40 protein-coding genes, 2 tRNA genes and 1 pseudogene are annotated in these 51,655 nt (G+C 41.7%); 14 read left to right on the top strand and 29 right to left on the bottom strand.

Annotated features, from left to right (window positions below; genetic code table 11):
• Positions 1-102 precede the first annotated feature (102 nt).
• From ACESMA_RS13255 to ACESMA_RS13235, 5 genes and pseudogenes are all read right to left on the bottom strand, one after another.
• Positions 103-1,923, bottom strand: coding sequence for a family 20 glycosylhydrolase (locus tag ACESMA_RS13255; protein WP_372949315.1), 1,821 nt, complete (start codon positions 1,921-1,923; stop codon positions 103-105).
• Positions 1,924-2,073: 150 nt separating this feature from the next.
• A complete protein-coding gene (locus ACESMA_RS13250; RefSeq protein WP_372949314.1) occupies positions 2,074-3,705 on the bottom strand; it encodes a sialidase family protein in 1,632 nt (543 codons plus the stop codon).
• Between the two features lie 119 nt (positions 3,706-3,824).
• Positions 3,825-5,309, bottom strand: coding sequence for a RagB/SusD family nutrient uptake outer membrane protein (locus ACESMA_RS13245; RefSeq protein WP_372949313.1), 1,485 nt, complete (start codon positions 5,307-5,309; stop codon positions 3,825-3,827).
• 12 nt (positions 5,310-5,321) lie between these two features.
• A pseudogene (locus ACESMA_RS13240) lies at positions 5,322-7,901 on the bottom strand (SusC/RagA family TonB-linked outer membrane protein); the annotation flags it as partial.
• Positions 7,902-7,913: 12 nt separating this feature from the next.
• Positions 7,914-8,564: a carboxypeptidase-like regulatory domain-containing protein gene (locus ACESMA_RS13235; RefSeq protein ID WP_372949312.1), complete on the bottom strand. Its 651-nt coding sequence runs from the start codon at positions 8,562-8,564 to the stop codon at positions 7,914-7,916.
• 150 nt (positions 8,565-8,714) lie between these two features.
• Between ACESMA_RS13235 and ACESMA_RS13230 the strand changes: the two genes are divergently transcribed.
• Entirely contained in the window at positions 8,715-9,422 is a 708-nt protein-coding gene (locus ACESMA_RS13230; RefSeq protein WP_372949311.1) for a FadR/GntR family transcriptional regulator, read from the top strand.
• An 11-nt stretch (positions 9,423-9,433) separates the two neighbouring features.
• Here ACESMA_RS13230 and ACESMA_RS13225 read toward each other — a convergent pair whose 3' ends face one another.
• From ACESMA_RS13225 to ACESMA_RS13200, 6 genes are all read right to left on the bottom strand, one after another.
• On the bottom strand, positions 9,434-9,598 hold the full coding sequence (locus ACESMA_RS13225; protein ID WP_372949310.1) for a hypothetical protein: 165 nt from the start codon (positions 9,596-9,598) through the stop codon (positions 9,434-9,436).
• A gap of 6 nt (positions 9,599-9,604) precedes the next feature.
• The gene (gene polA, locus ACESMA_RS13220) at positions 9,605-12,382 is read right to left on the bottom strand and encodes a DNA polymerase I (protein WP_372949309.1); all 2,778 of its coding nucleotides are present in this window, start codon (positions 12,380-12,382) and stop codon (positions 9,605-9,607) included.
• Positions 12,383-12,491: 109 nt separating this feature from the next.
• A complete protein-coding gene (locus ACESMA_RS13215) occupies positions 12,492-13,601 on the bottom strand; it encodes an acyltransferase family protein (protein ID WP_372949308.1) in 1,110 nt (369 codons plus the stop codon).
• A gap of 60 nt (positions 13,602-13,661) precedes the next feature.
• The gene (locus ACESMA_RS13210; RefSeq protein WP_372949307.1) at positions 13,662-14,969 is read right to left on the bottom strand and encodes a Gfo/Idh/MocA family oxidoreductase; all 1,308 of its coding nucleotides are present in this window, start codon (positions 14,967-14,969) and stop codon (positions 13,662-13,664) included.
• Positions 14,970-15,133: 164 nt separating this feature from the next.
• Entirely contained in the window at positions 15,134-16,132 is a 999-nt protein-coding gene (locus ACESMA_RS13205; RefSeq protein ID WP_372949306.1) for a sugar phosphate isomerase/epimerase family protein, read from the bottom strand.
• Positions 16,133-16,285: 153 nt separating this feature from the next.
• Positions 16,286-17,446: a Gfo/Idh/MocA family protein gene (locus ACESMA_RS13200; RefSeq protein WP_372949305.1), complete on the bottom strand. Its 1,161-nt coding sequence runs from the start codon at positions 17,444-17,446 to the stop codon at positions 16,286-16,288.
• Positions 17,447-17,613: 167 nt separating this feature from the next.
• On the opposite strand from ACESMA_RS13200, the gene ACESMA_RS13195 reads away from it, so the two are divergent.
• A complete protein-coding gene (locus ACESMA_RS13195) occupies positions 17,614-18,537 on the top strand; it encodes a hydroxypyruvate isomerase family protein (protein WP_372949304.1) in 924 nt (307 codons plus the stop codon).
• A gap of 7 nt (positions 18,538-18,544) precedes the next feature.
• Entirely contained in the window at positions 18,545-18,958 is a 414-nt protein-coding gene (locus ACESMA_RS13190; RefSeq protein WP_372949303.1) for a hypothetical protein, read from the top strand.
• Between the two features lie 5 nt (positions 18,959-18,963).
• On the opposite strand, the gene ACESMA_RS13185 is transcribed toward ACESMA_RS13190, so the two are convergent.
• The 7 genes from ACESMA_RS13185 to ACESMA_RS13155 are packed head-to-tail and all read right to left on the bottom strand — an operon-like array spanning position 18,964 to position 25,560.
• Positions 18,964-19,701 carry a hypothetical protein gene (locus tag ACESMA_RS13185; RefSeq protein WP_372949302.1) on the bottom strand — a complete coding sequence of 246 codons (738 nt, stop codon included), beginning with the start codon at positions 19,699-19,701 and terminating at the stop codon, positions 18,964-18,966.
• A gap of 19 nt (positions 19,702-19,720) precedes the next feature.
• Positions 19,721-20,281, bottom strand: coding sequence for a hypothetical protein (locus ACESMA_RS13180; RefSeq protein WP_372949301.1), 561 nt, complete (start codon positions 20,279-20,281; stop codon positions 19,721-19,723).
• A gap of 4 nt (positions 20,282-20,285) precedes the next feature.
• On the bottom strand, positions 20,286-21,347 hold the full coding sequence (locus ACESMA_RS13175; protein WP_372949300.1) for a hypothetical protein: 1,062 nt from the start codon (positions 21,345-21,347) through the stop codon (positions 20,286-20,288).
• Complete coding sequence (locus ACESMA_RS13170) at positions 21,344-22,135, bottom strand: AIM24 family protein (protein ID WP_372949299.1); 792 nt, start codon at positions 22,133-22,135, stop codon at positions 21,344-21,346. Before ACESMA_RS13170 ends, ACESMA_RS13175 begins: the two co-directional genes overlap by 4 nt.
• A 2-nt stretch (positions 22,136-22,137) precedes the next feature.
• Entirely contained in the window at positions 22,138-24,186 is a 2,049-nt protein-coding gene (locus ACESMA_RS13165; RefSeq protein WP_372949298.1) for a hypothetical protein, read from the bottom strand.
• 10 nt (positions 24,187-24,196) lie between these two features.
• Complete coding sequence (locus tag ACESMA_RS13160) at positions 24,197-25,060, bottom strand: zinc ribbon domain-containing protein (protein ID WP_372949297.1); 864 nt, start codon at positions 25,058-25,060, stop codon at positions 24,197-24,199.
• A 26-nt stretch (positions 25,061-25,086) separates the two neighbouring features.
• Positions 25,087-25,560, bottom strand: a complete 474-nt coding sequence (locus ACESMA_RS13155) for a zinc ribbon domain-containing protein (protein ID WP_372949296.1) — start codon at positions 25,558-25,560, stop codon at positions 25,087-25,089.
• Positions 25,561-25,974: 414 nt separating this feature from the next.
• Between ACESMA_RS13155 and ACESMA_RS13150 the strand changes: the two genes are divergently transcribed.
• On the top strand, positions 25,975-27,120 hold the full coding sequence (locus ACESMA_RS13150; protein WP_372949295.1) for a helix-turn-helix transcriptional regulator: 1,146 nt from the start codon (positions 25,975-25,977) through the stop codon (positions 27,118-27,120).
• Between the two features lie 25 nt (positions 27,121-27,145).
• Here the strand turns inward: ACESMA_RS13150 and ACESMA_RS13145 are convergent, their stop codons facing one another.
• The 10 genes from ACESMA_RS13145 to tatC form a co-directional block, all read right to left on the bottom strand.
• Positions 27,146-29,911 (bottom strand): phosphoenolpyruvate carboxylase, encoded by a 2,766-nt coding sequence (locus ACESMA_RS13145; protein ID WP_372949294.1) that lies wholly within the window; start codon positions 29,909-29,911, stop codon positions 27,146-27,148.
• A gap of 153 nt (positions 29,912-30,064) precedes the next feature.
• Positions 30,065-31,180 carry a GNAT family N-acetyltransferase gene (locus tag ACESMA_RS13140; RefSeq protein ID WP_372949293.1) on the bottom strand — a complete coding sequence of 372 codons (1,116 nt, stop codon included), beginning with the start codon at positions 31,178-31,180 and terminating at the stop codon, positions 30,065-30,067.
• Positions 31,150-32,124 (bottom strand): polysaccharide deacetylase family protein, encoded by a 975-nt coding sequence (locus tag ACESMA_RS13135; RefSeq protein WP_372949292.1) that lies wholly within the window; start codon positions 32,122-32,124, stop codon positions 31,150-31,152. Before ACESMA_RS13135 ends, ACESMA_RS13140 begins: the two co-directional genes overlap by 31 nt.
• On the bottom strand, positions 32,124-33,050 hold the full coding sequence (locus ACESMA_RS13130) for a hypothetical protein (protein ID WP_372949291.1): 927 nt from the start codon (positions 33,048-33,050) through the stop codon (positions 32,124-32,126). The genes ACESMA_RS13135 and ACESMA_RS13130 overlap by 1 nt, the downstream gene beginning before the upstream one ends.
• Positions 33,043-34,365, bottom strand: a complete 1,323-nt coding sequence (locus ACESMA_RS13125) for a polysaccharide deacetylase family protein (RefSeq protein ID WP_372949290.1) — start codon at positions 34,363-34,365, stop codon at positions 33,043-33,045. The genes ACESMA_RS13130 and ACESMA_RS13125 overlap by 8 nt, the downstream gene beginning before the upstream one ends.
• Positions 34,366-34,380: 15 nt before the next feature.
• Entirely contained in the window at positions 34,381-35,079 is a 699-nt protein-coding gene (radC, locus tag ACESMA_RS13120) for a RadC family protein (RefSeq protein ID WP_372949289.1), read from the bottom strand.
• 123 nt (positions 35,080-35,202) lie between these two features.
• Positions 35,203-35,454, bottom strand: coding sequence for a 30S ribosomal protein S20 (gene rpsT / locus ACESMA_RS13115; protein ID WP_372949288.1), 252 nt, complete (start codon positions 35,452-35,454; stop codon positions 35,203-35,205).
• A 32-nt stretch (positions 35,455-35,486) separates the two neighbouring features.
• A tRNA-Glu gene (locus ACESMA_RS13110) sits at positions 35,487-35,558 on the bottom strand.
• A gap of 164 nt (positions 35,559-35,722) precedes the next feature.
• Complete coding sequence (gene lptB / locus ACESMA_RS13105) at positions 35,723-36,445, bottom strand: LPS export ABC transporter ATP-binding protein (protein WP_372949287.1); 723 nt, start codon at positions 36,443-36,445, stop codon at positions 35,723-35,725.
• A 30-nt stretch (positions 36,446-36,475) separates the two neighbouring features.
• Complete coding sequence (tatC, locus tag ACESMA_RS13100) at positions 36,476-37,357, bottom strand: twin-arginine translocase subunit TatC (protein WP_372949286.1); 882 nt, start codon at positions 37,355-37,357, stop codon at positions 36,476-36,478.
• A 185-nt stretch (positions 37,358-37,542) separates the two neighbouring features.
• On the opposite strand from tatC, the gene recQ reads away from it, so the two are divergent.
• Both recQ and ahcY read left to right on the top strand, forming a co-directional pair.
• On the top strand, positions 37,543-39,726 hold the full coding sequence (gene recQ / locus ACESMA_RS13095) for a DNA helicase RecQ (RefSeq protein ID WP_372949285.1): 2,184 nt from the start codon (positions 37,543-37,545) through the stop codon (positions 39,724-39,726).
• 259 nt (positions 39,727-39,985) lie between these two features.
• The gene (ahcY, locus tag ACESMA_RS13090) at positions 39,986-41,404 is read left to right on the top strand and encodes an adenosylhomocysteinase (RefSeq protein ID WP_372949284.1); all 1,419 of its coding nucleotides are present in this window, start codon (positions 39,986-39,988) and stop codon (positions 41,402-41,404) included.
• Between the two features lie 50 nt (positions 41,405-41,454).
• Here the strand turns inward: ahcY and ACESMA_RS13085 are convergent, their stop codons facing one another.
• Positions 41,455-41,919 carry a hypothetical protein gene (locus tag ACESMA_RS13085; RefSeq protein ID WP_372949283.1) on the bottom strand — a complete coding sequence of 155 codons (465 nt, stop codon included), beginning with the start codon at positions 41,917-41,919 and terminating at the stop codon, positions 41,455-41,457.
• 62 nt (positions 41,920-41,981) lie between these two features.
• Between ACESMA_RS13085 and ACESMA_RS13080 the strand changes: the two genes are divergently transcribed.
• From ACESMA_RS13080 to ACESMA_RS13045, 8 genes are all read left to right on the top strand, one after another.
• Positions 41,982-42,374 carry a hypothetical protein gene (locus tag ACESMA_RS13080; RefSeq protein ID WP_372949282.1) on the top strand — a complete coding sequence of 131 codons (393 nt, stop codon included), beginning with the start codon at positions 41,982-41,984 and terminating at the stop codon, positions 42,372-42,374.
• A 149-nt stretch (positions 42,375-42,523) separates the two neighbouring features.
• The gene (gene greA, locus ACESMA_RS13075) at positions 42,524-42,997 is read left to right on the top strand and encodes a transcription elongation factor GreA (RefSeq protein ID WP_372949281.1); all 474 of its coding nucleotides are present in this window, start codon (positions 42,524-42,526) and stop codon (positions 42,995-42,997) included.
• A gap of 5 nt (positions 42,998-43,002) precedes the next feature.
• A complete protein-coding gene (locus ACESMA_RS13070) occupies positions 43,003-43,395 on the top strand; it encodes an HIT family protein (protein ID WP_372949280.1) in 393 nt (130 codons plus the stop codon).
• A 152-nt stretch (positions 43,396-43,547) separates the two neighbouring features.
• Complete coding sequence (gene dnaE / locus ACESMA_RS13065) at positions 43,548-47,198, top strand: DNA polymerase III subunit alpha (RefSeq protein WP_372949279.1); 3,651 nt, start codon at positions 43,548-43,550, stop codon at positions 47,196-47,198.
• A 44-nt stretch (positions 47,199-47,242) separates the two neighbouring features.
• Positions 47,243-47,560 (top strand): thioredoxin, encoded by a 318-nt coding sequence (gene trxA, locus ACESMA_RS13060; RefSeq protein WP_372949278.1) that lies wholly within the window; start codon positions 47,243-47,245, stop codon positions 47,558-47,560.
• 80 nt (positions 47,561-47,640) lie between these two features.
• Positions 47,641-48,570, top strand: coding sequence for a DUF58 domain-containing protein (locus ACESMA_RS13055; protein WP_372949277.1), 930 nt, complete (start codon positions 47,641-47,643; stop codon positions 48,568-48,570).
• Between the two features lie 110 nt (positions 48,571-48,680).
• Positions 48,681-48,757 (top strand) — tRNA-Asn (locus tag ACESMA_RS13050).
• A 402-nt stretch (positions 48,758-49,159) separates the two neighbouring features.
• On the top strand, positions 49,160-51,337 hold the full coding sequence (locus tag ACESMA_RS13045) for a DUF5916 domain-containing protein (protein WP_372949276.1): 2,178 nt from the start codon (positions 49,160-49,162) through the stop codon (positions 51,335-51,337).
• Positions 51,338-51,655: the final 318 nt, after the last annotated feature.

The raw sequence follows: 51,655 nt of genomic DNA, 5'->3' as shown, positions 1-51,655 counted from the left end.
TAAGTTACGAATACTCAATAAAAATGGTGTCGCCCGCAGCGCACCCAATTTTCATTCTCGTGGGTGTCAAAAATTTGTCATGTGGGTTTCATATTATTTAATTTAAAAAATCTCTGGTGAAAACTTTAATTCTTCCACTTCCTTCGCATTACCATTTTGAGCTTCAACCGGTACAAAGGTGAACATTCTTTTCCACGAGTTTTCTTTCACCGGTATTTTTAACAACACTTCGTTCCATCCTTTTTTCAGTTGAATTTGGGCAGGCTCGCGGAAAAAATAGTTTTCGTCGGAAAACGGAATTTCTTCGGTGCTGGCCTCCAATCCGGGGTTTTCCCAAACCGGCGGCGAAATAACTTTGCTGTTTACCCGAACCTGCGGGTTGGTGTTGTGCCATTGTCCCTGATTTGGGAATGGCCCGCCACGTCGTCCGCCCGAGCGCGACCAGTCATGAAAACCAATCCAGACACCCACGGTTTGATTCGCCGGTGACCAAATGCGGGTAAAAGCGTAATACGTTCCCGTTTCTTTTGGGAAAAACGAAGGATACCCAAAAAAATGGGTAAGATGAACTGTTCCGCCGGTTACTGGCTCAGACCAGCTATATTTTTCTGAATCCACCACATATTCCGAAGCTATGGAATCTTCGGGCGGAAATTTTCTATTTACATCTCCTTCGTGGTTGAACGGGCCGGCAATGCGCCACTGAATATGAGTTTGTTTCACATACGGAAACGGTTTATCCTGAAAATACAAATCGCGGTGTTTTATCAATCGCTCTTCAAAGTCAACGTATTTTTGAAAGGCTGATTCATTTTGAGACGGAAATTTCGCCAGGTATTTTTCGCCAAAATCTTCGGACTGGCCAGTCCATGAAGTTTCGCTGTAGGTTACGATTCCCGGATAAACCGGATTGTTACGGATGGCATCGTATTCATTGGCAACGAGGTTATCATTCCAGTTACAAAGTATGCCGCCCATGCGTAGCGAATCGCCATGGGCTGCGCCGTTGATGCGTTCGAAATACAACTGCGGAATACCGGCCAGCGGGTCGAGGTGGTTGAGGTAATTGAGCCGTGAATCGAGGTAACAGTGGCCCGGTTTGGGATAACCGTTTGACGACCAAAGTTGTGTGATGGAAACCGAATCGCCTTCGATGTGATAGCCCGGACGCCAAACAATGAGTTCGCGGCCGTGATATTGCGTTACCCGTTCCATCAGCGCCGGCAAAAGCGTAGGCGACGGTTCTTCATAACTGTGCCAAACCTCGTCGGTGCCAAGGTGAATGTAAGGCATTTTTTCAGACGATACCAAACTCACCAGTTCATCAATCAAATCGATTAAAACCGGCTGCACACGCGGGTCGCTCATGGTTTCAAACCCGAAAACCTTTCGGAAAGCCGCACTGTGGCCGGGTAAATCGAACTCCGGGATGAGGGTAATTTTTCGTTCGTAACAATAATCCACCAGTTCTTTAAAATCTTCCTGTGTATAATATTTTCCCGGCCAACGGCTCATGGATTCCGGGGAATTCAACTGCGGGTATTTTTTGCTTTCGAGGCGCCAGCCCGGGTTGTCAGTAACATGAAAATGAAACGTGTTGAATTTGTAGGCTGCCAGCACATCGATTTGCTCTTTCAACATTTCCACAGGCTGAAAATTCCTTCCCACATCCTGCATAAAACCGCGGATGTGGAATGCCGGCCAGTCGCGGATGCTGCATCCGGCAACATTGCGCCTGCCATTTTGAGAATACGCCAGTTGTTTTACGGTTTGTAACCCGCGGAACAGTCCTTCTTCGGTTAAAGCGGAAAGAATCAGCGAATCGGATGTTACATCCAATGTGTAGGCTTCGTTTTCATTCAGCGGAATCTCATCGAGTTGCGGAACAATCCGCTGCACAAACCGGCTGCTGCTGTCGGCCATATTAAATGTCTGATCATTCCACTCAATGCTCTGTGGCTTCGGAATTAATGGAGGCTGAACGGATTTTTCAGAATTGCACCTACCAAATAAAAAGGCAGTAATAACAATCAGAAAAATTGCAATATGTTTTGAGTGAATATTCACAATGATTTACTTTAGCGCACCTTTCAGCAACTCTTCAACGGGAACCTTTTGAAAATAAAGCTCTTTGGCTCCTTCGTATAAAATGCCCACGGTATTTTCATCCACCATGGTCATGCAGGAATAACCAAAACCCTGCTTTTCATTCAGCAAAACCTGGTATTCTTCGGGCCAGGTATGTCCCTGGTCAAGACTGGCTTTGATGGTCATGTTTATACGGGCCTCTTTATCGTTGGGGTTGGAGAAGAACAGCACTTGTTGTTTTTGGCCTTCCGCTTCCACATACGTATCAATTATGCTGGCCATGCAGTTGGGCTCTTGCAATGCTGAATTGGAGGACGGATGGATTGTCCAGGTTTCGCCCAAATCGCTGGTAACGGCTACTGCCCGTCCGTTGGTTTCATCTTTCACGCGGCGGTTGAGGTCGTCGCGCATGTTGAGCATCAGGCTGCCGTCAGCCAGTTGCACTACCTGTGCCTCGGTGGTATTGGGCTTGGCGCCGGTGCCAACGTGCCAGGTTTCGCCGCCGTCTTTGTTGTAAACGATGGTGGAATGAGCGGTATACTGTCCTCCGTCAAGCGCTTTTTCGCCAATGTCGGCTTTAAACTGCGCCGGAAAAACCAGTGTACCGTCGTCTAATGTGATTCCTGCACCCGGACCCTGAAAAAACAATTGCCAGGCAGGGTCTTTAATCTGTTCGGTAATGTTTATGGGCTCCGACCAGGTGAGGCCGTCGTCGGTACTTTTTACCAGCACAAATTGCCCGGTTTCGGTGGGTTTCATCCCCGGTTTCGACGCCCACCAAAGCATGTCGGTTTCGGAAAAGCCGCTAATCCAAAGTGCAGCCACCCAAATGGTTCCGGTGGTGTGGTCGTACAAAACTGCCGGGTCGCCAATGCCGTTCAGGCGTTCAGGATTTCCGCCCCATTCGCCCATGTCCATAATCACGCGCATGGGTTCCCAGTTTTGTCCGCCGTCGGTGCTGCGGCTCATGCCCACGTCAATATCTTCCTGCAAATCTTTGCTGTTGTTGTACCGGTTATCATAAACGGCAATGAGCGTTCCTTCGTTGGTGGTTACCATTCCAGGAATGCGGTAGGTGTCGCAGTTGTCCTGTCCGGCAGCACGAACCACCTTGGCCGGGCGGAAAGTAAATTCAGAACCGGTTTCGAGGTTCAACACAGAGCCATCATCAAACCGAAGTTCGACATTTTGAATGGAAAAACTTTCGGTAAGAACTGCGTCATCTTTCACCTGAAAACCGAAAGAAAGGGTATGGTTGCCGGGGCCGATTTCGGCTGTTGCATCCACTTCTGCACTATTGTCCTGCAGTTGCAAACCGTTACCTGCAATGGGTTCGAATTGTTCTTCGCCATCTTTTAAGTGATTAATGTTAACTGTTTCCAGCATACCGGAACTACTTCTTTCGCCAAAATAAAATGTTGTAGTGGCTAATTGGTAGGTTTTCCCGCTATCGGGTACGGAGATTTTAACATGCAGTACATCCGGATTTTCGCGGCTAACAAACAACGGAACGCGATTGAGATGGATTGAACTGGTGCTGAATTCAGGCACTTTCTCTTCTTTTCCGCAAGAAAATAAAACGGTTGTCAAAAAAAATAAAACGAATAATTTGTTCATTTCGATTTGCTTTACTGAGCTTTGAAAATAGTGAAAAATAAGAGAATTGAAGGCCCGTTTGAGCCTTCAATTCATAAAAAAACCAACCTATGAAAAAAATTGTTTTTCTGCGGTATAAACTAATATCCTTCGGTTTGTGTGAGTTCTGAATCGTTGGCCAGCATCGACTGTGAAATCGAGTAGTAAATTTTATAGGCCTCTGAAGCGTCGAGTGTGGCCACTTCGTTGAAAACGATTCCATCGCCTGCGCGAACCAAATCCCACCACCTTTTGCCTTCGCCAATAAATTCTTTGTAGCGCTCGTCGAGAATGGCTTTTTTGTTTTGTTCATACGAACCGTTTGTAAACTCGTGTCCGTCAAAATTATCGCCGTAAGCCCGTTCACGAACCCTATTAATTTCTGCAGAGGGATCCTGTCCGAGATTATTTTTCGCTTCAGCCAGCATCAACAATACATCGGCGTAACGGTACACCGGAACATTATTGAAGCTCCAGCGCGAACCATCGTCACCAATAATGCCAAGAAATTTATTCAGAACTGAGCCTTGATAGCTGGGGTTTCCGGCCTGATAAGGAATATGAACATTTCCATCTTCGTACACGCGAAGAAACGTGTTCCGGCGTTGGTCCAGGGTATCATCCAGCAACAAAAGCGATTTGTCTGATGCGCCGTAACGGCTTAATCCGTTTACAACAAAACCACTCAGCGAATTGCCGTTTTCGTCATACAAAACATCAATATCCACAGCCCTGGTGGTAAAATAGGTTCCGTAAAAATTGCTTGCCTGATCCTGCTGGTAATCCAGTGTGAAAATAAATTCGTTATTGTTCTCATTTTGCTGTCCCCAGAGGTTGCTGTAATCAACAAGGTCGAAGCCGGTTATCTGTTCCAGTGCAGTTTTTGCCTCATTGAAATCGGAATTACCTCCACCGAGCACTTTTCCCGACCACAAATAGGCATCGCCTTTAAGTGCGAGTGTTGCCGCCTTCGACCAGTAAATTCTTTTACCTTGCCATAAACTGTTGTCGTTTCCAAAATAGTTCAGCGAAGTTTCAATATCGTCTTTTACCAATTGCATAACTTCACTTTTTGGCGCACGTGGTTTTTTCAGTTTTTCCAAATCCACTTCCAAAAGTGGTTCGGTGCTAATGGGTACATCGCCCCAGGCCTTAAGCATGGTGTAATAAATTTGCGCCCTCAAACCGTAAACCTGGCCAAGCATGTGATTTTTTTCGGCTTCGCTTTTAAACGGCACGTCGGGTGCACTTTTTATAAAATCGTTTATGTAATGAAGCAATCCGTAGAAATTTGCCCAATTGCCAAAATGCACGATGGAAGTGCTGATATTATTGGCAACTAATTCGATGTCGTTGGGCGAATTGGCAAAAGTGTTTCCACCCCAAACATCAGAGCGAACTTCGCCCATACGCCAAAGGGTGAAATCGTAGTTGCGGTAGCTGGCATAAATACCGGTGTGGGCTGCTTTGGCAGCTTCTTCGGTGTCCCAGAATCCATTGTAAGTCAACTGACTTTCAGGTTGCATATCGAGTTCGCATGAACCCAGAAAAGCAACGGCTATTAATAATATGATGTATTTCTTCATAATTCCCAATTTTTAAAAGTTTACGTTTACGCCTAAAGTGATTGTGCGCGGCAGCGGGAACCTTCCCATGTCGATTCCATCACCTGATTCTTCGGGTGAACTTCCGGAGAAACCGTTAAAATAGGCCAGATTGGAACCTGAAAGGTAAAGCCTCATGTTTTTAACAAGATTATTTACGATTTCTCCATCGAGGTTGTAACTGAGCGTAACTTCGCGCAAGGCCAGATAGTCGCCTTTTTCCCACATCCTTGAACTGCTTTGGTCCATGGAACCCTGGTCGAAACCGGCAGCCAGGTGGTTACGCTGGCGGTCAACCAGTGTAAATATCGGAATATCAGCATCCGGATTATCTGGTGTCCAGGTATCTCTGATTTCCAGCGGTCCGTTCTGGTTTCCCTGAGTTTGTGAAATTCCCTTAACCCGGCGACCATTGATAATGTAATGACCAAGAGTGAAATCGGTTTTCACATACAGATTAAAGTTTTTATAGCTGAAATCAGATGTTAAACCTCCGGTAAAATCAGGAGTTCTTCTTCCAATAACTTCACGGTCGAGGTAATTGATTACGTTATCGCCATTCAAATCTTTCCAGCGGGTATCGCCTAAAAAGCGGGTATCTTTATCCTGTGCAAACTCCACAATTCTGCCAGCGTGTTCATCAATATCGGCCTGTGTTTTATACACACCTTCAAACACATAGGCGGTAACCACATCGTAACCCACACGTTCGCCTTCCTGTAAACCACCAACGTATATTGTTCCGCCGGTTGCCGGGTCGTAAATTTCAGTTCCTCCCTGCCTGTTTTTCTCCACTCCGTTGTCGGGAAGCTGTTTGGCAAAGTTACGTACCCGGTAATAAGTAAGTCCAAGATTCCAGTTTATATCTGCTGTTTTTACTACGTTGGCATCCAGCTCCAGTTCAATACCGCGGTTTTGCAACGTACCGTTATTGGTTTGAATGGATGAAAATCCTGTCCACAGCGGAAGGGTTAATCCGGCCAGTTTATCCTGAACGTCGCGGATAAAGAAGTCGGAAATCAGACTCACACGGTTATCGAACAAACCAACATCCAGCCCCATGTTCAGGGTTGTTGAGCGTTCCCACCTCAAATCGAGCAGAGGAAGTCCGTTGTTGGCATAACCGGTTTGCGTATCGTAAACAGCGGTTTGACCGTAGCTTCCGAACACGCCGAAGTTGCTCAAAATGTCGATGTTTCCGTTTACACCGTAACTCACCCTCGGTTTTAATTTGCTCACGATATCGTTCACCTTCGACCGTTGGAAAAAATCTTCGTTGTGCACATTCCACCCGGCAGAAACCCCGGGGAAAAAGCCGTATTTATTGTTCCCAAGTCGTGAAGTTCCGTCGTAACGGAAGGTTAGGCCAAACAAATATTTATAGTCAAAATCGTAATTGGCCTGGCCAAACAACGATGCAATTTCGTATCCTGTTCTCGAAGAACTTGGAATACCGGCAGCTTCAGAACCCACATTCATGGTATAAATCAGGTCGGTAGGCGACAAACGGGTAGCAGCACTAAAAGCGAAATATTTTTCCACAAAATATTCAGTTCCCACCAGTGCAGTTACGTTGTGTACCCCGGCAAACGAATTGCGATAATTTAACATGGCAGTTACCTGATTGCGAAGTGTGCGTGCGTGCGATGCTGCGGCACGTCTTTCAGTATTCAAACTTCCGGAATTAAGGTAAGCTTTATTAAACGATTCGTTGGAATTGTTAATGGTGAAATGGCTTCCACGAGCGGTCAGTGTAAAGTTTTTCAGGAAAGTATAATCAAACTGAACGGAACCCGTTAGTCGTTGTTCCAAATTCGAACGAACAAATTTATCCTGGTAATAAAGCGGGTTACCAAAGCCCAGGTACGTTCCGGGATGATAATCATCTGAAAGACTTCCATCGGGATTATTGTAGTAAATGCGCGAAGTAGGCGACAAACCGGCTGTCCGCTGAAACAGGTTATATTCAGAATCAAACGGTAACGCCTGGCTCGAATGCGCATAAATAATGTTGGATGACACTTTTAAAGCTTCCGACAATTTATATGAAGCATTAAAGGTTCCTGAATAACGGTCAAAGTCAGAACCAAAAACCAGCCCTTTGTCATCCAGAAAACCCAGCCCCAGATAGTAAGTTCCTTTGTCGTTTCCGCCATCGAAGGACAATGTATAATCCTGTGCGTAGCTGTCCTGATAGAACAATTCATTCATTTTATTTTCCTGGAAAATAAGCATGGTTCCCGGATTTACAGGATCTTCCATGGTTTGCCACCCTTCGTAATCGAGTAAATAGCGATTGTCATCCGATAAAACCATAGTGGTGTAAAGCGAATTGGTGGTATTGTTTCCTGTACCGGCAGCATTTGCTCCCGTTAAGAACTGATTCAACCAGGCATAGCCCATCACATCCTGAGCGTGTTTAATTGCCAACCGGTTAAAATGTACATAATCTCTCGCACCCAGATAATCCATTGGGTCTTCGCGACGCTGATTGCTGATAAATTTTGCTCTGAGGCTTACGTTTGAAGTACCGGCTTTTCCTTTTTTGGTTGTAACCAGAATAACGCCGTTGGCAGCCCTTGCCCCTTAAATGGCTGTAGATGCGGCATCTTTCAAAACCTCCATTGATTCAATATCGTCGGCGTTCAAGGCATAGAATGAACCAGGCACTCCGTCAATGAGAATAAGCGGACTACCTGTTCCCGAGAAGCTGGTACCCCCGCGAACCACCATGCTGGGCGTAGAACCCGGCTGACCGGTGGTCTGGGTTACTTTTAAACCGGCAATGGTTCCCTGCAATGCAGTTGCGGCATTTGAACGCGGAACACTTTCCAGGTTTTTGGTATCCAGTTTAGAAATTGAGGTGGTCATCTCGGCACGCGACTGGGTGCTGTAACCCGTTACCACAATTTCTTCCAATGCTGTGGTGCTTTCCTGAAGCGTCACATTCAACATAGTAACACCATCAAGAGCTACCGCTTTTCTGGAATACCCAATCATGGAAAATTCCAGTTGATTGTTTTCTTCAGGAACGGTAATACTAAAGTTACCGTCAAAATCGGAAATTGTACCCATTGTTGTACCGGAAATAACAATGGAAACTCCGGGGAGAGGCTCTCCGGTAGCTGCATCAGTAACCGTTCCGGTAATGTCTTTTTGGGCAAATACTTGTCCGCTAAGAAGCATTAACACTGCAACCCAGCGAAATTTTAGCATTTTTTGCATGAAACTTTTCATAAGCTACTTTTTTAATAATTTTATTTCTATATTTGCATTATGTCCTACATAATACCATGCAAATATATTAATTAATTTTTATTTGCAAAATTTTTTTGAAATTTGTAGGAATTTTTAGAACCGCTTAAATCAGCTAGTATATTGTAAGATATGAATTCACAAGGCACAGCAGAATATTTAGCAACCATTGATACCCGCAGCCTGGTTGACAAGGTTGAAATGAACCTGATTGATTTTTTTATTAAAAAAGAGTATAAACCCGGCGATGTGATTCCCAAAGAAATGGAACTGGCCAGTGCCATGGGCGTTAGCCGCACTGTAGTACGTGAGTCCTTAACACGGTTGAAAACACTGGGAATTATTGAGGCGGTGAAACACAAGGGTACAATTATTAAAAGTCCAGATCTTTCAGCGCTTTTGGGAAAGTCGATGATTCCGCGTATGCTGGACAACAGTACCTTAAAGGATATTTTTGAACTTCGTCTGGTAATAGAAATAGGAATGGCCGACCTGATTTTTCAACATATAACCCCGGAAGATATTACCGAACTGGAGCGAATCATCAAAATTGAACCTGAAAAATCGGATGATGTGCTTTTTGATATTGAGCACGAAATAAAATTCCACGGAAAATTATATGAAATTGCCAAAAACGAGACGCTGAAAAAATTCCAACAGATTCTCCTGCCGGTATTTAACTACATGTACGACAGTGGCCTGGTTAACAAACCCATTCAAAGAAAAACCCACGTTTCACACCAGGGATTGGTAGATGTTTTAAAAAACGGTACGGCTGACGAATTTCGCTCGGCTATGAGAAAACATTTGGAGAACCATTTTCAACGGTTATATGAATAATCTTGACAATTCTAATTGCCTCCGCAGTTTGCCCTTTCGTATTTTTCCATTAAATCGGTAATCAGGAGCAATTCTTTCAGGTCTTCATCGGTTTTCTGCGATTCGCATAATTCGATAAAGCGGTTGAGGGCTTCCCGGTACTCTTCTTCTGTTTCTATTTCGGTAATTCTTTGCATACAAAATTAATGAGCATCAAGCCAGTTTTCTGCGGCACTCATTTCCACTGTAAGTGGCACCTCAAGTTCAACGGCATGTTCCATTTCGTCTTTTACAATTTGTTTTACTTTTTCCAACTCGGTTTTATAAACATCAAAGTTCAATTCATCGTGTACCTGCAAAACCATTTTCGATTTCAACTTTTCATTTTTGAACTTTTCAAATATGTTTATCATAGCCACTTTAATTATGTCTGCAGCCGAACCCTGAATGGGCGCATTTATTGCGTTCCGTTCCGCCATTCCACGCATCACCGCATTGGCTGAATTAATGTCATTTAAATAACGCTTTCGTCCTTTAATTGTTTGCACGAACCCTTTCTTTCCTGCCAATTCTATTTGTTTATCCATGAATGCTTTAATCTTCGGGAAGTTTTCGAAATAACCGTCGATTAATTCTTTGGCTTCGGTACGCGGAATATTCAGCCGTTGTGCCAAACCAAAAGCCGAAATACCATAAATAATTCCAAAGTTGGCGGTTTTTGCTTTGCGTCGCATCTCAGAAGTAACTTCATTTTCAGGAATCTTATAAATCTTAGCGGCTGTTATGGCATGAATGTCTTTTCCTTCGTTGAACGCTTTCAGCATCTCTTCGTCCTGACTCAACGCCGCCATAATCCGCAGTTCAATTTGCGAATAATCGGCTGAAAGGAAAGTGTGCTCCGCATCAGATGGAATAAACGCCCGCCGGATTTCTCTTCCGTTTTCGTCGCGGATAGGGATGTTTTGCAGGTTGGGATTTACTGAACTTAACCGTCCCGTTGATGTAATAGCCTGGTTGTATGATGTATGCAATTTTCCTGTTTTTGAGTTTACCAGTAAAGGTAATGCTTCCACATAAGTTGAGAGCAGCTTTTTCAATCCACGGAATTCCAGAATCTTATTGATGATAGGATGTTTATCGGCCAGTTTTACCAAAACTTCCTCGGAGGTGGAATACTGTTTGGTTTTTGTTTTTTTGGCACTTCCTTCCGGCGAAATTTTCAGTTTTTCAAAAAGAATGGGGCCCATTTGTTTGGGTGATGAAATATTGAACTCTTCTCCTGCCAGGTCAAAAATCTCCTTTTCAACCTGAATAATTTGTTCGCGCAATCTTACAGCGTATTCCTTCAACACTTCGGTATCCAGTTTTACACCGGCCTGCTCCATGTGCACCAGTACCGGAACCAGAGGCATTTCAATAGTTTCAAACAGTTCGCGCATTTCATATTTGTCCAGTTCGGGGTCGATGGCATCTTTCAGCCTGAACGTCAAATCGGCATCTTCGCAGGCATAGTCGCGCAGTTTTTCGTTGGGAACCGACCGCATATTCAACTGATTTTTCCCCTTTTTACCAATGAGGCTTTCGGTATGTACCTTTTCATAATTAAGATAGATTTCGCACAAGTGGTCAAGGTTGTGTTTCTGTTCGGGTTGAATAAGATAATGAGCCAGCATGGTATCGTACAGTTTTCCACTCACCTCAATGCCGTAATTTCCAAGCATCAGCATATCGTATTTTAGATTTTGCCCGATTTTCATGATGTTTTCATCGGCAAAAACTTCCCTGAATTCATCCAGCACCTTTTGGGCTTCGTCCCTTTTTTTAGGGAGTAAAACACAATAGGCTTCGTGCTTGCGAAAAGCAAACGACATACACACAATTTCAGATGAATGCGTATCGAGCCCGGTGGTTTCGGTGTCAAAACAAAATGCATCTGTAATTGAAAGTTCTGCACGCAGGCTTGCCCGCTGCATTTCGTTTTCAACCAGATAATACTGATGGGGAACTGTTTCGATGTTTTCCTTTTTGGTTGAGATCGGCTGAGTAGTTTCTACTTCGCCAAATAACGTTTGCTGAACAGCTTTGTCGGCTTTTACTTCCTCCAGGTTGAGGCGTTCGGCCAGAGTCCGGAATTCCAAATCCTGAAAGATCGCTTTTAACGCCTCCTTGTTTATTTCATCGCGGGTAAGGCCTTTTTTATCGAATTCAATAGGAACATCCTGGATAATAGTAACCAATTTGCGTGAAAGGTAAACCTGTTCTTTAAATTCCAGCAAATTCTCTTTTTGTTTGCCCTTCAGTTTGTCGATGTTTTCATAAATTCCGTCAATACTACCAAATTCAGCAATAAGCTTTTCAGCCGTTTTCGGACCAATACCCGGACAACCGGGAATATTGTCGGAACTGTCGCCCATTAATCCAAGAATGTCAATAACCTGTTCTGTATTTTCAATTCCGAAATTCTTTTTTACCTCTTCAATTCCCCAAACCTCAGCAGTACCGCCACTTTTGGCCGGTTTATACATTCGAATATGATCTTCCACCAACTGTGCATAATCTTTATCAGGAGTCATCATGTAGGTATCGAATCCCTCTTTTATCGCTTTTTTTGCCAGTGTACCAATCACATCATCAGCTTCAAAACCTTCCATTTCAATAATCGGAATATTGAAAGCTTCGATAATCTTACGGATGTACGGAATCGACCTCCTTAAATCCTCGGGCATAACTTCACGGTTGGCTTTGTACTCTTTAAATATTTCGTGCCTGAAAGTTGGGGCATTTACATCGAAAACCACGCCAATATAATGCGGATTTTCGTTTTCGAGCAACTGAACCAGGGTATTCACAAAACCCAGCATAGCAGAAGTATTCACCCCTTTCGAGTTGAAACGCGGGTTGCGGATAAAAGCAAAGTAACTGCGGTAAATCAATGCATAGGCATCAAGCAAAAAAAGTTTTTTTGGGTTGTTTTCAGTCATAATCAATTTATTTGAACACAAATTTAAAAAAATTGCCGGTGAACGGTCGATTCCATTTATCGGGATTTATAAAAGCAACAAATCAACGTTGAATATTCCGCTTAATCCCTTAGAATATTTTTCTGACACCCGGAATTTTTTTAATAAGCCAGGCCAGTACAAAACAGGCAGTTAATGCAAGAGGCGCCAGCACAATAAATTTCATCAGCGGCGAATTTTGCCAGCCGGCAAACGCAATACTGATGGCAACAATTACCGGAGCATGAAAAACAAAAACCCCGTAAGCGCTGTCGGATAATTGCCGGGCGAAATTTCCCTGCCGGTTTACAAATTTTTTAGCCATTCCCAAAAGACCAAATATCAGGGAGAAACCCAACACCTGTTCCAAAATGGCATAGCCTGCACTTTGCCAGGTACCCCGGCCCATAAACAAATCAGCCTCTTCGAAAGACCCTCCCAAAATAAAAATCGACGGGAATACAATAAATAAAATAAACTGGGCAAACAGAAACCAATTTCTTCCGGTTTTAAAAGTGATTGAATCGAGCCAGTTATTTTTGTAAGCTACAATTCCCAAAACAAAAAGAAAAATATACTGCAAAAAAAACGGGAACTGAAAATTGGTAAACGGCATACTCCATCCAACAGGAAGCCAAATGCGAATAACGTATTGAAGAAAACCTGTTATGATTGCAGCCAATAGAATGGTAAACGTTCCGGGGAAAGGAATTTTCCGGTTCACTTTTAACGGTTTTACCAATAAAAATATTAGTGTAAAAAGCAGTAATGCTTCCACAAACCATAAGGGTCCAAAACCAGTTCCTTTTTGATTTATCCAGAAATCAACCAACGAAACCTCATTGTCCTGAATAAAACGATTAAGAAGAAAAACAGTGAGAGGAGACAAAATAAAATAGAACAGCAGGAGCGGAATTCCCAACCGGATTAATCTGTCTTTTAAAAACCTGCCGGTTCCTTTTCGTTTCAATGAGGGCAAAATAAAAAAGGCCGAAACAAAAAAGAACATTCCCATAAAAAACGACTGGTTGGTGAGCACAAACATCAGCATGGGAATAATTTCCGGAAACCCGGCCTCGGTTTCGTTATAATACCAGTCGCCGGGAGCGCCATAAGTAATGGAAAGGTGGTGCAGTACCACCAGGCTTATAAGGAAAATCCGGAGGTTATCGATGTACCAAAGGCGTGAAGGTGTATTCATATTAAAAAAAAATTAGTCATACCATCATTTTAAATGATAGTATGACCAATCCAAAAATAATTACACTTTGGGTAATTCCCAGGGAGCGCGGTATTGAGGTACCAAATAGCTATTGGCATCATCGTCGCCAATGAATTTGCTGTTATCAGCATCCCAGTATAACCGGCGACCGGTTTTAAAGGCAATGTTTCCAAGGTGGCAAACACGGGCTGTGTTGGCCGCAATTTCAATACTGGTATTAGGCACTTTGTCCCGGTCTTTAATACAGTCGATGAAGTTTTTCATGTGGTTGTTCAAACCCTGACCATCGCCTTTTTGCAGTTCCACCCGTTCCATGGCCGGGTTGTCGCCGCCTTCGGGAATCACTTCCCAGCCACCACGGTCAACCACCAGCGTTCCGTTATTGCCCACAAAACCAACACCATGCGAGCGACCGTAGTAACCACCGTCAATTCCAATTCCGTGGTCCCACAGCATGGTGTAGCCGTCGAATTCATATAATGCCTGCTGGGTATCAGGTGTTTCACAGGCATCTTCCGGGTAGGCAAATTTGCCGCCCATGGCCATCACCGATTTGGGCGCTTTGGCGTTCATCCCAAACAAAGCATAATCGATGATATGCACGCCCCAGTCCGTCATCATTCCGCCTGCATAATCCCAAAACCAACGGAATGTGAAATGAAAACGGTTTTTGTTGAACGGACGTTTTGGCGCGGGCCCCAGCCAGAAATCATAATCAACACCAGCCGGAACTTCGCTGTCGGGAACAACAGGAACGGATTTCATCCAGCCCTGGTACGACCAGGTGCGAACACTACGAATTTTTCCCAGTGCTCCTGAATGAACAAATTTTACCGCATCCTGCCAGTGTTTGTCGCTGCGTTGCCACTGCCCTACCTGCACCACGTTTCCGTAGCGTTTGGCAGCGCGTTCCATAATGTTCAACTCTTCGATGTAATTGGCCAGTGGTTTTTCACAAAAAATGTGCTTTCCTTCCTGGGCCGCATTCACAAACGGAATGCAGTGCCAGTGATCGGGTGTTCCGATGATGATTAAATCGATTCCGGGCTCTTCCAGCAGCTTCCGGAAATCTTTAAAACCTTTGGGTTTGTATCCCTGAATTTTTTCGGTGTCGGCAATACGCTGATTTAATACGTTTTCATCCACATCGCAAATGGCAGCACATTCGGTATTGGGTTGGCGAAGAAATGCCTGGAGATCAGAAAATCCCATTCCTTTTGCACCAATTAATCCACATACCAGTTTTTCGTTGGCTCCCATACATGAAGCCAGTGGCATTGAAGCAGTTGCACCCACCGCAGCGGTGGCAAGTGCCGACTTCTTAATAAAACTTCTTCTGTTTGTCATATTCGTAAAGATTGCTGGAAGTCAGAAGTCCGAAGTCGGAAGATAAAAAAAGCACGAAATCTTATATCTGAATTCCATTGGATTTTAGTTAATATTTTGCCCGAAGCGCGAAGCTGGAAGTCGGAAGTTAATACCAATTCAAACTTCTGACTCCCGACTTCTGACTATTTCTCCTTCTGCATGGCATCGTCAAATGCCACATCTGATGGTTCAAAATCGATATTTTTTACAAACTGGCAGGCTTCGGTGGCGCCAGCTTCGCGGTTCATGCCGCTGTCTTCCCATTCTACTGAAAGTGGTCCGTTGTAGCCGATGTCATTCAGTGCACGGATAATGTTTTCGAAATTCACCTTCCCACGACCGAGGCTGCGGAAATTCCAGTAGCGACGGTTGTCGCCAAACTCAGAATGGCCACCGAAAACTCCAATTCCCATGGGAACATCGCTCCAGTAGGAATCTTTCATGTGCACGTGGAAAATGCGATCTGCAAATTCGTAAATGAATTTCACATAGTCAACATGTTGGTAACCAAAGTGGCTGGGATCGTAATTAAACCCGAAAGCGGGATGGTTATTCAACGCTTTTAATGTAAGATGTGCGGAGTGGATGTCGAAGGCAATTTCAGTGGGGTGGGCTTCCAAAGCAAATTTCACCCCTATTTTCTGAAATTCATCCAGAATAGGAATCCAACGTTCAGCAAACTCTTCAAAACCTTTTTCAATCCTTCCTTTCGGAACGGGTGGAAACGAGTAGAGCATGTGCCAGATTGGACTTCCGGTGAAACCAATTACTGTATCGAGGCCCAGCATTTTAGCCACTTTAGCCGTTTTTATTACTTCCTCTGCTGCCCGTTGCCGAACACCTTCCGGGTCGCCATCGCCCCAAATGTAGTCGGGCAAAATTCCTTTGTGGCGCTCGTCAATTGGGTCAGAAACACATTGCCCCACCAAATGGGTGGAAATGGCAAAAAGTTTCAGTTCGTATTTTTTCAACAGCGCTTTCCTTTCGTCGCAATAGGCCTGATCGGCTTTGTCGATTTCCATGTGGTCGCCCCAGGTGCAAAGTTCAAGCCCGTCGTAGCCAAACGATTTGGCTTTCTGACAGATTTTTTCAATGGGAAGATCAGCCCATTGTCCGGTAAATAATGTTACTGGTCGTGACATATTCTTTAGTTTTATAAGCCTCTCCCCCAGCCCCTCTCCCAAAGAGAGGGGAGAAAGAAATGACCTTGGTTTTTATCAATTATTATCGTATTTCTTTGTTTGAAACCCCTAATTCTCCCCCGCCAGCTGGCGGGGAGTTAGAGGGGGCTGCTCTTACTCTTCAAATTTCACCCATTTTATGTTATCATCGTAACCGGCTTTTACCACAGTGTCAATGAACTGCATTCCGCGGATACCATCTTCCACGCCGGGGAAGTCAAGCATTTCAGCAGAGGGCTCTGTGCCATCCATATTCGCCATAACAGTCATGGCAAAGTTGCGGTAAATGTTGGCAAAGGCTTCAAGATAACCTTCCGGGTGGCCGCCGGGTGTACGCGTATTGTGCGCGGCAATGGCGCTGTTCATGCTTGTACCAACGCGCAAAATCTGAACAGGTTTGTCCGTCCATTTCAGAATAAGTGTGTTGGGTTCATGCTGGAACCATTCCAGTCCGCCCTTTTCTCCATACACCCTTATTTTGATGGCATTCTCTTCGCCGGCAGCCACCTGGGTAGCTATTAAAACACCACGGGCGCCATTTTCAAAGCGAAGCAGGGCTGCCCCGTCGTCATCGAGCAGGCGGTTTGGTACAAAAATATTCAGCTCGGCACACAGTTCAGTAACTTTCAATCCGGTAATGTATTCGGCCAAATGGTGAGCATGGGTTCCAATATCGCCCATACAGCCGGCTTTCCCCGAGCGTTTCGGGTCGGTTCGCCACGATGCCTGCGCATTGCCCTGGTCTTCCACTTTTGCCGACAGCCACCCTTGCGGATATTCCACGTAAACCTTACGGATTTTCCCCAACTCTCCATCGGCTACCATTTGTTTGGCATGTTTCACAGCCGGGTAACCCGAGTAAGTGTGGGTCAGTGCCAGTGTCAGGCCGGTTTCTTCCAGCTTTTCTTTCAGCTTTAAAGCTTCTTCGAGCGTAAAGGTAATGGGTTTGTCGATGACCACATGAAAACCGTTGTCCAGTGCCATAATAGCTGGATCGAAGTGTACAAAGTTTGGAGTAACTATCGAAACAAAGTCCATCCGTTCGCCTTCCGGAAGCTGTGCTTCCTTTTCAAACATTTCCCGGTAGGTTTCATACACGCGGTTTTCAGGCAGATAATACAATTTCCCTGATTCTTTTGAAATTTTCGGATCGACACTGAAACAGCCGCAAACCAGTTCAATCTGGTTATCCATAAATGCAGCCAGACGATGAACTGCTCCGATAAATGCATCTGTTCCGCCGCCAACCATTCCCATTCTGAGTTTTCTATTCATAACTATTATTGTTTATGTTGATTTAGAAAAAAAATTGACCCTAAAATTAGCAACTCTTTTAGAAGGAAACAAGCGTGAATTCAAAAAAGCCTTGCCTTGCATGAAAATCGGGAACAATTCATTATTTTAGCCCATTCATATTTAAATACAATTAAAACCAATAAACCATGGAAAGAAGGAATTTTATTAAAAATGCGGCAGCCAGTGGAATGGCAGTGGCAGGACTTGGTAGTGTTTTTGGCGCAACGGAATCAGAATCTGTTATGTCGAATGAAACCAAATTTAAATTGAACTACGCTCCACACTTCGGTATGTTTAAAAACAGTGCCGGCGATGATTTGATTGACCAGCTAAAGTTTATGGCCGATCAGGGTTTTACTGCTTTTGAAGATAACGGGTTGCTGGGACGTGATGTGGCAACTCAGACAAAAATTGGTGAAACCCTTGAAAAACTGGGAATGACAATGGGGGTTTTTGTTGTTCCAAAAGGTGGAAATATGGCCAATACCCTTGCGGCAGGGAAAAAGGAAAATGTTGATATTTTCCTGGATGGATGCCGCCAATCGGTTGAAGCTGCAAAACGCGTTAATGCCAAATGGATGACCGTGGTGCCGGGCGCATTTGAGCGCAGATTACCCATCGGAATTCAGGATGCCAACGTTATTGAAGCACTGCGCCGGGGTGCCGAAATTTTGGAACCACATGGATTAACTATGGTTTTGGAACCACTTTCCGACTCGCCTGATTTGTATTTGCAAACATCAGATCAGACGTACTTGATTTGCAAAGCGGTGAACAGTCCGGCCTGTAAAATTCTGTATGATATATACCACATGCAGAAAACCGAGGGCCACCTGATTCACAACATCGATCTCACATGGAATGAAATTGCCTATTTCCAGGTAGGCGATAATCCGGGACGAAAAGAACCCACAACCGGCGAAATCAACTACAAAAATGTGTTTAAACACATCTACGACAAAGGGTTTAAAGGTGTGGTAGGCATGGAACACGGTAACGCTGAACCAGGTACTGAAGGAGAAATGAAACTGATTAAAGCATATCGAGAAGTGGATTCGTTTGAAGTATAAAACATCCATGAAAAAGAAACGAACTCCGGCCGGCAAAATTATTATTGGTTTTGTCGGTTTAATTTTCCTGCTTTATGGATTTTTTTTAGCTGTGTTATGGCTGGCCGGCACTCCGGCACGAGCAAAAATTACCAGTTTCCGCCGCGAGATGGGCGAAAGAAACGAGACCATCAGAAATCAATACACGTATGTTTATGCGTATGAATTTAGCGTAGCCGGGAAAACCTACTCCGGCAATTCAAAAAAAATACAGGATTCGGTATTTTTAAAAAATGACGGAAACACTTTTATTACAGTACATTATTTAAAATGTTGCCCGTTTTTAAATGGACCTGAAACCAATTTTACACCAAAATACAAGTTGCTGATTTACTTTGGCATTGCTGCAGTTTTGTTTTATTTTGTTTCGAAAATGAAATAAAACTTTTATTTTTTGTTTGAACTTCTTAACCGTTCAACAATTGGCTTCGGGTCGAAATTTTCGGGCAGCGGAAATTTAATTTCATGGGTGTGCCGCCAAGTGAGGTCGGTGTAATAGTACGCGAGATAAATTCCATGAAAAGGTTCTTTTATGGCTTTTACCTTTGAAAAGCCGGAAAGCGGATAATCCCAGTTGTGAAAATACCCGTTAAAATAGGCGTATTTTTCACCAATCAGAATTTGATTGTCTCCTTTCAGGTTTTTGCGGTAATAATAAACAGGGAAAAATTTTGAAGCCACAAAAACGACAAAGAAGATTGCGGCCATTATGAACACGAAACCAACGATTTCATCCTTTTCAAGAAAAAACAAAAAGGGAATGGTAATCACCACAAATAAAACCCCAACAACCCACATAACCGCCTTGTTTTTTGCACGGCTTTCGTCGCGGAGGGCGGTGGCGTATTGTTTTTTCATTTCCCCGGTCATTTCGAGGTGTACCAAAAGTTTTTCGCCGCTTTGCAAACTGTCCATTTTTTTGGCGCGGCGCGAAAAAATCAGGCCCACTACAAAAGATGTTATAGTTACAAACGCAGCCAGAAAAGCAAGTGCCCAGGCTCCGGAAAGCGTGTGGCCTTTCACATTTGGGACAATTACCATAATTACACCCAAAAGCGCCAGCACATGAAAAGTACGTGCCGTTGTTCGTTGTTTGTTTTTTATTGTTGAAACCAATTCCTTCATTTTATCCGATAATTAAATTTTATTTTAACAGGGGGCAGCCGCAATTCAGGCAAACATCTTCCTCAATATCGTGCAAAAACGCGCAGGCATTGCAAAAAATAATTTCATCGCCCGATTTGTCGAACTTTTCGTACGATTTTAACCTGGAATGATACCGCACTTTGTCGCCAATTTTATAGTAATTGTAAACTGTGTCGTCGTTTTCTGACCAGATTTCGTGTACTTTCCCGGTTTCGCTTTTTATAAAAACAGTGAACGAATAATGTTCGGCTTTTGTCCTCTGATATTTAATGTCTTTGTAAGTTTTTTTGATTTTTTTGTCGATAACTACGCCGTCCCAGTCGCGGGTTGCCGATTTTGATCTTCCTGAAAAAAAACCAATCACAATAAACATGAGTGCAATAACCAACCCGATTTGCAGCGCCTCCGGGTTATCCATCTCGTCGCTGAAAGCCCCATACATCCAAAACCCGGTAATTGCCAGGGCAGCCAGGATGAGTGAAAACTGAAACTTCCAATTCTTACTGTTTTGCAGGTACTTGTCGAATGCCTGGTCGTGTATTTTGTTCGAATAGGCCATTTATCTATTTTTTCCAAACATGGCTTAACGTAAGTTTCCGGCTCATACATGGATCCTGTACTACCCGAATCCGGAACTCCTCAGGTTCGATGTCAACATTATAACTTCCTTCCACATCTTCACACTGGCTTTTGGGACCGCTAAGCCTGAGCAAGGTGCCGGCAAGTGAATACTTTCCGGTTAAAGGTTCTTCCCCGTCATTCATTTTATCCTCAAACACCCAGGCGCCATCATTTTTAAATGTCCAGTAAAAATAACCGGTCTGTTCATATCCGAATTTCCAGGTACCGACCAAAACATTTGCTTTGAAGCCTGTATTATCAGAATTTGAAATGCCTGCAAGTTGGGCTCCTTCGTATCCGCGCTGGGTAATGGTAGATGCCTGTGTGTATTCGTATTGTTTTCTGAGTTTTTCATCCAGGAGGTCGTATTTTTCTTTTTCAACAAAAACTTCCCGAAGCGAATCTTTTTGATTTTCAACCAGCAAATTGATTCTTTTGATGAGTTCTTTTGATTCGGCAAGCTGTTTAAATCGCGCAGCCAGACCTTTGGCATCGCCCATTGCACCTTGATTAACTCCATCGGTTATATTCCAGTCGAAAACCGTATTCACCACATCTTTCGAAAGTTGGATTGGTGTAACGCCGGGAATTAAAAATTTGATTTGTTCTTCAACCACTGAAATTTGCATGGAGTTAATAATTTTATTCTTTTGCTCGAGCGTTTGAAATTCCAGGTTTAGCGACCAGTTAGAAAGTTCTGTGATATTCGTTTTTAACTGATCAAAACGTGCATCGGTTTGTTTTTTTAGCGGAATGGCATCGTCGGGGAAAGCCGGCGGCTGACCGTATTCTTTTAAAACCCGGGTACTGTGTTCCACCATTTCCAACCGTTGCTGTTCGGTTAAAGCCGGGTCATTCAGCGCTTTCTCCATTTCAGCCTGCGCCTCGAGAACCCAGTTGGTTTCGGTTTCACTTAAAACCTTTTGTGCCAGCAAATTTCCGGATAACCCGAATAAAAAACCAAACAGCAGGAAACCAAAAAATAGTCCATTTAATTTTTTCATTTTTGAAGTCGTAAAACATTATTATTAATAGCCCGAACGGTGTGAATTAGTGTGTTAAAGTAGTTGTCAACTGGTGCTATCAAAACTTTTCCGGTTCCGGTGAACGTGTTTACCAGCCCTTCGCCTGAAATTACGGTTGAAAAAATACCGCTTGTGGCTTTGGTAACTTTTAACTCGATGCCCGAAGTTCGGGCCACGGCAAAACGTCCGTCAACGACCAGTTTATCATTTACCAGTACCATTTCTTCCAGTGGCCCGGCCGAATTAATAATTACTTTTCCGCTTCCGGCAACCACGGTTTGAAACCATTTTTCGCCCGAAAACAGTGCACTGATGGCGCGGTTGGTGTACGCACCCAATTCAACATCAATTTCCGATGCGTAATATGCGCCCTGGTCGAGAATCCATTCATCGTTTTGCAGTTCAAGAATGGTAAATTCGCCAAACGAAGGCTGTAAAAAAACCGTACCTGTTCCGGTGATTACCGGTTTGATAATTTTCTCCTTGGTAATCATCGATTTAAAAATTTTGCCCATTCCCGGAGCATTCGACTGCATTTCAAGGTTTCCTTTCATGTAGTGCATCGCTCCTGCCTCGTAGCGGAATGTGGCATTTTCGAGTTCCACTTTTACCATGTTTAGCCGTTCGCGGTTAATTACATCGAAAGTAACCTGCCCGCCGGTTTGCTGCGTGGACGGCGAAACGGGCTGAACTACCGGGGTTCCGCAATTTCCGCAAAAAGCAGCCCCGGGTTTTATTTCATTTCCACAATTTGAACAGAATGCCATATCTATTTATTAATTTCAAAAGTTATTGATTCTTTTACCCCTTTCGACATTCCGGCAGGAAGTCCGGTGAACCTTTCAGTGCCCTCCACCAGACGCGCCTGAATGGCTACGGGCGCACTCATTTTGCTGCCATCGATAATAACGTATAAATCATATTTTGCTGAAACAGTAAATTTGTATTCTTTATTGGTTTGAGTCTGGCTTGACCCCGGGTACAATTCTTCTTTATCAGAGAAACTTCCTGAACTTGCATAAGTCATTGTGCCAACTTTAGTTCCAAGTCCTGAACCTCCTTTTTGAATGTATTCATCCACTTTTCTCATTTGCTCGATATGGCCTGTTAATTTTACATCGCCTATTTGTTCGTAAACCCCGTTGTTTATATTAAATCCTTTTTTTTCATTATAACTATTGCGTGTTGTATAGCCCGGTATTCGGGTTTCAAAAAATCCGTCTTCGGAAACCACAAAGTTGAAACTGCGAATGGTGAGTAAACGACTCAGCGGATCGTTTAATGCATAGCTGGAGGGCCAGCCTATTTGGTCAGGAGTCTTATTGCTTTTGTGTCCCAGTGTAAAGGCTGAAACATCGGCTTTTTTGCTTTTTGAGCGGACGGCAACTCCTCCAAAATCTATTTCTGCAAAAATATCTGAGCCGGCTTTACCCAGCCTTCCTTCAAACTTTCCGTTAAAGGCAGTAAAAGTATTGATAATTTCGAGGCGGGTATTTTTTATATTTACGGGGCCGTTATATAAAACGGGTTTAGGATATTCTTCGTCGGTTTTGTGAGTAATTTTACCTGTAATCCTGCCATCTTCCTCAATATTTGTAATTTCAACCTGCAAGGCCGGGATAAAAAGTCTTACTGTATGAATACCAGCTTCCTTTATTGCCGGAATCAGGACTTTTGCCTGTGATTCCACACAAGCCTGATCGATATACGGATCAGTACGGTAAAGAGCGAGACCCTTAAAAAACTGCATGTCGGTACACATTTTTACTTCTGTTCCGGCAATTGTGCGGTAATAGTAATAATCATTTTTGTAGGCTGAAGCGCTAAGTTTGGGCGAATCATAAACATAATCGGGATGGGCAATTGGTTTTACGACATTTCCTTTCCAGTCGGTACCTGAAATTGTTTCGTTGGTAAAGAAATTTTTATTTGTAAAAACCGCAAGTTCATGGGCAATTTCATGTACTTTTTTTGCCGTTCTGAATGATTCTTTTAAATCCTCATCAATGGGGCCGCCGTCAAAACCAGCTGTTGAACTTACCGCCATAATTTCTTCGTAGGGGTCGGGATTTCCGAAGTAGGAAAAAATGGGCAATGGCAGGGAAGGGTGCCCGTCGTTACGAACATGGGCAGGGCAGCCATTGTCGGCAATCATGTGCAATGTTTCTCCGAGCGAGCGCCAGGCTTTCGCCATTAATTCCTTACGCTTGGCAATGTCGGGCTGTTGCAGTGCCGCCATCAGGTATTTTTTCCCGTGCTCCCAGGTATAAATATGCTCAAGTACACCAAAGTTTCCTTGTTCTCCAATTGCCCAGTCAATACCGTTTGTTTCGGGGTTTTTGAGGAACGACTGGGCCCATGCAAACAATTTTGAGTTTACCTGGTCGGTTAAATGGCGCTCTCCTTCGGGGTGGGTCGGATCGTAAAAATGGCGCAAACTGGCTGGTACTTCCGGCACATCGGCTGAATATCCGCCGTGCTCAATCCATTGTTGCGCTGTAATTTCCTGCGATCTCTCCGTGTAGGTCGTGTTTTGTTCACCCACGGAAATATCGCCAACCCGGCTAACTTCCGATGGATTAAACAACCCGGATTCCACAATGAAATCGCCTTTTAGTTTTCCAATATTCAGGTTAAAAACATAGTCCTGAAATTTCACCATTGAAAATTCATACTTGTTATTTATGGAAACAAAACCATCAACAATTATTTTATTGATAGCAGGGTGGCTGGTTTTGTTACCATAACTTAAAAAAAGCAATCCCAAAATAACCGGGAAAGCAATTTTTAATTTTGATTTTATCGTTATCTTTTTCATTTCATTCACTTTAAAATCTTACTAATTTCCACACCCCGGATTCAACTTGTGCAAACTCTGTCGAGAATTTGTTACCATCTTTATCTTCAATGCTATACAAGGCATAAATATCGGTTTTCAAAATTAATTTCTTGGAAGTCAGTGCTTTTGCATACTTTGCCATTTCGGGTTGGATTGCGCTGAATTTCCCTGAATATTTTTTTAGACTTTGAGGGGTTAACAGGTTTTTCAATTGAGTAGTATCCGCTGAGGCAAAAGCTTTTTCAACTAATGTTGTTGTTGTTTTCAATGCTTTTTCTTCATGAAATGAAGCAGGCAAAATTTGTTCGGTTGTTTTATCGCGGTTTTCGGGCAGGTGGCTCACATCGCCCGGCTCAATATCTACAATTCCGGGAATATTGGTGCCGGTTAAACCGTCGTTGTCCTCTTTTTCTGTTTTTTCGGCAATGGTTGCCGGGGTTTCGTCGTTTTCAACAAAAAAAACATTTACCACAAAAATTAACAGGGCCGAAACCAAAACAATAGATAAAAGAATAAGAAGTGTACGGAAGAAACACCCACCCTTCCTTTTTTCTTTCTTTTTCAAAGGTAGAGGAGCTGGGGCCTTTTTGTCGTGATCCGGTTTTGGCCCGCCGCTAATTATTTTCCGTCCTTCTTTGGTTAATTTTGGTTCTTCCGGTTTGGGTTGCGACGGAGGTTTTGGCGGCTCGGTTTTTACAGGTGTCCCACATGCGGAGCAAAATTTCTCGTTCTGTTCAAGAGTTTTTCCGCATTTGGCGCAGCTTCCCGAACCTGTATTTAGTTCAGTGCCGCAGTTGCCGCAAAACCGCGCTCCCGGAGGAATTTCTTTTCCACAATTTGCACAGAATGGCATAACTTATTGATTTATATTTTTATGAATTAATCATCGTCCCAATCTGATTTTCTCCCTTTTTTGCCCCGCATAAACAACCATCCGAAAAAGAAGAAAACAATCATAAATACAGTTCCCATTAAAACATCGGTTAATTTTTTACCGGCCTCGGGATCTACCTGGAACCAGATAATTAGAGCGATAATTCCGAGCAAAACAATTCCGATAATTGTATTTCTGAAAATCTTCCAGACTTTTGAGGTTTTGCCTTTTATCATTTTTCCTGAATAATTGCCTGCAGAACTGAATGTTTGCGGCCCTGACTTTTTATTTTCATCTGGTCCGGGTTCAGTTAATGGAGTTCCGCATTTTTCGCAGTACAATGTCCCTTCCTGATTTTGGTGATTACACGCCAGACACACATTGGCAGCGGTTTGATTGGTGACGGCGTTTCCGCAATGCGGACAAAATTTATCGGATGAATCAACGAGCTTACCACATTTTTCGCAAGATTTGCTCATAGAAGTTCGAGTTTTGGTTTTTTTAGTTTTTAAATTTAAATAAAGTTTTAAAACAAAGATATCTGCTTTTTAAGAGTTTTATAATTTTATCCAGATAATTCAGATTCCAATTATAAAGCAAAACAGTCAAAATAATTTTCCCGGTTTATTTTCTTGTCGTTCTGTTTTTTTTTAGGAAAAGTTTTCCTTCAAGTATTTAAAAAAAAGGGGAAAGCGTAAATTGACTTTCCCTTCGGAACTGTTTAGGATATACTTAAGGACTTCTTATTTATTATTCAGCAAAACGAAAGTACGTGTTCTTTCGAAGCTGGAATGTCCAAACTGTAAATCCAATTTCCAAATCGTATAAATGTTGTATCTTGTATCGCAAATTCAGGAGTATAATTTTACAATTCAAAAGCTATCTAATTAAGTATGATAAGAGACCTGATTATCTACACTCCCATGTATGTGACCTTTTTTTGGGCTCTTGTTCTTTTATTATCAAAAAAAGAAAACAATCCGGCCAAATTTTTTCTGGGAATTTTTATGAGTGTCGCTTTCCTGGTTTACATTTCACACACCGTTTTTTTTCAACAAAATTTACACGCATACCAGTTTTTTGATCCGATATATGTTTTTTCCTCATTGGCTGTTTATCCATTATATTACTGGTACATAAAGCTATTAACTATTGAAACTTCTTATAAACCAACTAACTTATTGTATTTGCTACCTGCTGTAGTATTAGCTTTGGCCACTCTGGTAGCCTATCAATTCATGTCAGACGAAGAAAAACTAATCTATATCCGGGAATTTCTGCTCGATCGTTCCGGTTCATTAGAAGATTCAACTGCCATAAAAATTCAGAAGCTTATTTTTTATTTTAGCCGAATTGTTTTTGTTGTTCAGGTGGTGCTTTTTCTCATATTTGGGCGAAAACTTGTTTTACGTTACAATAAAAGGGTGGCCAACTTTTATTCCAATCTTGATAGCAAAACCATTTTTTGGGTAAAATACCTGTTATATTCTTATGTAGCCACATCAATTATGAGTATTGTGGCTAATTTAATCGGTCGAAATTATTTTGCTGAATCATTGATACTTTTGCTGATTCCTTCAATTATATTCAGTACGCTTTTATTTTTTATTGGCCTGCTGGGTTACATGCAAAACCACACAGTAGTTGATTTGGTAAAAGACGAAAATCTTCAGCCTGCAGTTGACCAAAAAAAATTGAATTCAAGTCAACTTCAGAACAAGTTGCTTGAATTATTTGAAAAAGAAAAAGCATATCGAAAACCTGAACTTAAAATCACCGAGGTTTCACAACTTTTAGGAACAAACCGTTCGTATGTTTCTGCTTTAATCAACACTGAGTTTTCCTGCTCATTCAATGAATTTGTAAACAAATACCGGATTGCAGAGGCAAAAATACTGATTAAAGAAAATTCAAATGAAAATTATTCGCTCAATTATATTGCTGAATCTGCCGGGTTCGGTTCTGTTGGAACTTTTATTCGTGTTTTTAAAGAAATGGAGGGTACCACGCCCGGCAAATACCGGGAAGCCAAAACCTAATGTATCAATTAGTTAAAAAGATAATTTACCCGGTTGTACCCATGGCGTTGGCAATGGCATTTATGCTGCGCAACAAGTTGTGCAACAAAAAATCATGATCCTCATTGTTACCTGATTTTTGGGCTTTTCTCCATTGTTTTAACAAACTAACCTGTTGGCGATGTAGTGGTAAAAGCGCTTCGGCCCTTAACTGAGTAGAGTAGTGATGGTTTTTCCTCCTTTCTTTTGAGGGGCTACCCAACAAATCGAGCATGGTTTGCCGGGTAAGTTCAAGTTCGGACAATAACAATCCAAGAATTTCATTTTTAACGTTTTCATCTTCCACCAAGCCACAGTATAGTTTCATTATGTTTTCATCGGTGGCAGCGAGGCTGGTATCAATATTTGTAAGCACATACCGCACAAAATCGTCGGTTTTTACCATCATCTTCAGGGTTTCATATTTGCCAGGTTGCTCAATTTTCATTTTTTGAAGAGTAGAACCTACTCCAAACCAGCTTGAAATATGCATGCGCGATTGTGTCCAGCTAAAAACCCATGGGATGGCGCGCAAATCGGCAAGTGTTCGTTTGCCTGTTCTGCGTGCCGGCCTGGAACCTATTTTGCTTGATTCAATGGCATCAATTGGTGTGGCCTGTTCATAAAATGCAATAAACGAAGGATGGGATGTAAGTTCTTTAAAAGCTTCAAAACTTTCGTTTGCCAGGTAATTGAAAATTTCAGATCTGACTTTACTATTTCTCTGATTTCCGGATTTATTCAACAATGTTTGGCGTAAAAGCCCGGCAATTAGCAACTCCATATTATAAGCTGCGTTCACTTTGTTGGCATACTTCCGCTCAATGGTTTCACCCTGTTCGGTCATCCTAATCAGTCCGTTCATGGTGGAAACCGGTAACGATTTTAAAAACCAGTGCGTAGGCCCGGCGCCCCGGCTGATGGTTCCGCCTTTCCCGTGAAAAAACCGGATTTGCACTCCATGTTTGCGGGCAATTTCCGAGAGTTTCACCTGCGCATCGTATAAGTACCAGGTACTTGCCAGAATTCCTCCATCCTTGTTGCTATCGCTGTAACCAATCATCACATCCTGAACAGGCTCGGGTAATTTTTTTCGTTGCCGGATGTATTCCAGACTATTTTTTGTTGCCGGATGGCTTAAAAATTCATCCAGAATGGCAGGGCTTTCTTTTAAATCTTCAATGGTTTCGAACAACGGGACAACCGGAAGCGGACAAATTAATCCATCGTTTTTAAAATTAGAAAGTCCGGCTTCGCGCACAAAAAGATAAATTGTAAATAAATCGGTAGCATTGCGGGTCATGCTCACAATCAGCGAACCAAGCGATCGTTCAGAATAATTACTGATGTGTTTTTCGAGGGTGCGAAAAGTTTTTACAACTTCGTGCGCATTTTCCGATTTAAGCAAGTCGGTTCTGCTCAAAAAAGGGCGGTTGTGCATTAATTCTTCCCTGATAAACTCATTGTATGCCTGTTGGTTACCAGAAATTGTTTCATATTTTGCCGGCAGGCTTGCTTTTATAATATCGTGCAGAGCCTGTTCGTAATATCTGCTGTTTTGCCGAATATCGAGATGAGCCAGGTGAAATCCGAATACTTTTAAATGACGCAACACTTTTTGCACATCTGAAACTGCAAGCGAACGGGCTCCAAATTCAATGAGAGCCCTTTTTAATATTAGCAAATCCGCTTCAGGTTCAAGCGAATTCTTATACGAAGAAGGCGTATCGTTTAATTCAATTCCACCTGAAACATTTTCTGAAACAGGAAGTTTTCGTTTTATAAGTTGCAGGTAGGTTTTAAAAGGTTCAACCGAATTTAAATTTTCAGAAATTCCCAGTTCTTCGCACAACTCTTTCATTTTGGTTTTAAAATAGTCAGGAAGACAATCCTTGTTGCAATAAATACTTAGCTTTTCTGAAAGTTCGTCGAGCATTGATTTTAACACTAAAAATGCATGAAGTCTGAATATTTCAAGGGTTTTTCCAGTTACATCAGAAGTTACCAGCGGGTGCCCGTCGCGATCGCCACCTACCCAGTTGCCAAAGGTAAGCAATGGGAAGTTTTCGGTATCTTCCACCAAATCGGGATTGAATCCGGCTTTTCCCCAGGCCTGTTTCAGTTTGTAATCGAGGTAGTGCAACATTTCAGGGAAAACTTTATAAAAATAGTAGAGTACATTTTCGAGCTCCGATTCCACTGCAGGTTTCTCAATAAATATTTCGCCAATAAACCAAAGTTTATGCAAAATTTGTTTGATGTCGTGTTTAATTTCTTCCTGTTCGTGACTGGTGTACATGGAATTTTCGCGTTTTACCAGCAACAGGTAGAGCTGCCGGTAAAGCGCCAGCACAACAGGTCGTTTTGCTTCAGTTGGATGGGCAGTTAATACCGGTTCTGCATGAATTTGCCCAAGGTGTTTTGCAATGGTTTCCTCCTGAATTCCTTTCGATTTTAAATCGCTGAAAATATTCCCCCACATTCCACTTACGCTTTCAAGTCCGGTTTTTTCCTGCCGGGCACGTCGGTTTTGAACCGCACCGTTGACTTCTGCCAGGTTAAGCAACTGAAAACTAATGGAAAAAAGGTGTAACAATTTTTCAGTATTTTCTATACTAAAATCAGGTTCATTTCCCGAAATCCAGGGCACCTGAGCCGCCAACTCATTTTCGTTATTTTCTTTGAGAACCTCGGAAAAACATTCCAGCAAAAATTCCAGATCGGCATAAGGTTTTCCTATTCGTTCCTTAACTTCATTCAGTAGATGTTTCATTTTGATGATATTAGACTTCGGGATATTTTTAATAAAAACAGGATGCTGTGCCTTTTTGTTTTGCTTTTTTTTGAGTTAAACTGAAAATGGCACATAATAGTTACCGCAAACGTAATAAGTTGAAATTACCACTTGGTTTCGGTTAGCAAAAAATCAGGTAAAAACAACATCTCCTTCACCATCCTGAAAATGAATTTTATCAAATTCGGGAATATCAAATGAACTGTATATTTTTTGACCATATTTTCTAACGTGTAAAAACGGGAACCGGTATTTTAAAAGAAGTTTTGACACACCAGGATGGTAAACCGTTAGCATTTCCAACTTATGTTTTACGCTGTACCATTTTAAAAATTGTGCAAGCTCTTTTTCCAGCCCATTCACATTCCAAAAAAACAGTGTTTTCAGTTGCCCATCCCGAACTGAAAAAATGAAAACACCTCTCCATTCATTCTGTTGCCAGATTTTTACAGCATGATACCTGAATGCGTTTGAACAGGATGAAAACGGATATTTTTTTGCCACTTCCCGGTTTTCATCTGAGATCCAGGGATAATCAAAAATCCATTTCAACGCTTTTTCACCTTGTCCGAAAACAAAATTTTCTCTGAATTTTTCAGCAAAATTGAGAGTTTCTTCATCGGGTTTTCCAGCAATTTCAAATTGAATCTCCGCGTTTTTTGATTGACGAAAAAAATTGATTCTCAGATTCGAATAACTTGCGATACAAAAATCAACCAGCGAAAAAATCCATTTCGAAAACCGATTTCTACGTGCACCAGCCAATAATTTTCCTGTTTTGGGAAACAAGTAGGCACGGACTCCTTCAAACTGATGAATGGGTCTGAACCACCCGGTTTTCAAGTACAACTTTTCTGATTCCGGTGCATAATTGGTGAACATTAATTTACCGTTCCAGGCTGAATAAGCCGCTTCCAGCAGCAGTTTGGAGATTCCTTTTCTTCGGAAATCCGGGTGCACCCAGTTCCCACTGCACCAGCCAAACCTGATTTTCTCTTTTTCGGTTTGAATTTCATCGGCAAACAAACTCCGAAATGCAACCAGTTTGTTGTTTAACAATGCCAGTATCAGCACAACATCCCCAGGGTTACCTTTCGGATTTTCGAGATAGGATTTTGCACGCGAGTAGGAAATGGGAATATGCGAAAACTGCCTGAATTCGTCACTTTGAATAAATGCACCCAGCTCGTCCAGCCTGATTTTCCTGATTTCAGGATTTAATGTTTCACAGTTGCTTTTCCCATCCATTTCCGCAGTTCAAAATAAATAAATTCGCCTTTCAGGTTTTGAATAAAATTACCGGGTTGTTCCACCGGGTAGCGTTGAAAATGAAAATCAAACGTATCGTTTTTTACACCCGCAGTTCCAAAAGTGATGTCGCAAATTTGTTCATTTTTTATGGTTTCCAAAACCATTGCCGGCACACCATCGTCGGTAAACGGAAATGAAAATGCTTTTACTCCAGGTTTCACCAATTTTTCCAGATGTGCCATACTTACTTTAACTTCTTCAATTTGTGCGGCTTCCGAAATTTGCCAGAATTCGGGATGATTGTGGCTGTGGGCGCCAATGGAAAAACCGTTATCAGCCAGACTTTTTATTTGTTCAGAAGTTAAATAGGGTTTTTGCCGGGATAAAAACTCTGCAAAATCAATGTCCAGTAGAGTTGCAGCTTCATTCAAAATTTCAACCTGCGAAATTTCGGCTTTCAAAATATTTTCTGTGGTAAGCCCGTACCTGGCTAAAAATGTTTCTGCTTTTTCATCTGGTTTTTTCCTTAACCGGCTCAGAATAAAGCTTGCCTTGTATTTGTGAAACAGTTCCCTGTTGTCAACAAAAGCGGTATTGACAAAAAATGTTGCAGGAATTCCCCACTGAAGAAGTATTGGAGCTACAATTTCAGAACACTCCCGAAGCCCGTCGTCAAATGATAGATGAAAAGCTTTCCTTTCTGAACATTTCCCATTTTTCAAATCATTAAGTGAAACCGGTGTAAAATATTTCAGGATAAAATCCAGCTCTTTTTTAAATTGAGCAACATTCCGGTACGGATAATTTAAAATATGAGGTAATTTTTCGTCACTAACCACATGGTAAAAGGGCAAAAAACAAGGAGTATTCCGGCCAAAAAGCCATTTTTCAGAAAAAAAAGGGCTAATCGATTTACTGAAATTACGGGGAAATTTTCTCATCAGGTTTCTCGTTTTAACCACTTTATGGGGAATGGCAACCGATTGACTTTCATTCGAAAATAGGTTTCAGGTGTAGCACCAAATCCTTCGAAAAAACGAGCAACTCCCGGAATCATGGAACCTTCAAAATCCAGTGTCAGATTTTTGGTGGTAATGGATTTCAGAAATTGATCAAGCAAAAGAAACATGGCCCGCATTTCTTTTCCTTCAGGGGTTGAAACGGCATTCATATAAATTATCCGGTTTTGCCAACGGAGGAAAAAAACGGCAGCACACAAAACATTTCCGGGCGAATAAACGCCAACAATTTCGCCAAAACCTTTGTATTGGCTGTAAGCAATAATACTTTTCAGTTTTTGAATTACTGCCTGGTGAAATTTAACAACCATGTTTTTTTGTTTCAATGCCAGAAAATCTTCGAGACTGACTCCCTCTACGTAATTCAACCGGCTGTTGTTGGCTTTGGCAATGTTGCGGTGTGTGTTTTTCGAAAATCCCGACGAAAGTATGTTGTAATCGGTTCCCAAAAGAAGCAGAAAATTTTCCCGGCGAACAAACTGAGCACCGTTCAAATTTTTTGGCGGAAGATTACATGCGTTAAGCTGTAAATCTGCATATCTGAATTTGCGTACAATTTCATTATAAAATTCAGTTGCAATTTCGGAAGCAGGTGCCGGAAAAATTCCCAGTTGCTGACTGTAAAACGGCTGAAAAATATAGTTTACCCCGAATTTTTTTTTGACAGGAACTGGCATTACAAACTCATAATTACCCCACACCAGCGCATCCCAAATTACAGCGGTGCGGTCGAGGTACCAACTTACTGCATAAATGCGACTGTTTGACGCCTCGCTGATGCACCGGTCCCATTTCCCGTAATCAATCTCGCTGTGCCTTACATATTTTAATTTTCCAACTTCAAACATCAGATAATTCAAATCCCAGTTTATTCATTTTTTCAAAAACTTCGCGGTATCCTTTCCACTCACCTTCATCATTCACCGTTTCGTTGTGCCAGATAGTAGAAAATGTTCCGCCCACTTTTTTTACTTCCTGCATCAGTGTTTCAATTTCTTCAATGGCTTCTGGGGGTTTTAAATTCAAATAGTGCCGCAAAGTAACATCCATTATCTGAAACGGAATAATTTTCAAAGAAGTTCCTGCCTCTCTTTTTACATCGTAAAAAAAGAACGGGGTGCAAATTCCGGCCCTGAAACCGGTTTGTGATGCGTAGCCCATGGTGTAATCTTCCAGAATTCCGGCTTTAATCAGGCGCCTGTAGGTGCGCGGAAACTTCAACCTCAAAAAGTGTTGCCGGCTTTTTTGTACTTCATAACCGGTAATTTTTTTCAACCTGTCCAATTCGGTAATCAGTTTCTTTTTGCCCTTCTTTTTACTTGAAGAATAGGATGGATGAATTCCGACAGCATATTTTTCTGAGGTTTCACGAATTAGCTTTTGAAAATGTCTGTTCCGCCACGAAATATTTTTATCGAACCTTTTATAATCTCCCAAAAGAAAGAAAAACAATACTTTATCTTCATTTCCTTTGAATGTTTCATCCAAAAAACGAAACGTATCGTAAGGATCGTTTTCAGTTCCTCTCAACACTTTTGTACGTTGATTCACCTCAGAAAAATTTCCTTTTCCCGCAGCTTTGGCCAATGCTCCCATAGTTCGCCAAAAACCTTTGTTGGAAAATGCCCAGGCATTATCCACATCAATGGTTGAAAGGAAATGAAATTTTGGATACGGAATTTGAATTTCAGGATACCGCTCTTTCAATTTTTCGCCCAAAAGTCTGGCCCAGATGTTTACAACCGGTTTTTTCAGTAATCCGTATTTTTCCAGAATACTTTCTTTGGCCGGAAACCGGTTGTATTTCCCCTTTTCAAATTCGAGGTATTCTTCGTACCGGGTAACCAGATAAAATGAAGCTGATAATGGGTCGAAGGGTAAATCAGAATCTTTGGAACTTTCAAAAAAATACTTTTCTCCGTTATACCAAACCGGTTGAATATTAGGCTGAATGAGCGCTTTGCAATGTAAAAACCGGTGTGGTTTAATGTAAAACTCATCAACAAATTTCTCATACGAATAATTCAGTTTGGGTAATTCAGACTTTAAAAATTCCGAAGATTTTGTGGTAAACGAAACTTCATTCTGCAAAATGGTGGAAAAAATTAATCTCGAAATGTACTCAATCCGTGGATTTAACTCTTCGGTGTAGATTAATATCATATCGGTTTTTATTTTTTAATACAACATTCCTTCGTCAGCAAGGCTAAGATAGCGGTTTTGTCCGATAATGATGTGGTCGAGAACGGAAATGTCCATCACTTCAGCAGCCTGCTTTATTTTCCGGGTAATTTTCATATCAGCATCCGAAGCTTCCATGGTTCCTGAAGGATGGTTATGGCAAAGCACGATTGAAACCGCCAGTTTTTCCAGGGCATTTTTCAGAATAATCCGCACATCGATTACTGTTCCTGAAATTCCGCCCTGGCTGATCATAAAATGGTCGATGATTTTGTTACCCCGGTCGAGCAGAAGAACCCAGAATTCCTCGTGGTTGAGGTCGCCGAGCAGAGGCAGAAAAAAATCGGCAACATCTTTACTGCTGGTAATTTTCTTTTTTACAAACACCTCGGCATCTTTCCGCCGTTTGCCAAGTTCAAGAGCCGCTACAATAGAAATAGCCTTGGCCTCGCCTATTCCTTTAAACGTTTTCAGGTAATCAATTCCTTTCCGTCCCAAATCGTTCAAGTTGTTGTTCACAGAGGTTAAAATACGCCTGCCCAGTTCAACTGCGGTTTCGTCGAGGTTGCCGGAACCAATGAGAATAGCAATCAGTTCAGCATCGGATAACGAACGGGGGCCGCGCGAAAGCAGTTTTTCACGTGGCCGGTCTTCTACTGCCCATTCTTTAATTTTCAGTTTTTTGTATTCGCTCATTTTTTTGGAGTTTCCTAAAAATAAGCATTTTTCGAAAAAAATAAAGCAGACAATAAATTTTAAGCACGAAAAAAGCCTCTCCGAAACCGAAGAGGCTTTAACCATATCATGAAAAATTCTCTACTACAAATTATTTACCTGAACTGCCAGTTTTGATTTCAAGTTGGCGGCTTTATTCTTATGAATAATATTCTTTTTGGCCAGTCTGTCAATCATAGAAACTACCTTCGGATAACTTTTTGCGGCTTCTTCCTTATCGGTTTCATTCCGCAGTTCTTTTATCGCGTTACGGGTTGTTTTGGCGTAATACCTGTTGTGAACCCGTGCTTTCTCGTTTTGCCTTATTCTTTTTAAAGCTGACTTGTGATTTGCCATTTCTTTATTTTAAAATCTTTAAAAAATTTAAGTAGCCCGTAGGGGATTCGAACCCCTGCTACCAGGATGAAAACCTGGCGTCCTAACCCCTAGACGAACGGGCCTTCCTTAATGTTTCCCTTAAATTTGGGACTGCAAAAATACTTCATTTTTGTTATTCACCAAATTTTCTTTTAAAATTTTTGCCGTGGTGATATTTTTTCAGGTTGATGTTAATTTTTTGTTTCCAAAAGCCTTGAAAACAAAAAAAACTGTGATTTTACTGGTGTTAACGCAATTCAAAATTCTGTCCCAGGTAAACCCGCCTGACATCTTCGTCGTTGGCCAAATCGTGTGCTGAACCTGCTTTCAGGATAGATCCTTCAAACAGCAGGTAAGAACGATCGGTAATGGAAAGGGTTTCGTGAACGTTGTGGTCGGTAATGAGCACCCCAATGTTTTTTTCTTTCAGTTTAATTACAATCTGCTGAATGTCTTCCACGGCAATGGGATCGACACCGGCAAAAGGTTCATCCAACAAAATAAACTTGGGATCGATTGCCAGTGCGCGGGCAATTTCAGTACGGCGGCGTTCCCCCCCTGAGAGCTGAATTCCCTTGCTTTTACGGATGTGTTGCAAACCAAATTCCGTTAACAGTGTTTCCACTTTTTCCCGCTGATATTCTTTACTGTAGTTGGTCATTTCCAAAACAGCTTTCAGATTATCTTCAATGCTTAGTTTTCTGAAAACAGAAGCTTCCTGAGCCAGGTATCCAATTCCTTTTTTAGCGCGTTTGTAAACCGGTAAACGGGTAATATTTTCGTTGTCCATGAAAATTTTTCCCGACAATGGTCGTATTAAACCCACAATCATATAAAATGATGTAGTTTTTCCCGCTCCGTTTGGCCCGAGCAATCCAACAATCTCTCCTTGTTTTACATCGAAACTTACACCTTTAACTACCGTGCGTTTACGGTATTTTTTTACAATATTTTCTGCACGAAGAATCATGGGAACAAATAACGTAATTTATTGGGAGACTTATATTTCATTCAATTCTTTTTCACGTTTTTTAACGACACGCTTGGAAATCAGGATGCTAACTTCATAAAGAAAAAACAACGGAACAAATACCATAATCTGACTAAAAATATCTGGCGGGGTTATAATTGCAGATAGCAACAACATCACCACATAAGAATGCTTACGATACGTTCGCATAAATTGTGGTGTGAGAATGCCAACTTTGCTTAGAAAAAATGAAAAAATAGGTAAAAGAAAAACTACGCCGGCAGCCAGAGATATTGAAGTGACAGAGCCAATGTATGATCTGAGGTTAATTTGATTGGTAACATCGCCACTAACATTGTAGCTTCCTAAAAAATGAATGGATAACGGAACTATTAAAAAGTAGCCGAACAGAATTCCCACAAGAAACAATACCGATGTAAAGAAAACGGCTCCACTGGCATATTTCTTCTCGGTATCATATAAAGCCGGTTTAATAAAACGCCAGAATTCATAAAAAACCACAGGTGCTGCAATAATAAAACCTGCTATAATAGAAACCATTATGTGTGTCATAAACTGGTCGGCAATTTTTATACTAATTAATTCCAATGGCACTTCGTTAATTCGCAAAGCATCAGTGCCAACAATTTCGGCCAAACGTGCAAACATCCGGTTAGTCCAGAATTCCGGTGTTCGCGGGTTTAAAATTACCGTATCAAAAATGAAGTCTTTCATAATAAAAGCTATAACGGCAAATACCATTACAGCCAAAGCCGAACGTATGATATGCCACCGCAATTCTTCCAGGTGCTCCAAAAACGACATTTCAGCATAAGCTGTTTTCATGCCCTTTTTTTCCCTGCCCTTTTTTTTCTTTTTGCTTTGCTCTTCTTTATTGGTATCTTCGCTCATTAATCCTGATTTTTAAAAACTCCACAAATATAAATACTTCCTGCTATTCACACCTTTTTCAAACCCGCATATTTAAATGTTTGCATTTAAATCATAAAAAAATTAAAAAAGTATTGTCATTTTTCTTACTTTTAATAATTTAGAATTCGCGAAAAAAAAAGAAGGAATTTAGGGAGAAGAGTTTTATGTATAAAAATATTTCATTAACCGAATACCTGCAGCAATATTTTGGTTTCGATCGATTTAAGGGCCAGCAGGAAGAAGCGGTAAAAAGTGTTCTGGAAGGTAAAAACACTTTTGTATTGATGCCTACCGGAGGCGGAAAATCGTTAATTTACCAATTGCCGGCACTTTTTCTCGAGGGTACAGCCATTGTTATTTCCCCACTTATTGCCCTAATGAAGAATCAGGTAGATTCCATCAGGGGAATGCAAACAGAAGATTACGTGGCGCATTTTCTGAATTCATCGTTATCGAAGGCAGCCATTCAGGAAGTTAAAAACGACGTACAGGCTGGCCGTACAAAATTATTGTACGTTGCACCCGAATCTTTAACAAAAGAGGAAAACATAGAATTCCTGAAAAACATCAAAATATCATTTTATGCCATTGACGAAGCCCACTGTATATCGGAATGGGGACATGATTTCCGGCCGGAATACAGGCGTATAAGACCAATTGTTGAAGAAATAGGCCAGGCACCCATTGTTGCATTAACAGCAACTGCCACAGCCAAAGTCCAACACGATATTCAAAAAAACCTGGGAATTCTCGATGCTGAAGTTTTTAAAGCTTCATTTAACAGGGCAAACCTCTATTACGAAGTCAGGCCAAAAGTGAAACCCGAAGCCCAAATTATCCGGTTCATCAAACAAAACGAAGGAAAATCGGGGATTATTTATTGCCTGAGCCGAAAAAAGGTGGAAGAAATTGCAGAAACCCTTCAGGTTAACGGCATCAAAGCGCTGGCCTATCATGCCGGGATGGATGCTGCCACGCGGTCGGGCAACCAGGATAAATTTCTGATGGAAGACGTGGATGTTATTGTGGCTACCATTGCTTTCGGTATGGGTATTGACAAACCCGATGTACGGTTCGTCATCCACTACGATATTCCCAAAAGCCTGGAGGGATACTACCAGGAAACCGGCCGTGCCGGACGCGATGGCGGTGAAGGACAGTGCATCACTTTTTACAGTTACAAGGACATACAGAAACTGGAGAAATTTATGCATGGCAAACCGGTTGCCGAACAGGAAATCGGTAAACAGCTTTTGCTCGACACCGTTTCGTATGCCGAATCAGCAATTTGCCGGCGAATTATTTTGCTGCATTATTTTGGAGAAACCTACCCTCAGGGTAATTGCGGAAATTGCGATAATTGCCTCAATCCGAAAGAACAAATGGAAGCTAAGAATGAGGTGGTCAGGGCGTTGAAAGCTATTTTGGAAGTAAATGAAAAATACAAGGGAGAGCACATTGCCAACATCCTCATCGGAAACAAAACCGCAGCCATCAAATCGTTTAAACATTATACCCTCAAATCATTTGGCGCCGGTAAAGACCACGAAGAACGATACTGGAATGCCGTTTTCCGGCAATCTATGATTAAAGGATTGATAAACAAAGACATTGAAAACTACGGATTATTAAAAGTAACGCCTAAAGGACACGAGTTTCTGGAAAAACCCACCAGTTTTATGCTCGTTAAAAATCACGAATACGAAGAAGACGAGGACTCTGGTTCCTCTGGAGCACCTTCGGGAGCTACGGGCGGAGATCCGGTATTGTTTTCCATGTTAAAAGATTTACGAAAAAAGGTGGCCAAGCGAAAAAATCTTCCACCATTCGTAATTTTTCAGGATCCTTCGCTGGCCGACATGTCCATTCAATATCCGGTTTCCATTGAAGAACTGCAAAAAATACAGGGTGTTGGTCAGGGGAAAGCCCGCAGGTATGGGCAGGAATTTGTTGACCTGATAAAAAATTACGTGGAAGAAAACGAAATTGAACGCCCCGACGATTTTATTGTCAGAACTGTTGCCAATAAATCAAAAATGAAGGTCTTTATTATTCAAAGTATCGACCGTAAAATATCATTCGACGACATTGCCAATTCAAAAGGTGTTGAAGTAAAAGATGTGATTTCTGAAGTTGAAGCCATAGTAAATTCAGGCACAAAACTCAATATCGACTATTATGTAAACGATGTAATTGACGATGAACACCAGGAAGAAGTATTCGATTATTTCAGGGAAGCCGAAGACGATTCTATAGAAAAGGCATTGGTAGAACTTGGTGAAGATGAATACTCAGAAGAAGATATCAGACTGATGCGAATTAAATTTCTTTCTGATATGGGCAATTAGCCTGCATTATTCATAAATTTTGTTTGTAATGAATGAAATGCAGGTTAATCCCGACTTAGATAGCCTGCCCCGAAGTTGATTCGGGGAAGTTAAACTTTTGAAAAAAGTTTTTACGTAATCTTAGTCGCTGTCGGAGAAAGGAATAATTCTTGGATTATTCGGGTTAGATTGTTTGTGTTGAGTTCACCAGAAATTTTCCATAACCTGAAAATTGTTAACTTTGCACCACTTTTTTTAACAATTAAATAAGTTGAAACAGATGACAATAGCAGTAAATGAAAAACTGAAATACAAAGTTGCAGATATTAAACTGGCAGATTTTGGCAGAAAAGAGATTGATATTGCCGAAAAAGAAATGCCGGGATTAATGGCAATTCGGGAAAAATTTGGACCCGAAAAACCCCTCAGCGGAGCCCGTATTATGGGAAGTTTACACATGACCGTTCAAACGGCAGTGTTAATTGAAACCCTGGCAGAATTAGGGGCGGAAGTACGTTGGGCAAGTTGTAATATTTTTTCAACCCAGGACCACGCTGCCGCGGCTATTGCCGAAGCCGGTATTCCTGTATTTGCATGGAAGGGCGAAACGCTGGAGGAGTACTGGTGGTGCACCGAACAGGCGCTTGATTTTGGCAACGGGAAAGGTCCGCACCTGATTGTTGACGACGGAGGAGATGCTACGCTTATGGTTCACCGTGGATTTGAAGCTGAAGACGATGCTTCCATTCTCGACATTCCGGTAGAAGGAGAAGATGAAGAAGAATTAAATAAAATACTGAAACGAATCCTGAAAGAATCACCGTCTCGTTGGCACAATGCAGCTAAAGATTTAAAAGGCGTTTCAGAAGAAACAACAACCGGAGTTCATCGCCTCTATCAAATGAAGGATGAAGGAAAACTGCTTTTCCCTGCCATTAATGTTAATGACTCCGTTACCAAATCAAAGTTCGATAATCTTTATGGTTGTCGCGAATCACTGGCAGACGGAATTAAACGCGCAACCGATGTAATGATTGCCGGAAAAGTTGTGGTAGTTGCCGGTTATGGCGACGTTGGCAAAGGCTGCGCCAAATCAATGAAAGGATACGGCGCCAGGGTAATTGTTACCGAAATTGATCCCATTTGCGCGTTGCAGGCAGCCATGGAAGGTTTTGAAGTGAAAACCATGGAAAATGCGCTGGAAGAAGGTAATATTTATGTAACCACAACCGGAAACAAAGATGTGATTACCGCAGAGCACATGTCGAAAATGAAAGACCAGGCTATTGTTTGCAATATCGGCCATTTCGACAATGAAATTCAGGTAGCTAAATTGCACAAGTGGACCGGAATTAAAAAGCTGAACATTAAACCACAGGTAGATAAATTTACATTTGAAGACGGGCACAGCATATATTTACTTGCAGAAGGTCGTTTGGTAAACCTTGGTTGTGCAACCGGCCACCCCTCGTTTGTAATGAGTAACTCGTTTACCAACCAGTCGCTCGCACAAATTGACCTCTGGCAAAACGATTATGAAATAGATGTGTACCGGCTTCCGAAAAAACTCGACGAAGAAGTGGCAAGGCTTCACCTCGAGCAACTTGGTGTAAAACTCACCACGCTTTCAGATGAGCAGGCGAAATACCTTGGCGTTCCGAAAGAAGGACCGTTCAAACCTGAACATTACAGGTATTAATCTTTACAAAATACAGGATTTAAACGGAGTTCGGATACGGACTCCGTTTTTTAATTGTAAATGCGCAAAGTATAAGTGTTCATTAACGAAACATTGTAGTGTTTTAATGGTCTTGTGGCAGGCCCGTTAAAAATGGAGCCGTCAATTCTCGAAAACTGAGAACCGCAGCAGTTACATTCCAGAATAAAATCATCAAAAAGACACGGGCAATGTTCAAATTCCTCGTTTTTTAACACCAGACAGGAACGACTGGCTTCATTGGTACAAGTAGCATCAAAAGCATAATAAATACCCGGTTCGAAACAACTAACAATTACGCCTCCAAAACCTGCGCCTGGAAAATACATGGCATTTCCGGGCACATTCAGGTCGTTATAGATATTCAGATTTATGGTAAAAGAAATGAATACATCGGGTATGGGCGATTCATTTATTTTATCGCACGAGGGTACAATAAGCATCAGAAAAAGAAAAAAGATGAAATACTTCCCCACTTTCAAAATCAACTGCCGCATTTTTCTTATTTTTACTACAAACTTAAAGGTATTTAAATTATTGCCACAAAAGTGAAAAGAAAATGGATGATATTATTGTAATTATATTAACACTGATTTTTATTGTAGCCAGTATTTTCGGACAAAAGAAAAAACGGCAACCAGTTACTGAAACTGAAGCTGAAGCTGAAGCTGAACCGCAATCCTCCGGAGACAATTTCTGGGATATGCTGAATGAGGAATGGAAGGAAGCAAGGCAAACCGATGCTCCATCTCAACAAAAACCAGTTGAAAAACAAGAACAACCCACTGTGGAATCAAAACCATATACCTTTCATCCCGATAAGGAAGGAGCCAAAATAACCGTTGAGAAACCTGAGGAAACAAAAAAATCAATAAGGAAAACCAAAAAGAAAAAGTTTCCGTTAAGAGATGCAGTCATTTACAGTGAAATACTCAACAGAAAATACACTTAGGCAATCATAAACAGTTCATTTTTAAGAATCTTAACAAAAGTAGTTTTTAATATCAGGGAAATTATATACATTTGCCGATGGAAGAGTTCCGGCAACCCGGAATTCTTTCTCTTTTTATATAGCTCAAAGAAAATGAGGAGGAACATAAAATGTCACAAGTTACATACTTAACGAAAGAAGGTCTTATTAAATTAAAAAAAGAGTTGGACAGGCTAATGAATGTAGAACGTCCGTCCATTTCGAAACAGATTGGCGAAGCCATCGAAAAGGGAGATATTTCTGAAAACGCAGAATATGATGCCGCAAAAGATGCCCAGGGAATGCTGGAAGCAAAGATTGCTGAATTGCAGTCGAAAATTGCCAATGCACGGATTCTGGATGAGTCAAAAATTGACACCTCTCAGGTGCAAATCCTGAACAAGGTGAAAATTAAAAACAAAAATAACAACACCACCATGCAATATACAATTGTACCGGAAGGTGAAGCCAACGTGAAGCAGGGAAAAATTTCGGCCACAACTCCAATTGCTAAAGGACTGATGGGCAAAAAAGTTGGCGATGTGGTAGAAATTAAAGTTCCTTCCGGGCTTATTCCATTCGAAATTGTCGAAATTTCAATTTAAACGTTATGGCAAGCATTTTTACAAAAATTGCAAATGGAGAAATCCCCGCCTACAAAGTAGCTGAAGATGAAAAATTTTTGGCATTTCTGGATATTTCACCGGTCGCCAAAGGTCACACGTTGGTCATTCCAAAAAAGGAAGTGGATTACCTGTTCGATTTGGAAGACGAATTGTATTCCGGCTTGCAGTTGTTTGCCAAAAAAGTGGCTGTAGGTTTAAAAAAGGCCATTCCCTGCGTAAAAGTTGGGGTGTTGGTTTTAGGGCTTGAAGTACCGCATGCACACATTCATTTAATTCCCATGCAAAGTGAAGCAGATGTTTTGAATTTCTCAAAAAAACTCAGTTTGAGCCAAAAAGAATTCGAAGAAATTAAGGAAAAAATAGCGAAAGAAATTTAGCAGATTGTAACCTGTTTAAAATGAATGAACCCTGTAAAATTACCGGGTTTTTTTATTTCAGATTTTATCAACAACTAAAAAATTACCCCTTCAAATTCTGTAACTTTATGCAACTTTTAAAAAGTTGTTTCAATTGTAAAAACACGAAAAAAATGATACCGTTTACACATCTTCACGTTCACTCACAATATTCCATACTGGATGGTGCCGCCAGTGTTGGCGACCTTGTTGGTAAAGCCAAAACTGATGGTATGACCGCTCTTGCACTTACTGACCACGGCACTATGTTTGGCATTAAAGAATTTCATGCTGCCTGCAAGAAAGCAGAAATTAAACCCATTTTGGGTTGCGAAACATACGTTGCAGAACGCAGCTTTTCGGATAAAACTGATGTGGTTGACCGCTATGGAAATCATCTTATTTTACTGGCCAAAAATAAAACCGGTTATCGAAATCTGGTAAAACTCATTTCCATTGCCAGCACCGAAGGATTCTACTACAAACCACGCATCGACAAAAAAATACTGGAAGAACATAGCGAAGGACTCATTGTTTCTTCTGCCTGCCTGGGAGGTGAAATTCCTCAGTATATTATGAAAAACCAGATAAAAGAAGCCGAGGAGGTCATTCAATGGTATAAAAATATTTTCGGCGATGATTTTTACCTGGAACTGATGCGACATCCGGCAGAGGAAGCTGCACAGCGTGAAAACGTTTACGACAACCAGGTTTGGGTAAACGAAATACTCGTTCAACTGGCAAAAAAACACAACGTGAAATTAATTGCTACCAACGATGTACATTTTACCAATGCCGAAGATGCCGATGCCCACGACCTGCTCATTTGTTTAAACACCGGCAAAGATGTGGATGACCCAACCCGAATGCGCTATACCAAACAGGAATGGTTTAAAACGCAGAAGGAAATGAACGAACTGTTTGCCGATATTCCGGAAGCGCTGACCAACACAGCCGAAGTGGTAGAAAAAGTGGAAGAATTTGAACTTAATTCTGCCGCAATTATGCCTTTTTTCCCAATTCCCAAAGAATTCGGAACCATGGAGGATTTCAGAAAAGAATACTCCGAAGTTAAATTGTTTGAAGAATTTGGAGAAGAAACTTTCACGCGATTGGGTGGCTACGAAAAGGTGCTGCGCGTAAAACAGGAAGCGGCTTACCTCAGGCATTTAACTTTTGAAGGAGCCAAAGAACGATATGGAGATCCTGTTCCGGAAGATGTTGCAACCCGTCTCGATTTCGAACTGGATACCATTAAACTTATGGGTTATCCCGGCTACTTCCTCATTGTTCAGGATTTTATTAACGTCGCCCGCCAAATGAATGTAATAGTTGGCCCGGGACGTGGCTCGGCAGCGGGTGCCGCTGTCGCATATTGCACCGGTATCACCAACATAGATCCCATAAAATACGATTTACTTTTCGAGCGTTTTCTGAATCCCGACCGTATTTCACTTCCCGATGTGGATATCGATTTTGACGATGATGGCCGGCAACTGGTGCTCGACTATGTTACAAAAAAATACGGACACGATAAAGTAGCTCATATTTGCACTTTCGGGACAATGGCCACCAAAATGGCCATTCGCGATGTGGCGCGCGTGCTGAAATTGCCGTTGCCCGAAGCCGACCGTCTGGCCAAGCTGGTGCCCGAAGCTCCCAAAATGACATTTCAAAAGGCTTTTAAGGAAAGTCCTGATTTGAAAAGAGAAAGAAATTCCGACAATCCGCTCATAGCAAAAACCATCAAATTTGCCGAAACTCTTGAAGGCTCGGTGCGACAAACCGGTGTTCATGCCTGCGGAATCCTCATCAGCCGCGACCCGCTTACAGACCACATTCCACTTATGCCAACCAAAGATGGTGAAACACTTCTTACAACCCAATACGACGGGCGTTTTGTGGAAGATATCGGTTTGTTGAAAATGGATTTCCTGGGACTGAAAACCCTGTCGATTATTAAGGAAACACTTGAAAACATTAAAATCTCGAAGGGAATTGAAATAGACATAGACAACATTCCATGGGAAGATGAAAAAACATTCGAGCTTTTTAGCCACGGTGAAACCACAGCCATTTTTCAGTTTGAATCGGAAGGGATGAAAAAGCACCTGCGTGACCTGAAACCCAACCGGTTTGAAGACCTGGTGGCCATGAATGCACTATACCGGCCTGGTCCAATGGAATACATTCCGGCCTACATTGCCCGCAAACACGGTCGCCAAAAGGTGGAATACGATTTGCCCATGATGGAAAAATACCTGAGTGAAACTTACGGAATAACCGTATTTCAGGAACAGGTGATGTTACTTTCGAGGCTACTGGCCAATTTTACCCGGGGCGATTCAGACACCTTACGAAAAGCCATGGGTAAAAAAATCACTTCGCTTATGGATAAACTTAAGGTGAAGTTTGTGAACGGCTGCAAGGCTAACTTCAAGTTTATGGACGAGTGCAAGCTAGTTGGCAAAAAGCCTGACGATGTGATTGAAAAAATATGGAAAGACTGGGAAGCCTTTGCTTCCTACGCATTCAATAAATCGCACTCGGTTTGCTATGCCTACATTGCTTACCAAACCGGTTACCTGAAAGCCCACTTCCCAGGTGAGTTTATGGCAGCCAACCTAAGTCGGAACCTCAGCAACATTACTGAAATTACCAAACTGATGACCGAATGCAGCAGCATGAAACTGAATGTTTTGGGACCCGATGTCAATGAAAGTTTTTCAAAATTCACCGCCAACAAAAACGGTGATATTCGCTTCGGAATGGCGGCCATTAAAGGAGTTGGGGCAGGAGCAGCCAAGGACATTATTGAAGCCCGCAGAAATAACGGTACGTTTAAAACCATTTACGATTTTGTTGAAAACGTAAACCTTCAAACCGTAAATAAAAAGAACCTGGAAGCGCTGGCAATGGCAGGGGCTTTTGATGGCCTGGCGGGGCTGAAACGCAGCAGTTTTTTTGCAGGAGAACATGAAAACGACAGCACTACTTTTATTGAAAAACTAATCCGGTACGGGAATAAAATTCAAACCGAAAGCCAAAGCATGCAACAAAGCCTGTTTGGCGATTTGGGGGGAAGTGCCGACATTAAAAAACCTCCTGTTCCGGATGTAGAGGAATGGCCAAAAATTATTTTGCTCGAAAAAGAAAAAAGTCTTATCGGAATTTATCTGACAGCGCATCCACTTGACGATTATAAGGTTGAAATCCAGAATTTTTGTACACGTGATGTTTCGTTGAAAGACCTGAAAAACGACATTGAAAAATACAAAGACCGCGATTTGACTTTTGGAGGAATGGTTACCGCTGCTCGCGAAGGAACCTCAAAAAACGGAAAACCTTTCAGCACGTTAACTCTCTCGGACTATACAGATTCTTTAGAGTTTTTCTTTTTTGGCCAGGATTTCGTAAACTTTCACAGGTATTGCAAAGCAGGCTTGTTTATTTTGATAAAAGGTTCAGTAAAACCGCGCTTCAACAACAGCGACACTTTCGAATTTAAAGCATCACAAATTGAACTTCTTTCGGAAGCCCGGAAAAATTACGTAAAAAGTGTAACGGTAAATATTCCGCTAAATAAATTAAATGAATCGGTTATTGAAGAAATTGAAAAATTAGCTCAAAACAATAAAGGACAGGCATTGTTAAAATTTAATGTTTACGATCCCGAGAGTAATATGTATATTCATTTGTTTTCGAGAAATACACGGATTGAACTAACCAACCGTTTTTTAAATTATTTTGAAGAAAAACCGGATATCGGATATAGAATTAATTAGCTAATTTTGTAAAAAATAAATAATAACATTAAAAAAACAGTACTATGGCAGTAGAAATTACCGATGCCAATTTCGAAGAATTGGTTGTAAATTCAGATAAACCAGTAATGATTGACTTTTGGGCAGTTTGGTGCGGACCATGCCGGATGATTGCACCTATTGTGGAGGAAATGTCAAAAGAATACGAAGGAAAAGCTGTAATTGGAAAAGTTGACGTGGATTCCAATCCGAACGTGGCCATGAAATACGGAATCCGAAACATTCCCACCGTGCTTTTTGTGAAAAACGGCGAAGTAGCCGATAAGCAAGTGGGTGCAGCGCCCAAACAGGCATTTACCTCAAAACTGGATGCTCTGTTGTAAAAAAATTAATCATTGAAAAATAAAAGTTGAGGCGGCTTCCTGTAGTTTGGTGCCGCCTCAGTCATTTCAAACCAACCATTTTGAAAAACATTTTCGACATAGAACAATTACATCAGTTCGATAATCTTGGATTGATTGCAAAAGAAGTAGTTGAAGGATTTATTACCGGCCTTCACCGCAGTCCGTTTCACGGCTTTTCGGTTGAATTTGCAGAACACCGGCAATACAACCAGGGCGAATCAACCAAACACATCGACTGGAAGCTGTTTGCCCGAACCGACAAGCTTTTTGTAAAACAATACGAAGAGGAAACCAACCTGCGCTGCCAATTGGTTATCGATACCTCGTCATCCATGCTTTTCCCTTATTTTAAAGGAAAAAAACACTTGGAAAACAAACTGGCTTTTTCTGTGTACACCGCAGCAGCACTCATTTATTTGTTACGGAAACAGCGTGATGCCGTTGGCCTCACTCTATTTTCCGACGAAATCGAATTTCACACCTCCCCCCGCATTTCATCGGTCAATGCTGAACTGATGTATGGAAAATTGTCGGAATTAATAAAACCCGAAAATGCACATCTGCGAAAAAACACCAATACCACCGATGTGTTGCACCAGATTGCCGAAAACATTCACAAACGCTCGCTGGTAATCATCTTTAGCGACATGATTGACAGCCAGAAAACGGAAGAGCTCTTCTCCGCACTCCAACATCTGAGATACAACAAGCACGAAGTTTTGCTTTTTCATGTAACCGACCATAAGCAGGAGCGGGAGTTTCAATACAGCAACCGTCCACACAAATTTGTAGATTTGGAAACCGGGCAGGCAGTGAAGTTCAATCCGTGGGAAGTTAAAAGCCACTATGTTTCTACTGTGAAAAATTATTTTGATGATTTAAAAGTAAAGTGTGGACAATACCAGATTGATTTAGCTGAAGCCGATATCAATAAGGATTTCAAAGAAGTTCTGTTGGCTTACCTGGTAAAAAGAAAAAGGCTATTTTAACGGGAATACAAGGAAAAACACAAATCTTTTAAAAAAATTTTTTCTTTTCCGAAAAGCTGTTATTTTTGCATCGCTTTAAAAAAGCAAGACGTTCTGAGAACAAATTAAATTCCCTAGTAGCTCAGTTGGTTAGAGCGGCGGACTGTTAATCCGTAGGTCGTAGGTTCAAGTCCTACCTGGGGAGCCAAATTGACAACTAAAATTTACGAAAATGCTTGAAATCAATGAATTTCAGGCATTTTTTGTTTTTAAGCCTACCCAAAATATTCCATATATCTCAAAACAAAAGGTGTTAAAATCGAGACCTATTTTTAAAATCGCAATTAGGTCTCGCTAAACTCTGGAAAATTCTGTATTTCTTTTTTTTACAATGTTAAAATGAGCGATTTAATGCTGTGGCTTGTAATGATTAATAAGAAAAAGCATAATCGCAACATTCCATATAATCCTATGATTTAAGAATATATTTCAACCTCCTGCCCCTTACATACATGTAGGGTGATAATGAATCCATATAATAAAACCACAAACCACAGAGGATACAAGAAAGTTAATTTTTTTTATACTTTTGGCCACACAAACTAATGAGATGCTCAGCTTTAAACGATTCCTGCTCCTGTTACCATTCTTTCTTTCCGGGGGAATATTGCTTTATTCCCAGGAAAGTGGTATAAACCGTGATAAATACCGTATAAAAATAAACCGGACCAACGAGGCTATTAAAATTGATGGCGTGCTGGAAGAGAATTCCTGGCAAATTTCAGAGAAAGCTGAAAATTTTATACGGGTGACTCCGATAGATACTGGTTTTGCAATTGCAAAAACTACTGTTGTAATCACCTACGACAAATCGTATTTATATGTTGGGGCAGTCTGTTATGATCCATTACCAGGGAAAAGGCCTGTGGAATCTTTACGCAGGGATTTTGAGTTTAACAAAAATGATAATTTCAGGGTACACCTGGATACTTACAACAACCTGACTAATGGCTATGCCTTCAGCGTTTCTGCAGCAGGAGCCCAGGGTGAAGGAGTGATAAACAACGGAAACCAGTCGAGCTTCACCTGGGATACCAAATGGAAATCTGCGGTGAAGAGTTATGACGATCGGTGGGTTGCCGAGATGGCAATCCCTTTTCGCAGTTTACGTTATTTCGGGGGAGGAGAAGTTTGGGGAATCAACTTTGGCCGGCTCGATCTTAAAACGAACGAAAAATCGGCATGGGCTCCTGTCCCGCGACAGTTCCCGCATAATTCCCTTCCCCATGCAGGAACTTTGGTCTGGGATACACCTGTTGATAAAGCTGGATTACGGATGTCATTCATTCCATATGCCACCTCAACCGTCCTGAAAAATACAGAAGCAGGAGAATCTGCAAAGTGGAAATGGAATGCAGGATTTGATACAAAAATGATGTTGTCAACTTCCATGAACCTCGATTTAACAGTTAACCCCGATTATTCACAGGTTGAAGAAGACCGGCAGCAGACGAATCTCGATCGCTTTGAATTGTTTTATCCTGAAAGGCGGCAATTTTTTCTTGAGAACAGTGATCTGTTTGCCAACCTGGGAAACAGCGCGGCACGGCCTTTCTTTTCAAGACGCATAGGACTTAATGTTCCTGTGAATTTTGGGGGAAGGTTAACCGGAAGAATTGGCAATAAATGGAGGATTGGAATTATGGATATGCAGACGGGCTCAAAGGGAGAAACACTTTCCGGTAATTTTGCAGTCGCTGTTTTGCAGCGGGAAATCTTCCGCCGTTCAAGTATTGTAGGATTCATTGTTAATAAACAGATTACTGAATCGTATAATGACACGTTGTTCAATGCATCCCGTTTTAACAGAGTGGCAGGCCTGGAGTATAATTTCGCCACAGAAGATAATCAGTGGCAGGGTAAAGTTTTCTATCACCAGTCATTCTATCCGGGATCGGACAAAAATGCTGCAGCGCTTTCCGGAAACATAAGCTATTCCTCTCAGCATCTGAAAGCCATTATAGAACAGTCGTGGATAGGATCGGATTACATTGCCGAAGCTGGCTATATCAGACGAACCGGTTTCTACGAGTTTGCTCCGGCTGTAAATTACCTGTTTTATCCATCAGGATCAGAAAAAATAATCAGCCATGGCCCAGGTGCCAGTTTCAACATGTTACTTGACCCGGAATTAAATGTAACTGACCGGACAACACAGCTTTCATACATTATCAGCTGGCAGAAAAAAAGCCAGCTGTCGATAAGCGCTGAAGAAGAGTTTGTTAAGCTTAAAAATGCTTTTGATCCCACAAATACAGGGGGAGTAAAACTTGCCGCAGGCGAACAGTTTACCTGGAAAATAGTCAGGGCAGAATTTACTTCTGATCCCCGAAGATTATTAAATTACAGCCTGAATACCACCAGGGGAGGTTACTTTAACGGAACCCGGTGGAACATACACGGACTTATGAATTACAGGTTACAGCCTTATGGTAGCATTGGAATGACAGTAAATTACAATAACATATCGTTACCTGAACCCTATAACAGTGCAGAATTAATCCTTGTGGGACCCACACTGGATGTAACTTTTACTGACAAGGTATTTTTCACTACTTTCGTCCAGTATAACAATCAAATCGATAACCTGAATATGAATATGCGGTTTCAGTGGCGTTTTGCACCAGTATCGGATCTGTTTGTTGTATATACAGAAAATTCCTACGCCGAAAGTTTCAGGAATAAAAACCGGGGGTTGGTAGTTAAGCTGTCATACTGGTTTAACTAAGTAAATATCCAACAGTTAAAATAACGTGTGGCATATAATCTTATGAGTCTATTTCATCAGGTTATATTAAAGGGAAAAACACAGCAGTTTATTAAAACCATTAAGTATAAAACTTTTGCTATTGGTGCTTATATGGTAAAAAGCGGGAATTCAAGAATACTCAAACTATCATTGGCAATGAAAAGACGGGAATGGTTCAAAGGATTATGGGCATCTTAATCTCCTGTTTTGTGCAATGGGACACCGTACTTATGTTTCAATTTTGAGAAGTCGGGACTGCAACTCTGTTGGCTGAAGAATTTTTGTTTTAACCTGCTT

The sequence above is a fragment of the Mariniphaga sp. genome, from assembly GCF_041687215.1.
Classification (GTDB): domain Bacteria; phylum Bacteroidota; class Bacteroidia; order Bacteroidales; family Prolixibacteraceae; genus Mariniphaga.
The sequence above is the reverse complement of the archived record's forward strand: the minus strand, read 5'-3'. Positions and strand labels throughout refer to the sequence as shown.

What these genes read in the sequence shown, in the direction of transcription:
- ACESMA_RS13125 (WP_372949290.1), bottom strand. Translation starts at nt 34,365, where the DNA reads ATGATATTAATCTACACCGAAGAGTTAAATCCACGGATTGAGTACATT.
- rpsT (WP_372949288.1), bottom strand. Translation starts at nt 35,454, where the DNA reads ATGGCAAATCACAAGTCAGCTTTAAAAAGAATAAGGCAAAACGAGAAA.
- ACESMA_RS13145 (WP_372949294.1), bottom strand. Translation starts at nt 29,911, where the DNA reads ATGAAACATCTACTGAATGAAGTTAAGGAACGAATAGGAAAACCTTAT.
- lptB (WP_372949287.1), bottom strand. Translation starts at nt 36,445, where the DNA reads ATGATTCTTCGTGCAGAAAATATTGTAAAAAAATACCGTAAACGCACG.
- ACESMA_RS13210 (WP_372949307.1), bottom strand. Translation starts at nt 14,969, where the DNA reads ATGACAAACAGAAGAAGTTTTATTAAGAAGTCGGCACTTGCCACCGCT.
- recQ (WP_372949285.1), top strand. Translation starts at nt 37,543, where the DNA reads ATGTATAAAAATATTTCATTAACCGAATACCTGCAGCAATATTTTGGT.
- trxA (WP_372949278.1), top strand. Translation starts at nt 47,243, where the DNA reads ATGGCAGTAGAAATTACCGATGCCAATTTCGAAGAATTGGTTGTAAAT.
- ACESMA_RS13245 (WP_372949313.1), bottom strand. Translation starts at nt 5,309, where the DNA reads ATGAAGAAATACATCATATTATTAATAGCCGTTGCTTTTCTGGGTTCA.
- ACESMA_RS13175 (WP_372949300.1), bottom strand. Translation starts at nt 21,347, where the DNA reads ATGAAAAAATTAAATGGACTATTTTTTGGTTTCCTGCTGTTTGGTTTT.
- ACESMA_RS13230 (WP_372949311.1), top strand. Translation starts at nt 8,715, where the DNA reads ATGAATTCACAAGGCACAGCAGAATATTTAGCAACCATTGATACCCGC.
- ACESMA_RS13155 (WP_372949296.1), bottom strand. Translation starts at nt 25,560, where the DNA reads ATGAGCAAATCTTGCGAAAAATGTGGTAAGCTCGTTGATTCATCCGAT.
- ACESMA_RS13235 (WP_372949312.1), bottom strand. Translation starts at nt 8,564, where the DNA reads ATGAAAAGTTTCATGCAAAAAATGCTAAAATTTCGCTGGGTTGCAGTG.
- greA (WP_372949281.1), top strand. Translation starts at nt 42,524, where the DNA reads ATGTCACAAGTTACATACTTAACGAAAGAAGGTCTTATTAAATTAAAA.
- radC (WP_372949289.1), bottom strand. Translation starts at nt 35,079, where the DNA reads ATGAGCGAATACAAAAAACTGAAAATTAAAGAATGGGCAGTAGAAGAC.
- ACESMA_RS13160 (WP_372949297.1), bottom strand. Translation starts at nt 25,060, where the DNA reads ATGCCATTCTGTGCAAATTGTGGAAAAGAAATTCCTCCGGGAGCGCGG.
- ACESMA_RS13190 (WP_372949303.1), top strand. Translation starts at nt 18,545, where the DNA reads ATGAAAAAGAAACGAACTCCGGCCGGCAAAATTATTATTGGTTTTGTC.
- tatC (WP_372949286.1), bottom strand. Translation starts at nt 37,357, where the DNA reads ATGAGCGAAGATACCAATAAAGAAGAGCAAAGCAAAAAGAAAAAAAAG.
- ACESMA_RS13195 (WP_372949304.1), top strand. Translation starts at nt 17,614, where the DNA reads ATGGAAAGAAGGAATTTTATTAAAAATGCGGCAGCCAGTGGAATGGCA.
- ACESMA_RS13135 (WP_372949292.1), bottom strand. Translation starts at nt 32,124, where the DNA reads ATGAGAAAATTTCCCCGTAATTTCAGTAAATCGATTAGCCCTTTTTTT.
- ACESMA_RS13080 (WP_372949282.1), top strand. Translation starts at nt 41,982, where the DNA reads ATGGATGATATTATTGTAATTATATTAACACTGATTTTTATTGTAGCC.
- ACESMA_RS13170 (WP_372949299.1), bottom strand. Translation starts at nt 22,135, where the DNA reads ATGGCATTCTGTTCAAATTGTGGAAATGAAATAAAACCCGGGGCTGCT.
- ACESMA_RS13200 (WP_372949305.1), bottom strand. Translation starts at nt 17,446, where the DNA reads ATGAATAGAAAACTCAGAATGGGAATGGTTGGCGGCGGAACAGATGCA.
- ACESMA_RS13150 (WP_372949295.1), top strand. Translation starts at nt 25,975, where the DNA reads ATGATAAGAGACCTGATTATCTACACTCCCATGTATGTGACCTTTTTT.
- ACESMA_RS13255 (WP_372949315.1), bottom strand. Translation starts at nt 1,923, where the DNA reads ATGGCCGACAGCAGCAGCCGGTTTGTGCAGCGGATTGTTCCGCAACTC.
- ACESMA_RS13205 (WP_372949306.1), bottom strand. Translation starts at nt 16,132, where the DNA reads ATGTCACGACCAGTAACATTATTTACCGGACAATGGGCTGATCTTCCC.
- ACESMA_RS13165 (WP_372949298.1), bottom strand. Translation starts at nt 24,186, where the DNA reads ATGAAAAAGATAACGATAAAATCAAAATTAAAAATTGCTTTCCCGGTT.
- ACESMA_RS13250 (WP_372949314.1), bottom strand. Translation starts at nt 3,705, where the DNA reads ATGAACAAATTATTCGTTTTATTTTTTTTGACAACCGTTTTATTTTCT.
- ACESMA_RS13045 (WP_372949276.1), top strand. Translation starts at nt 49,160, where the DNA reads ATGCTCAGCTTTAAACGATTCCTGCTCCTGTTACCATTCTTTCTTTCC.
- ACESMA_RS13085 (WP_372949283.1), bottom strand. Translation starts at nt 41,919, where the DNA reads ATGCGGCAGTTGATTTTGAAAGTGGGGAAGTATTTCATCTTTTTTCTT.
- ACESMA_RS13180 (WP_372949301.1), bottom strand. Translation starts at nt 20,281, where the DNA reads ATGGCCTATTCGAACAAAATACACGACCAGGCATTCGACAAGTACCTG.
- ahcY (WP_372949284.1), top strand. Translation starts at nt 39,986, where the DNA reads ATGACAATAGCAGTAAATGAAAAACTGAAATACAAAGTTGCAGATATT.
- ACESMA_RS13130 (WP_372949291.1), bottom strand. Translation starts at nt 33,050, where the DNA reads ATGTTTGAAGTTGGAAAATTAAAATATGTAAGGCACAGCGAGATTGAT.
- polA (WP_372949309.1), bottom strand. Translation starts at nt 12,382, where the DNA reads ATGACTGAAAACAACCCAAAAAAACTTTTTTTGCTTGATGCCTATGCA.
- ACESMA_RS13070 (WP_372949280.1), top strand. Translation starts at nt 43,003, where the DNA reads ATGGCAAGCATTTTTACAAAAATTGCAAATGGAGAAATCCCCGCCTAC.
- ACESMA_RS13225 (WP_372949310.1), bottom strand. Translation starts at nt 9,598, where the DNA reads ATGCAAAGAATTACCGAAATAGAAACAGAAGAAGAGTACCGGGAAGCC.
- dnaE (WP_372949279.1), top strand. Translation starts at nt 43,548, where the DNA reads ATGATACCGTTTACACATCTTCACGTTCACTCACAATATTCCATACTG.
- ACESMA_RS13215 (WP_372949308.1), bottom strand. Translation starts at nt 13,601, where the DNA reads ATGAATACACCTTCACGCCTTTGGTACATCGATAACCTCCGGATTTTC.
- ACESMA_RS13140 (WP_372949293.1), bottom strand. Translation starts at nt 31,180, where the DNA reads ATGGATGGGAAAAGCAACTGTGAAACATTAAATCCTGAAATCAGGAAA.
- ACESMA_RS13185 (WP_372949302.1), bottom strand. Translation starts at nt 19,701, where the DNA reads ATGAAGGAATTGGTTTCAACAATAAAAAACAAACAACGAACAACGGCA.